A 57671-nucleotide genomic window follows, 5' to 3' on the forward strand; every position below is an offset into this window, starting at 1 on the left:
GCCGGGTGTTGATCACCTGACGGCACGACCGTCACTGTCAGACCATCGAGAGCTGTGACGACGACATCATCGCCACGTCGAAGGGCCGTGTCGGCACGTGCGGTCCAGATCTCGCCATGCAACCGCACTTTGCCCTTGTTGTCATGAAAATCCTCGATCACCACCGCAGGAGAGCCGATCAACTCTTCCTGCCCGGTGCGGGGTCGCCGTTTTCGCAGCCCCATGAAACGGGTCAGCGTCCACAGCATGAGCCCTGCCGCCAACAAGGCTACGCCCGCGATCATGGGGAGCGAAATCGAGAGGTTGTCTGCATCCATGAGTATCACCGAACCGATTACGAAAGCGGCTATGCCCCCGATACCGAGAACCCCGAAGCTCGGCATCAGGGCCTCGCCGACGATCATCACCAGCCCCGCCAGGATCAACGCGAGGCCGGCATAATTGATAGGTAGCACCTGAAACGCGAATAGCGCCAGCAACAAGCAGATGATGCCAATGGTGCCGGGTACCAGAGCCCCCGGATTGGCCAGCTCGAAAATAATGCCGTAGAACCCGATGATCATCAGGAAGTACGCAACGTTGGGATTGGTGATCAGCGACAACAGCTCGGTTCGCCAGTCCGGATCGAATCGCACGATCGGCAGTTCACCAGTCTCCAACTCACGCTCGCCCTCATCCATGACCACAGTGCGGCCATCGATGTCAGACAGTAGTGTCTGAACATCGCCCGCCAATACATCGATCACGTCATATTCCAGCGCTTCATTCGCCGTGAGATTGACCGCCTCGCGCACTGCCTCTTCGGCCCAATCGGCATTGCGACCATGACGTTCGGCCAGACTACGAATATAGGAAACGGCATCTTCCAGCACCTTGCGTTCCATCGCACTGTCGCCACGCCGTGGTGCTTCCTGTGATTCGCCGTCTTCTGCGTCGGCGCCGTTTTCCTCCGCTGATTCACCATCGGAAGCCGATGAGGACTCCGTATTCTCGTCCTTTTCCTCACGGCTCTCCTCATTCTGGTCATCCATCCCCGGGAGTCCGCCCCCACCGATCTGGACGGGCGTCGCCGACCCCAGGTGGGTCGCTGGCGCCATGGCGGCCACATGACTTCCATACATGAGGTAAGTACCTGCACTCGCCGCTCGCGCTCCACTGGGCGAGACATACATGACGACCGGCACTGGCGAGGCCAGCATGTCGCCGATCATGGCCCGCATGGAGGCATCCAGTCCCCCGGGGGTGTCAAGCTGCACGATCACTACCTCGGCCTCGTTCTCCGTCGCCTTCTCCAGGCCACGCTGGAAATAATCGTAGGTTGCCGGCCCAATGGCACCATCGATGGTCATGAGCAACGCATGGCGTTGGTCGTCCTGGGCACTGGCATGCCAAAGAGACATCATGCCGAGCAACAGACACATCATGCTGAGCATGCCGATGACCCGGAAGCGCTTTACCCATGACATCGCCTTCATGACCTGTCCCCCGAGGATGGCGCTTGAACGTTAAGAGCGGGCGGTAGTGAAATCGTTCCCCGTTAATTGGCAAGTTAACAGCGTTATACCGAGATAGGAAATCGTGCGTTATGCTCCACGACATCAATAGTGGTCCACACCCCACAAGGCCATGACGGAAGGCAACGTAGACTATGACCGAATACGATGAACGTATGCGACGATTGGCGGCCGTTCGTCCACGTCTGGTGTCATTTGCTCGACTCCAACTGCGCGATGCCGCGATGGCCGAGGATGCCGTACAGGAAGCGATTGCCACCGCCATCGACAAGAATGACACCTTCTCCGCGCGATCGGGCTACGAAACCTGGGTCTTCGGGATCCTCAAGTACAAGATCCTGGATGCCTTGAAGACTCAAAAGCAATACGCGACGTGGCAACCATTCGATGAAGCGCTCGAGGAAGACAACGTAAGGTTTGCTGCACTGACTCGACCAACTCGATAGGTCCATTTCAAGGAGAAAACAGTGCTAGCCACGACAGTACGCCTCAGCACCATAGCCCCTGTTCTGCTCTGGAGCCTGATAACGCAAGCGGACTCCATTGCCTTTACCAATCAGGCCATTATCGACGACTGGTCGACAAAGTCGTTCGAGGGAGAAACCGAGTACGAACTGGTCGAATGGAACGGCGAACAAGTGGTGCGTGCGCGTTCTGAACAGCAAGCGTCGGCAAAATATCTGGAGCGTGGGATTGACCTTGAGGCAACGCCTTATCTTCACTGGTGTTGGCGTATCGACACGCAATACGAAGGGCTGGATGAAACGACGAAGCAAGGCGATGACTATCCGGCCAGGGTCTATGTCGCACGCAAGACAGGATTACTGCCCTGGCAGGTGGAATCCGTCAACTATGTCTGGTCTTCCAACCAGCCGCAAGGCACGCAATGGCCCAACGCCTTTACATCGCGTGCACAGCTGATTGCCGCCAGAGGCAAGGATGATCCCAGCGACCAGTGGATGGCCGAGGTCCGGGATGTGCGTGAAGACTATCAACGGCTTTTCGATTCACGTCCCGATCACGTCGACGGCGTTGCCTTGATGAGTGATGGTGACAACGCCCATGTCGACGGCACCGCCTGGTTCACGAATCTCGGTTTCTCCGACTCGCCGGAGCCACCGGATTGCCCGGCTTGACCCCTTTATAGGATCGAGAGGAACCAACTGGCTCACAAGGAGCGATAATACGATGCGAATCTCGGCATGGATTCTGCTTGCCTCGTCACTAATTACCACCCAGGCGATTGCCGCTCCCGATCCGGCCGACTGGCACGCCGTTGAAGAGCAGGCCGCGGGACAAACGGTTTACTGGCATGCCTGGGGAGGAGACGCGAACACCAATGCCTATATCGAATGGGTCGCGGATCGGCTGGCGAACCAACACGACATCGAGTTGGTGCATGTCAAGGTGGACGATGCCAGTAGCGTCGTCTCGCGCGTGCTGGCGGAGAAATCCGCGGGCAACGACGACGAGGGAGCCGTGGATCTCATCTGGATCAATGGCGAGAACTTCGCTTCCATGAAGGCCAGTGACTTGCTATTCGGCCCATTCGCCGAGCGGCTGCCTCATTTCCCGTTGACACGTCCCGACGAGCACCCGGAAATGCGCACCGATTTCACGGTTCCCACGGAAGGGCTCGAAGTCCCGTGGGGGCGTGCACAACTCACCTTCTATTACGATAGCGAGCGGGTCGAGACACCACCCCGAGATATTGATGAACTGCTGGAATGGGTCCAGGAGAATCCCGGACGGTTCAGTTATCCGCAAGTGCCCAATTTTCTGGGAACCACCTTCCTCAAACAGGCATTGATTTCTCTGGCAGAGGACAAGGAAGCGCTCTATGGGCCTGTCGAGGATGCCGACTTTGAAACCGTTACTGCCCCGCTGTGGAACTATCTCGATGCACTGCATCCTTACCTATGGCGCGAAGGGCGGCGGTTTCCCGAAAGCGGCAGTGCCATGCAGCGCTTGATGGGAGATGGCGAATTGACATTGACCTTTACTTTCAACCCCTCGTCACCCGCAGCTGCCGTGGCGGATAACCAGTTGCCTCCCAGCACGAGAAGCTATCAACTCGAGGGGGGAACGCTGGGCAATGTGCATTTCGTCGCCATTCCATTCAACGCCAGTCATAAGGCCGGCGCCATGGTGACAGCCAATTTCCTGCTGTCACCGGAGGCGCAGGCTCATAAGCAGGACATCGATGTATGGGGCGACCCCACCGTACTGGACGTATCCAAGCTGGACAGCGAGGCTCGCGAGGCATTTGCGGATAGCCAAGAGGTGCCGGCAGCGCTGTCTCCCGAAGACACTGCCGAGACGCTGGCCGAGCCTCATCCCAGCTGGACCGAACGCCTTGAAGAGGAATGGCTGACACGCTATGGCAATCGTTGATCCCCAAGACGCGATGTCATGACTCATTCTCTTCGCAACCGCCTATTCTTCCAGTCGGTTCGTATTGCCCCCTGGCTGGCCATGGCGCTGTTGATCGTTCCGGTGGCCGGTGGGCTCGCCGGTATCATCGGGCCTGCCTTTGGCTGGCTTCCGGCTCTCGACGGCCATGCCCTCGGCCTGGCGCCGTGGCGGACGCTATTTCGTCAACCAGGTCTACTCGACATGGTCGGGTTGAGTCTGTTCACGGCGCTGACAAGTTCGCTGGGAGCACTATTGCAGGTCGTTCTGTTGCTGGGTGCACTGCTGGAAAGCAGAATATTCCGGCTCATCCAGCGACTTCTCTCCCCTTTGCTGGCTGTCCCCCATGCTGCTGCCGCTATCGGTATCGGCTTCCTGTTGACTCCTTCCGGTCTGGCGAGTCGGCTTTTATCCCCCTGGTTGACGGGCTGGGATCATCCCCCCGACTATCTATTTCCCGGCGATCCTTATGGCGCCAGCCTGATTCTAGGACTCATGGCCAAGGAACTGCCGTTCCTGCTGCTGATGAGTCTCGCGGCGTTGCCTCAATGTCAGGCAAGAGAGCATCTACACGTTGCCCGAACTCTTGGTTACTCCTCCCTGACAGCTTTCCTCAAGGGGGTGCTTCCCAATCTGTACCCGTTGATTCGCCTGCCGGTTTATGCCGTGATCGTGTTTGCCAGTGCCACCGTCGATGTCGCCATGATCCTGGGTCCGTCCAATCCGACGACATTGGCGGTAAGCGTCGTGCGATGGCTCAACGACCCGGACCTGTCACGCCGCTTCATGGCATCGGCAGCAGCACTGACGCAACTGGGCGTTACGCTAACGGCATTGCTGATCTGGTGGTTGGGGGAGCGCTTGGTCATCAAACTGTCATCTGGCTGGCTGACCAATGGACAGCGCCGGCACGCCGATACCTGCCTCGCCTGCCTCGCCAGCGGACTTATCTGGTTCATGCTCACCTTACTGGGCGCCAGCCTTCTGGGGCTCATCCTGTGGTCGCTGGCAGGTTACTGGCCATTCCCCCAGGCCTGGCCATGGCCCTTGACAGCCGACAACTGGCGCTCGGCAACCGACAACGCCTTGAGCCTTCTGGGCCAAACCAGTCTGATCGCCGTCACGGCCACGCTCTTATCCTTGACTGTCGTGGTGGGGTGCCTGGAATCTGAAATCCAGTATCGACGTCGCATGCGCCCGCGCTCACAACTGATACTTTACCTCCCACTGCTGGTACCACCTGTCGCCTTTCTCTTCGGACTGGTACAGCTACAGGCCCAGTGGCGACTCGCGCCCGGTTGGTTCGCGGTGACCCTGGGCCACATGTTGTTCGTGTTGCCGTATGTCTTTCTCTCGTTATCGGAGAGCTACCGTCATCTGGATCCGCGCTGGGCTCAAGTCGCCGTCAGCTTGCAAGCATCGCCACTCGAGGTCTTCTGGCGGATTCGACTGCCGCTATTGACCGTTCCGCTGCTGGTGGCGACCGCCGTGGGGTTTGCAGTCAGTGTCGGCCAATTCCTGCCTACCCTGTTGCTGGGTGCCGGTCGTGTCACCACCCTGACGACCGAAGCTGTCAGTCTAGCCGGTGGTGGAGACCGTCGATTGACCGCCGTATATGCGTTATTGCAATTGACATTACCGGCAATCGGGTTCGGCCTGGCAATCGGATTACCGAGACTCTTGCTGCGCAATCGTCGCGATCTTCAGCCCTCATGAGGTATTCGATGTCCAATAACGATGCCGACAACGCCCTTCACCTGGAGGCCATCGATATTCGCCTTCAGGGAACCCCTCTTGTAGCCATCGATACCCGCATCGAGCCAGGTGAAGTCTTGACCGTCATGGGCCCCTCAGGGGTCGGCAAGTCGACGCTGCTTGCCTTTATTGCCGGCTTCCTCGATCCCGCCTTCTCGGCCAGAGGGAACGTATGGCTGCGGGGCCGAAATCTGGCTCGATTACCTGCCGAGCAACGGCGACTGGGGCTCCTCTTCCAGGACCCGTTACTGTTTCCCCACCTGAGCGTCGGCGGCAATCTGGGCTTCGGCCTTCGTCGCGACCATTCACGACGAGACCGTTATCACGCTATCGAAACGGCACTAGCGGAAATCGGCCTGTCCGGTTACGCCGACCGAGACCCCGCCACTCTCTCCGGCGGTCAACGCTCCCGGGTCGCTTTGATGCGTGTACTCCTCTCACGACCAAACGCCATGCTGCTTGACGAACCTTTTTCCAAACTGGATACGGCACTGCGTGAAGACATGCGCAGTCTGGTCTTTTCACGCATTCATCAGGAGAACCTGCCGACATTGATGGTCACTCACGACGAGGCGGATGCCGAGGCGGCAGGGGGACGAGTCCTGCGATTGATGCCACCTTACTGAATCCCCGACATCACCGGAACATGCTTCAGTCGTTCGCCTCTGTCACGTCAGCGGCAATGGCCTGCAACGCTTCATCGAGATTTTCCAGAGGCAAACCATCGCACTCTGCCAACCCATGACGATCGGCGAGGTAATCCATGGAATTCCATTCCAGCATGACGCCTTCATCCGTTTCGCGGATCACCATTTTCATGGGCAGATCCAACGCGGTACGCCCCTGGCACTGCATCAAGGGCGTTCCGGCCTTCGGATTGCCGAAGATGGCAGTCCGGGTTTCCGGCAATGACAGATCGGCGTCAGCCGCTGCCGACGCATGGTCCACCAACGCCACCAGGTTAATGTCACGCGCATCGAGCGCGTCACGCAGCCGATCTTCAGCAACATCGACCGAGACGTCGACATGTCGATGCTCGATACCATTGCCGGCTTCATGTGCCGATACGGTCAGGGAGCAAGACATCATGATGGCTACTGTCAGAGGTGCCCATCCGAGTGTTCGCATTCCGGATCTCCTATACCCGAAGTCAATGACGCCATTCGACCTACAGTCTGGCCGAATCGCCTCCACAGCATAATACGATGAAACGGTGAACGCCTTGCCCATTTCATGACTGATACCAGATAACACCCCATCGCCTGCAATAACCGCGCTTGATTACTGGAACGATCAGTACTAAATTAAAACCATGACACGCGGACGCCCCATGAATTTCAATCCGGAGCAGGCACTCAGTGCTGCCATGCATGCTTTTTGGGCACAAGGCTATCAGAGCGCCTCGACCCAGGCGCTTCTCACGGCTATGCAGCTCTCGCGCAGCAGCCTTTACCAAACGTTTGGCAGCAAGGAAGCTCTGTTCATCGAAGCGCTGAGTCGTTATCGCACGACATTGCTTCGAAACCTGGAAAAGCGGTTGGACGATGCGATGTCGGCACGCCGATTCCTGGAGACCCTGTTCCACGATACTGCCGCCGATGCCGGCAGTGAACGAGCGGCCTGGGGATGTCTGATCTTCAATTCCGCGAATGAACTGGGTCACCAGAATAATTTGCCATCACGCCATGCCCGTCAAAGCGTTACGGCCATTACTGACCTGTTCCAGCACGCCGTGGAGCAAGCACAGCAGGAAGGGGATATCGACCCAGAGCATAATGCCAGATCGCTGGCGCTGTATTTGACCATGGGAATGGCAGGACTCAGAACCTTGTTGAAAAACGGCGCAACCGCTGAAGAAGCGCATGCCAGCGTTACTCTACTTTTCACTAGTGTCTTTCGATAAGCTTTTTTTATCAATTCTGGAACGAAGTATCCAAAAATCACCGCCCATACAAAAGGAGACACACCATGTCAGCCGACTATCGTATGCAAATGGCACCACAAACGCTCGACAATGCCGATGACAAGGCTAAACCGCTTCTGGAAGCTGCCAAGGGCAACCTTGGTTTCGTTCCGAACATGTATGAAGGGATGGCCAAAGCCCCAGGTGTCCTGAGTACTTACATGCATGGTTACGAATGGTTCCGAGAAAATTCAGGTTTTACTCCAGCGGAACAGGAAGTCGTGTTTCTGACTCTCAGTCGCCTGAACGGTTGCCGCTACTGCATGTCCGCTCATAGCATGCTGGCCGAAAAGGTATCGCAGGTACCGGAGGACGTACTGGACGCGCTGCGCAATGATCGATCGATTCCCGATGAAAAGCTGGCGGCACTGAGCCACTTCACGCGCGTCATGTTCGATACTCGTGGCATACCTGGCCAGACGGATGTCGCTACGTTTCTCAAGGCCGGCTATGAAGAGCAGCACATCCTGCAACTCATATTGGCCCTTGCCGTCAAGACACTCTCCAACTATTCCAACCACGTCAATCATCCGGAAGTGGATGACGCTTTCTCGGGTCATGCCTGGTAAAGTGATATCGATTCAGCCATGCGTCATGATGAGGCATGGCTGACTTCCTCCGCCCGCGCCTGACGTTGCCAATGACGCAACGTCGAAGGATGCACACCGAAGTTATTCGGAATGGATAGCTCCAGCGTCTTGGCAGTTTGGCGAACCCTTGTCGATAGAGATAGACACGCAGAGGGTCGATGGAGGCGATCAATACATAGAGTCTCAGCACGTACTTGTGCCCACGGATGGTATGAGGCGTCGAAAGATATTCCTGCACCATCCAGTTCTGCTGCATCGGGACGGCAGAGACATCTTGCAGGACACGGACGCCCTTGCCTTTGGACGCATTGGTGGGCTTGAGAATCCATCGTGCCTCGGGATACCGTCGCGCCCGTTCCTGGAGCGCGTGGTAGTCTTCCGGCATTACGTAGGCAGACGGAAAGAAAGCAGTCCTCGCTACGTGTTCATGGGACGCACCGTACGCCTGAATCATCCGGTCTCTCATTGCCACGAGCGTCTCGTGCAGACGACTCTTGACCGTCAGGGCGTTGTTTCCCGGGATATGGTTGAGCTTACGGTGGGGGGACACCTTGCGAAACTGTGCCGGATCAGGCATGCCGGTATACCACCCCGCCTCCCATTGCTCGGGGCTACCCGGAACCCAACCCTTCGCAGCCAACGCTTCACGAAAGAAAAGATCCTGCTCATCGCTACGCTTACCCCTCAGCCAATAGCGACGTGGGCACTCCGAATGTTCCGTCATCAGTGGCATCTCCCATCGGTTCGGCATTGTTGTCGTTATCTTTTTGTCGCGCCTGAACCGTGAACCTTACACGCGAGAGATAAAAAGCATTTCGTGATATACAAGTGCAAACTTGAGAGGAAAAAGAGATGTTTGTAAGACGCTGAACAAAAGGATACGTCATGGTATTTCGAGAGATCCCACACCAGCCCCTGCAATAGCATTGCTCCAAGCCCTGGCCTCTAGGGATTGCTCCCAATGGCTGGCCAGGGAATGCAGGTCAGAGCCCTGGCAGTCACTGATAGTTGAGTTTATAGTGCCTTTCCACAACACTCACGATTGAAGCGAGTCACGGTGTTCTCCCTCTCTTCTCATCTTCAACGACGAACCCTGGCCTGGGCACCAGTCTTCAAAGTATTGGCCGTATTATGGCTCGTCCTGGCCTGTTTCATGCTCGCTCCCTGGTTGGTGTTATTTATTGAGAGTGACTCCGATTCCCGGGCCTTCGCGATGTCTATTGCAGTAGTGTTGACTGCCGTTGCGCTGGTCTGGTCCATGACATGGCGCATTCCCATCGAGTTGAAGCCGCGTCAGATGTTCGTGCTGACGACCGCCAGTTGGGTTTCTATCAGCGGGTTTGCAAGTCTGCCACTGGTCCTGGGAGCGCCACAGCTCTCCTTCACGAATGCCGTTTTCGAATCGGTCTCGGCGATCACTACCACGGGCTCAACGATTCTAGTCGGTATCGAGGATCTATCGGATGGACTAAAGCTATGGCGCGGGATCATGCAGTGGCTCGGTGGTATCGGCATTATCGTGATGGCAATCGCTATACTGCCGTTTCTCAAAGTCGGCGGCATGCGCTTGTTCCATACCGAATCCTCAGACTGGTCGGATAAGGTTATGCCCCGCACCGGCGGCATTGCCAAAGCAACCTTATCTATCTATGTCGCTTTCACATTTGCTGCGGCCCTGTCGTACTGGTTGGGAGGCATGTCAATCCTCGACGCCACTGTCCATGCCATGACCTCAATGGCAACTGGCGGGTTCGCCAATTCCGATGCCTCTTTCAGTGCCTATGCAAATCAGCCACACATCTTTTGGATAGCCTCTTTCTTCATGTTATGTGGTGCACTGCCTTTCGTGCTGTATATACGCACCTTGAGGGGCTCCCGGTCATCATTGTGGCGTGACCAGCAGGTTCAGGGGTTGCTCGCATTACTGGCGATCGTGATTCTGTTGTTGACGCTCTATCGCATCATTCAGGGAACACCATCATTCGAGGCACTGACCCACACGACCTTCAATGTCATATCAATCGTCACAACGACAGGCTACGCCTCGGACGATTATAGCCAGTGGGGTGCCCTGGCGGTCGTGGCCTTTTTCTATCTCACCTTCGTTGGCGGGTGCAGCGGCTCAACCAGTGGCGGCATGAAGATATTTCGCTTCCAGATCGCTGCTCTCATGCTATGGAATCAACTACGCTTTCTAGTACATTCCAACGGCGTGTTTTCGACTAACTATAATGGAGTTCATCTCACCGACGATATCTCGCGTGGTGTCGTCGCTTTCTCGTTCTTCTTCTTTCTCACGATTGCCGGCTTGGCCTTGAGCCTTTCCGCCTTAGGGCTTGAGTTCACCACTGCATTGACCGGTGCAGCCACAGCCGTTGCCAATGTCGGTCCTGGTTTAGGGGATACCATCGGCCCCTCGGGTAATTTCGAACCGCTCCCGGCTACCGCTAAATGGCTGTTATGTATAGGCATGCTCATGGGCCGACTGGAAATACTGACAGTGCTAGTCTTGCTGACACCGATGTTCTGGCGGAAATGAGGCGCACTCATCCACTGCTGAAATATCAGGCACTCTCACTCAAACAAACAGCAAATCGCCATAGCTCCAGATGAGTGTTCCGATCACGACAGCGAGATAACAGACGAAAGGAATGGCTCGCCAACACCGCTGTACCGTCCCAGCCAAACGACTCGATGCTACTGTCAAAGCGCCATCACGTCTCTTCGCGGGGTGGAGTTCCTGCTTGCGATGATATTCGACACCGATGGAAAACAGCACCATCAGGGCACCCGAGCGCTGAAACCACTGGCCATCATTGGTAATGAAGCTCAAGTAAAGTGAAATCATCACCGGAACAATGGCCATGAGCATCATCACCGCTTCGATGATCATGGCGCCTCGAGTGGGTAATCTCGCGTCATGTCTGATGACATCTGTCATCTCGGCTTCCTCGCTCACGAATGACGTTCGTCGTTCTGTCGCTCACGGTCACCGCCCCTTACAAGGAACGTGTCAGCGCAGCCACGCTATATACAGACTTGGCCCTTGGCACGCGTTGTAAGGAATGACACAGCAATACCACTAATAACCATGACAAGGTAAAAATTCATTCCGACACGCCATCACCCGGCTGCCGGTTTCCTTTCCTGATAGGAGAGAACGCCCATGACATATCGTCTGATTCTCGTTGCAGTCTCTCTATGCATTTCATCCCAGGCCATCGCTGGTCATGTGCCGCCATTGGTCGATGCCGAGTGGCTAGACGAGCGACTCCATGATGATGACCTGGCAGTACTCGACGTGCGCTCCAGCATCGACGAGGGAGGCGATCGTGAGAGTTTCATCGCCGCCCGTATCCCCGGCAGCCGCTACAGCAATTATACGGATGATGGCTGGCGTGAAAGCCGCAACGATGTGGCAGGATTGATGCCCGATGTCGACCAACTGGAACAATTGATCGGTGGGTTGGGCATCAGTAATGACAGTACGGTGGTGATTGTGCCAGCCGGTACCGGTCCCACGGATTTCAGTTGGCTCGACAGGGCATCCGAACCGTAGGTGAGCTTCTCGAGTAACTTGGCTTTCGATACCGATAGGGGCTCGTCTCGCAGAGGTCTTCCCGCCGCGAGCCTCCCCTTATAGTGCTATCACGCTAACGCGGCATATCTACCGTAAGCGTTCAGCCAGTTCGACCAGGTCGGAGACGGTCAGGTCCGGTTCGCCTCCCCAGGTATCGAACGGCGCTTCCGCGCTACGACGAACCCAGGCCGCTCGCAGCCCGGCGTGCTTGGCGCCAATGACGTCGAAAGGATTGCTGGAAATCAGCCAGGTATCGTGAGCGGCTGACTCCAGCCGGGTCCTGAGATAGGCATAGACGGCAGGGTCCGGCTTGAATCGCTTGATTTCGTCAACGCTGACGATCTCATCGACATAGGAGAGAATACCGGCCTGCTCCAGGAGGCTGTTGACTGCCTGACGAGTCCCGTTGGAAAACGCCACACAGGTCGTCTTGCCACGATGCAACTGGTCGAATGCATCGGCCACATCGGCAAAGGCCGGCAATCTGCCATATGCCGACATCAAGTGTTCCTTGTGAACCTCACTGAGGTCGGCACCCAGGGCACGGTCGGTGAACTCGAGGGCCTCCCGCGTGCACTGGGCGAAATCGACGTAGTCCCCCATCAGCCCACGCCGGAAGGCATACTCCAATTGCTTGTCGCGCCAGTGTTGCGAGAATGCCATCGCCTTGTCGTGCAGAACCGACTCCAGTTCCGTCACCACGCCATGCGTATCGATCAGGGTGCCGTAGACATCGAAGGCCAGTACCTTTGCCATTGCTGCCTCCATCCTTCCATTGACGCTTCAAGGATAGCTTGGTTCAGGCAGTGTCGCGTCTCAAATCGTCAGAGGCACCGGACTCTCACTCTGTGACCAGGAGTGACAGGGCATAATTCGCAATAGCGGTATCCTGCACACCGGTACCTGTCAGATCACAGACCGTAATGGTCGACGGCGACAGTCGAAGGTTCAAGCCCGCATCGATGACCTGCCCCAACTCGAACACCTTGAAAGGCGGTTGCCGTTCGGCAAATGCCTTGAGTTCGCCATTATTTTCGCTCTGAGCACGGGTATCACAAACGAAGGCATCGGCACGAATCATGACTTCTTCATCGAGTTCCCGCTTGTCGGGGCTGTCGGATCCCATGGCGGTAACGTGCACGCCTTCAGGCAGATCCGTCGCCTTCAGGAGCGGCTCCCGTGAGGGTGTCGTGGTCACGATGATGTCCGCCCGGGCGCACGCATTCCGGATGGAGTCATGGACCTGGACTTCCAGCCCTTGACGGCGCATTGCCTCTGCGTAGGCTTCAGCGGCCTCGGTACGTCGTGCCCAGACATCCACATGCTCGATATCGCGCACCAGCCGCAAGGCGCGCACTTGCCAGTCCGCCTGCTCGCCGGCTCCCAATACAGTCACTCGCTTGCTATCCACACGAGCCAGATATTTCGAGGCGATGGCTCCCGCTAGCGCGGTACGAACCGTGGTCAGATACCCCTTATCGAAGAGGACGGCATCGACCAGTCCGGTTTCGGCCGAAAACGCCATCATCAACCCATTGAGACTCGGCAGACCACGCTGGGGATTGTCGAATGCACCGGTACTGACCTTGATGGCGAAGCGCTTCCAACCACGAATATGGGCGGTCTTGACATCGACTTCACTGTTGAACTCGTCCATGGCCATGGACAGTATCGGCGGTTGTACCGCCTCGCCACGGCCCAGAGAAGCGAATGCCTGCTCCACGGTAGTCAGTGCTGACTCGTCCAATGTCACGACGAACTCGATCGCATCGCGTTGATAGAGTTGCATGACAACCTCCAGAGGGATCACGGAAAAGCAAAGAAGGATAAACGTTCAGCGTCCCGCTAACCGGCGCGCCCGGTCGAATGTCTCCAATCCGATGCCATTGCCCGAGAGAACCAATGCTATTTTACGACCCTGAATCGCCAAGTCATGTTCCTCGATAGCCGCCAACCCGACGGCAGCAGCACCCTCGACAAGCATCTTTTCGGTCTCGAGGATATCCACCATGGCATTGGCAATGGCCACTTCCGAGACCTGATAATGTGTGTCCATCACCTCACGAACCAGGGCAAACGTACAACGGTTGTCGAGTCCGATACCGCCTCCCAACGAATCGCCCAGGCTCTCGACCTCCGCGACCTCGACAGGGCACCCGGCACACAAACTCTCCCACATCGCCGCCCCTTGCGACAAACTCACACCAACGAGGTTGATCTCGGGACGCACCGACTTGACTGCCGCACCGATACCGCCAAGCAGACCACCACCGGACAGCCCGACGATGACGTGATCAAGATCGGGCTGGTCTTCCAGGAGTTCGAGCCCGATGGTGCCCTGGCCTGCCGCTATCCAGGGATCGTCGAAGGGCGGGATGAGCGTCATGCCCTCCTCGGTCACCAAACGGTCGACTTCCTTGAACGCATCGTCCTGACTATAGCCGACACGACGTACCGTGGCTCCCAGCGCCTCGATCGCAGCCACCTTGTTGGCGGGAACCAAGGAGGACAGACAGATAGTGGCCGGCACGCCAAGGCGCGACGCCGCGTAGGCCACGGCCCGACCATGATTCCCGGTCGATGCTGTCGTTACCCCCCTGGCCAGGGTATCGCGACCATCTCGCTCGATCAGGGCAGCAATCATGTTGGTCGCCCCACGCAATTTGAAAGCGCCGGTGGGCTGGCAGGTTTCCAGCTTGAGGAAAATGTCGGCAGCGAAGCGGTCGGACAATATCTGCGACCGGATCAGCGGCGAGCGCACTATCTGCCCGGCGATCCGTCTGCGGGCCTCGTAAATCGAGGCCAGGGAAACACCATGCACCGGTTGAGACATTGCGGGACATGTCCTCCTTCCACGATGTGCCAACTCGATTGGGCGGCCCCCGTCCTAGTGACAGTTGCCGCCCGGTTCGGCATCACGCCGTCAGGGTACCCGCCCGGGTCAGCTCATTGGTGACTCGATCCACGGCCCGGCATGTGCGTGCCACGATGTCATCGACCTCATCACGAGTGGCGATCAGAGGCGGTGCAAAACCGAGGATATCACCCTGAGGCATGGCGCGGGCAATCAGGTTTTCGTCGAGTGCTGCAGCAGCGATCCTCGGCCCCACCTTGATCTTGGGATCGAAGGGCTCGCGCCGGGCTGGATCGGGCACGAACTCGAGCGCCGCCAGCATCCCCACACCGCGTACTTCGCCCACGATGGGATGGTCGGCAAAAGCGGTGCGCAGTTGCTGTTGCAGGTACGCCCCCGTTTCCGCCGCGTTGCGGGTCAGTCCTTCCTGCTCGATGATCGCCAGATTGGCCAGGCCGGCGGCACAGCCCAACGCATGCCCGGAATAGGTCCAGCCGTGACCGATGGGTCCATGCTCACAGGTTCCCTTTTCCAGCACGTCCCAGACACGCTCGCCGACAATCACGGCGGACAGCGGTTGATAGGCGCTGGTCAAGCCTTTGGCGACGGTGATCAAATCCGGTTTGATACCATAATGGTGGCTACCGAAATCGGCCCCGATCCGCCCGAACCCACAGACGACTTCGTCGGCGATCAACAGCACGTCGTATTTGGCCAGCACCTCTTGAATCGCTGCCCAATAGCCTTCAGGCGGTGGCACGATACCCCCGGTGCCCAAGACCGGCTCGCCGATAAATGCGGCCACCGTTTCCGGTCCCTCGGCCAGGATCATCGCTTCGAGCTGCTCGGCACAATACCGGGAAAATTCACGCTCACTCATGCCTTCCTGTTCAGGGCCGCGGTGATAGTAATAGGGTGCCTCGGTGTGACGGATGGTCTCGATCGGCAGATCGAACTGGTCATGGAACGCTCGCAGCCCTGTCAGGGACCCCGAAGCGATACCGGATCCGTGATATCCCCGCATCCGCGAAATGACCTTCTTCTTCTGCGGACGACCCAGGACGTTGTTGTAATAGCGCACGAGCTTGAGTTGCGTCTCGTTGGCATCGCTGCCGGACATCCCGTAGTAGACCTTGGACATGCCTGGCCCGGCGAGCTCGAGAATTTTCTCTGACAACGCGATCTGTGGCTCGTTGGCGTGACCGACATAAGTATGATAGTAGGAAAGCTCCAGGGCCTGCTGATAGATCGCTTCTGCCACCTCGGTACGACCATAACCGATGTTGACGCAATACAGCCCGGCGAAGGCGTCGATGAATTCGCGCCCGTCCTTGTCGACGATATTGATCCCCTTGCCGCCGGTAATCACACGCCCCGCCGCCTCGCCGTGGGCATAGTCCTTGAGATGGGTGGACGCATGAAAAGTGACCTTACGGTCGCGATCGATCAAGTCCTTGTGCAAACTCATGTCGTTCTCCTGAATGCCCCCGACTCTCGTGCCGGGGTGGTTTTCCTGAATGCTGTACGCCCGTTGTATTTCGGCGGTAGCCCCTTCTTCGGCAAGCAAGCGAGCTCTGACCAGACACGGCGGACCTTGATAAGCAAAGCAGAGTTTACGCGTTGCAAATGCGCATTTTCGCATCAAGGTCCAACGCCGTATGGCCGCAACGCAGCTAGCTCCCGGATACAGAGCCCAGGCCGCCCAAGCAGTAATACTTCGTCTCCAGATACTCCTCGATGCCGGTCACGCCCCCTTCACGTCCCAGGCCGGACTGCTTGACGCCACCGAACGGCACGGGTGGACCGGTCATCTTGACGGAGTTGATCGAGACCATGCCGTACTCCAACGCACGCAGCATCTTCCAGATGCGGCGGATATCATGGGTGTAGACGTAAGCTGCCAGGCCGTACTCGGTATCGTTGGCCATGGCAATGACCTGGTCGTCATCCGAGTAGGCCGTCACCCCCGCCACCGGCGCGAAATTCTCTTCGTTCCACACCTTCATGTTGCGAGTCACCCCGGTCAGTAGTACCGGCATGAAGTAGTTGGGGCCCGGCGCCTGCGTCTGATCACCAGCCACCAGGGTCGCCCCCCGGGAAATGGCGTCGTCGACGATCGACGCCGCTTTTTCCACGGCCTGACCATGAATGAGCGGCCCCAGATCCACTTCGCTATCCATGCCGTTGCCCACGGTCAGTGCCGACATGCGCTCGACGAAGTGCTCGACGAAATCGTCATGAATCGACTCATGAACCAGAATGCGATTGGCTGCCAGGCAATCCTGTCCTGCCGTCTGGAACTTGGCCGCCACGGCGGCATAGGCCGCTTCCTTGGGGTCCATATCGGGCCCGACGATGAAAGGCGCATTGCCGCCCAGTTCCAGCGACACACGCTTGACCGTATGGGCGCTCTGTTCCAATAGCAGGCGACCCACCCGGGTGGAACCGGTAAAGGATAGCGCCTTGACTCGCTCTTCATCACATAGCAACCGGGACACTTCCGCCGGCTCGCCCAACACGACATTGAAGACACCGGCGGGAATTCCGGCACGCTCGGCCAGTTCGGCTAGCGCCAGTGCCGAAAATGGCGTTTCCCCGGCAGGCTTGACGATGACCGGACAGCCGGCCGCCATGGCGGCGGCAGCCTTGCGGGTAATCATCGCCAGGGGGAAGTTCCATGGTGTGATCAGAGCGGCGATACCCACGGGCTCTTTCAAGGTACCCAATGCGGCATTGGGAATATGACTGGGAATGGTATCGCCATAAGTGCGCTTGCCTTCTTCAGCGAACCAGCGCACGAAACTGGCGCCGTACTCCACTTCACCGCGCGAATCGGGCAGCGGTTTGCCTTGTTCCAAGGTCATGATCGTGGCCAGATCCTCGCGATTGGCCTGCAACAAATCGTACCAGGCCAGCAGACGTTCGCAGCGCTCATCGGCACGCAACGCACGCCACTGCACGAATGCCTCATCAGCGGCATCGACGGCGCCATGCAATTGCTCGGCTTCCAGCCAAGGGATGTGGCCCAATGCCTCGCCGGTGGCGGGATTGATCACGGCTTCCTCGCGGCCGCCATTGCCATGAGTCCACTTACCGTCGACGTAGGCATGCTGCCGGAATAGACGCGGATCGCTGAGTTTCATAAGTCACCTCCCCTGAGCCGTCCGCTCGACGATCGCGAGGGACGAAAAAACGGTCCGAGCGGTATCGCACCGCTGGATAGACACAGGATAACGGGGAAGTGAACGCAAGTGTTTTTGTTAGCCAGCGGGTGACGTTACGGTTTTTTTTGTCTTACCCGCGGGGAAGGCAAAAGTTTCTGCATTGGCGAGCCGTGAATTTCCTGGACGTAGAGAGCTGGCAGGAAATACAGGATTTCCCCTCCAGCTTATGCCAATCTTCTGGGTGGGGGTATCAACGGTGGAGACTTGACGAACGTGAAGGGCTACCAACCTTACCGTCGGTAATGCTATCAAGTATCTAGTTGAATTGGCGGGCTTTCGTGTTTGACCGTCTTGGTCACGATATAGGTGAAATAGCGTTCAATGCCGATATCGGATACCAGCCAGGCGTCAATCAAACGTTGATAGGCATCGATCGAGTCGGCTTCGACCTTGATCAGATAATCGACACCGCCTCCCACAGCCACGCATTCCGTCACTTCAGGCGTTTCGTTGACCACGCCTTCAAATCGCCGAAAACTGTCGGCGTTGTGTTGCTTCAATTCGATCTGCACCCAGACCGGTGTCCGCTTGACCACCATGGCCGGGTTGATTCTGGCACTGTATCCTTCGATGATACCGGCTTTTTCGAGACGCCTGACACGCTCCCAACACGGGCTGACCGAAAGATTGATGGCTTCGGCGAGCTTCGATTTGGTGATCCGGCCATCCTTGGCCAGAATGTCGAGAATCTTGATGTCATAACGATCGAGCTTCATTGATCTCCATCCAGCGACTCCACCACTTCGGCGATCACGGCAATAGTATCTCCCATATTGACCAGTGATGGGAAACGCCGGGCAACCAGCAAGCCATCCCGTTCGGCACGATAGATGACAGGGGAAGCCCCGGTACGGGTCATGTCATAGACCCGAGCGATCGTATCGCCTTGCCGCACCCTGTCACCCAAGCCCAGCGTCAGTTCCAACAAACCGGTGTGCTCACTCTGCACGTAGCAACTGGCATCCGGCATATCGACATAGACCTGCGACTCATCGGGCAATTCGATCTCGCCGTCAAGCAGACCATAGTGAATCAAGCAGTTGCTGATACCACGCTCGGTTATGGCCATGCGTTCCGGCGTCGTGGATCCACCACCGCCGAGTTCGGTGGCGATGAAAATCTTGCCTTGCGACTCGACCGCCGTATCGAATAACCGCGCCGCATCGAGTTCGAACATTTTCATGGCATAAGGCGCACCGAACGCCTTGGCCCCCTCAAGCGCCTGACGTTGCTGATCCTTGTCGGGTAACACGTGCGCAGCACCAAAGGGTAGGATATCCAGCGTGCGGCCGCCGGAATGAAGATCCACGACGATATCGCTCATCGGCACCATGACGCGCGTGAAGTAATCGGCGATCTGCTCGGTCACACCACCGTCGGGGTCGCCGGGAAAGCTGCGGTTGAGGTTACCGTCATCCATTGGCGACGTCCGCGTTCCCGCCATCGCGGCAGGGGTATTCATCATCGGCACGATGATGACCCGCCCATGCACTCGCTCTGGCGTCAGGGTATTGGCAAGCTTCAATAGCGCCGTGATGCCTTCGTACTCATCGCCATGATTCCCGCCTGTCAACAGGGCAGTCGGCCCGCTCCCGTTTTTCACTACCGTCACGGGGATCATCACCGCTCCCCAGGCCGACTCATTGGTCGAGATAGGCAACTTGAGAAAGCCGTGCTGAATGCCCTCGGCATCGAAATCGACGGTCGCGGAGATCGGGCTGGGTCGCTTGCTCATACGAGAATTCCTTGTCTGGGTACGTGGCTCACTTCACGAACAACTGGCGCGGAAAATCGGCCAGCGTCTCGGCGCCGGTGTCAGTGATCAGAATGCTTTCGGTTATCTCCAGGCCCCAATCATCCATCCACATCCCCGGCATGAAATGAAAGGTCATGCCAGGCTCGAGAATGGTTTCATCCGAGGGGCGCAGGCTCATGGTCCTTTCGCCCCAATCCGGTGGATAGCTGATACCAATGGGATAACCGCAACGGGCACCGCCCCGGTCAAAGCCGTACTTGTCCATGGCGGACCCGAGTGCCATGGCGATATCGGCACAGCGGTTACCCGGCTTGGCTACGGCGAGCCCGTTGTCGATCCCTTCGAGCAATGCCGATTCCCCGCGCACGAAATCTCGCGGTGGCTTGCCCAGGAATACGGTCCGTGACAACGGCGCGTGGTATCGCTTGTAACAACCGGCAATCTCGAAGAAGGTGCCCTCGCCTTCACGAAAGGGGGTGTCGTCCCAGGTCAGATGGGGTGCCGCCGCGTCGCTGCCGGTCGGCAACAGGGGAACAATGGCCGGATAGTCGCCGCCATAAATGGTTCCGTCCGGCGCCGTCCACCCCTCGATCCCGACCCGATAGATCTCGGAAACCAGCTTGCTCTTGGCCAGCCCCGGCTCGACCATTTCGAGAATCCGCTCATGCATGCACTCGACGATACGAGCTGCAGTACGCATGTAGCTGATCTCTTGCGGTGATTTGATCGCCCGGCACCAGTTGACCAACGAGTTGGCATCCTGGAAACGGGCATGCGGCAGTTCTTTCAAAAGGCTCAGATATGCCTTGGCAGAGAAGTAGTAGTTATCCATCTCCATGCCCACGACTCCCAGGTGCCAGCCGCGGTCTGGCATGATGGTCTGGGCGAGGTATTCCATGGGATGCATATCCGGATTCTGTACGTAGTAATCCGGGTAATAGGTAATGTTGTCGGCATCCATCCAACAGGTGCGCAACGCGCCATTACTATCCTGGCGCCGACCATACCATACCGGTTCGCCTTCCAGGCCGAGCAGCACACACTGATGCACATAGAACGACCATCCATCATAACCGGTCAACCAAGCCATATTGGATGGATCGCTGATGATCAGCACATCAACGCCCTGATTGGCCATTTCCGCACGCACCTTCCAGAGGCGTTGTGCATACTCTTCACGAGTGAAAGGCAGAGTTACCTCGAACATGAGCCACTCGCTGTCACGATGATCATTCAAAACCGGCCCACACCGGTCAGGGAGTGAGCCGAGCCGACTTGCTGCGCACCCTGTCGGGTGAAGGTTTGAAAACGTGGCGTTATGAATGTCATGATTTACTATAAATGTAATCATGACAATTGCCAGTCAATGTCGTTACGCTGATACTAGCATTGACGCCAAGCCCGCCGTCAAAGGCTTTATTGAATCATGACAATTGATCTGACGCCCTATCTTTCCGATACCGGGCCGAAATACCTCGCAGTTGCCCGAGCGCTTTCCGAGGCGATACGGCAAGGCGATTTGTTGCCGGGTACGCGGCTTCCTACGCACCGGCAGCTTGCAGACAGCCTGGAAGTCAGTGTACAGACCATTTCACGGGCTTATGCGCAGGCCGAGAAAATGGGGTTGGTACAGGCACGCGTGGGCAGCGGCACCTGGATCAATACGCTCGATGACAGTCGTGAGTCGGAATACTTGCGTGGACAGGAACCTCGCTGGGAAAGCCCGACCATCGACATGTCGATTGCCCATCCAGTATGCCCGCCACTGCACCATATGCGATTCCGAGAAGCCCTGGCACAACTGGCCGAGCAGGCCAGCCCGGAAGTCATTGCCGCCTGTCGCCCCATTGCCGGGCTGCTACATCAGCGCGAACGCGCCAGCGAATGGCTCGAGACACGCCTCAAGGTGCCTGGCGATGCTGATGACCGGGTTCTCTGCAACGGCACTGCTCACGGTTTGATGCTGGCGATTGCCACCGTGGTTCAGCACGGAGATATCGTCCTGACCGAAGCGCTCACCGATCACGGTTTGATCGCATTGTCCCGTACCTTGGGCTTTCAGTTACGCGGCATCGCCATCGATGACGAGGGAATGCTTCCCGATGCACTGGACAGGGCCTGCCAACGTTTCCGGCCCCGTGCCGTGTGCCTCACCCCGACACAACTCAACCCGACGGGAGCAACGATGAGCGAGGAACGTCGGGACGCCATCGCCGAGGTGCTGGCCCGTCATGGCACCTGGCTGATCGAGGATGATGTTCATGCGTTGCTGGAACCGCCGGGACTGACGCCGTTGACGGCACGCATCCCGCGCCAGGGTTTCCATGTCACCAGCCTGACAAAATCGACCCTCCCGGGTCTGCGCGCCGGTTACCTGACCGTACCACGTGGACAATTGCATCATACGCTGCCACGGCTGCGTGCCACAGGCTGGATGGCGACCCCCTTGATGTTCGAATTGGCGCATCTCTGGCTGGCTGACGGGACGGTCGAGGAACTGGCTTCACAACAACGGGAACTGCTGGCAGAACGCCAATCGCTGGCAATCCGCATCCTCGGCCATCATCCCCTCGCTGCCCGCCCCAGCAGTCTGCATGTCTGGTTATCTCTACCGCCGGCCTGGCGGGCCGAGGAACTACAGCAACACGCCGAACAGGAAGGGCTGGCCATCACCACGGCGGTTCCCTTCATGGTCGAACAGTCCCCTGCCCCTCGCCGTATCCGACTGAGTCTCGGCGGCGAGCAGGACATTCACCGATTGGAAACCGGGCTCGAACGTTTGGCCAGCCTGCTTGACGAAGCCCCACCTCCAATGATGCAAATCGTTTACTGAGCGACGTACGTGCATCCCACGAGACGACGAGGAAATCAGCAACATGAAAATTCTGATACACATCGACGACATTGACCAATGGCGCGATGCGCTCGCCCGGCGACTGCCCGAAGCCGAGATCGTGACCAGCGAGTCGCAGGCTGCCGAGCGTCAGGGAGCCGACTACCTTGCCGTATGGAAGCCGAGCGCCGAATTGCTTCAGGAGCAGACATGCCTGAAGGGTATCGTCAACCTGGGCGCCGGTGTGGATGCCTTGCTGAACAACCCCGGATTGCCGCGGAACGTCCCGATCGTCAAATTGCGCGATGCCGGCATGGGAGAGCTGATCGCCGACTACACTCGCTATGGCGTCTTTCACTTTCAGCGCGACTTCGACCGGTATCTGCGTCAGGAAACCACATGTACCTGGCGTGAAGTCCCGGTAGTCGACAAGTCGGAATGGCCCATCGGCGTGCTGGGATTGGGAGCCATTGGACAGCACGTCGCCCTTTCGCTCGCCGCCGACGGCTTTCCCGTTCACGGTTGGAGCCGCTCCGCCAAGGACATCGACGGCCTGACCTGCCACCATGGCAGCGAGGGGCTCTGGGCACTCCTTCGTCAGGTGCGAACCCTGGTTCTGCTGCTGCCCGACACTCCATCGACTCGCGGTATCATCAATACCGAGACTCTGGCTGCACTCCCTGAAGGTGCCACATTGATCAATCCCGGTCGTGGTGCATTGATCGATGAATCCGCACTGCTGGAGGCACTGGGGCCGGAGGCTCAGGAAGGCCAACTGCGAGGCGCATTGCTCGATGCCTTCCCGGAAGAACCTTTGCCTGCCGAGAGTGAACTGTGGACGCACCCACGTATTCGGATCACCCCCCACATGGCCGGCCCGACGCCCATGGAGGCCGCACTTGACCAGGCCGTCGACGCCATTCGCGCCTGGGAAGCCGGTGAACCGGTCACTACCGTGGATCCCGAAGCAGGCTATTGACGGGTGAGCGTGTCGATAGTCATTCCCTCTACATATCGACATACCTCATGCCATACACTGGTAAGAGAGCACTTACGATAGCTCTACAGGAGGTGCGTCATGTCTCAGCCGATAGAAACCTATGGTACCGGCGACGTGCTGTTGGTCGTCGACATGCAGAACGACTTCTGTGAAGGTGGTGCCCTGGCCGTCGCCGGTGGGCATGCCCTGGTTCCCGGGATCAACGCGGAAATCGAGGCTGCCCGCCGGGCTGACGCGCTGATTGTGGCTTCCCGGGACTGGCACCCGATCGGCCATGTCAGTTTCAGTGACCAGGGCGGTCCCTGGCCGGTCCATTGTGTTCAGGATACGCATGGTGCGGCTTATCATCCCGACCTGGCGCTATCTCCCGACACGATCCGTGTCAGCAAGGGAACCGCCTTCGACCGGGATGCCTATTCGGCCTTCGATGATACGGGGCTTGCTACCTATCTCCACCAACGTGGAGCCAAACGTATCGTAGTCTGTGGTCTCGCCCTGGACGTCTGCGTCCGGGCGACCGCCAAGGACGCCGTCGCTGCGGGCTTCACCACCCGGCTATTGGCCCGTTTGAGCGAACCGGTCGACCCCGAACAACGCCGGCATTGCCATGCCGAACTCTCGTCCGCAGGCTGCGAGGTCGTGGAATGACGCCATTGACGCCTATCTCCGTCGCCGATGACGATCTGGCACTACTGACCGACCTCTACGAGCTCACGATGCTGCAGGCCTACTGGCACCAGGGCATGCGTGAGCGTTCGGTCTTCAGCTTATACTTCCGCCATCTGCCACCCAACCGGCGGTTCATGCTGGCCTGCGGTCAGCAGTATGCTGCCGAGCTGGCGACCCGTTTGCATTTCTCGGATTCAGCAATCGAGCGGCTGGCCGATACGGGGCTGTTCCGCGATGGCTTCCTGCAGTGGCTGTCGCATTATCGCTTCCGTGGCGATATCTGGACCCTACCGGAAGGCACACCGGTCTTTCCCAATGAGCCGTTGATGGAAGTCGAAGCCCCGGTCGCTGAAGCCCAGTTGCTGGAAAGCCTGATAATGAATCAAGTTCAACTCGAAACGGTGCTGGCGTCCAAGGCCGTTCGTCTGGTAATGGCAGCGGAAGGGCGGCCGGTCGTCGATTTCGGCATGCGTCGCATGCACGGCGTGGATGCTGCGGTACGTGGTGTCCGTGCCTATCGGACGGCGGGGATAGCCGGGACCAGTAATGTGCTGGGGGGCTTGCGCTACGACCTTCCATTGCGAGGGACAATGGCGCATAGCTATGTACTGGCCCATGATGATGAGCGGGAGGCCTTCCAGCGCTTCGCCGAACTCTATCCCGGCACGACGTTGCTGGTGGATACGCACGATACGCTCGATGGCGTGCGCAAGGTCATTGCGCTGAAAGATGCACATCCCGACCTTGAGATCGGCGCCATTCGACTCGACTCCGGCGACCTCGGCGATCTCGCTCGTCGGTCACGCCAATTGCTGGATGACGCCGGCTATCAGCAAATCCGAATCGTCGCCAGCAGTGGGTTGGATGAATACCAGATCCAAACACTCGTCCGGCAAGGAGCCCCCATCGATATCTTCGGTGTCGGAACCGAGATGGGAGCGTCAACCGATGCGCCGGTGCTGGATCTCTCCTATAAACTCGTCGAGTATGCCGGCAAGCCGCGCGTCAAACACTCACCGGGTAAAGTGAACCTGGCCGGACGCAAGCAGGTCTATCGACAGTGTGATGCCAACGGCGAATTCACCGGCGATGTCATCGCCCGGCGGGAAGAGTATATCAAGGAAGGCACACCGTTACTGGCTCACACGATCGTCAATGGCGAGGTGGATTCAGCCCATATCGCCACACTGGATCAGGCCCGCGATCAGGCCTGCCGATCGATCTCCTTGCTCCCCGCAACGATGCGGGAACTCACGTCAGAAGACGACGGTCGCAGTAGCGATGACTACCCGGTGACGCTCAGCCAGGCACTACAACAGTTGCAGCAGGACGAATGCGCATGAACGATGCCGAGACGATTTCTCTCCGCCAAGCCACGGCGCCCGATTGGCCGGCACTGTGGCAAATCATCGAACCGGTCTTTCGTGCCGGAGAGACTTACGCAATTTCTCCCGATATCCAGGAATCGTCGGCTCGACAGCTCTGGCTCGACGCGCCGACTGCCACGTTCATTGCGGAAAACGAGAATGGTGACGCCTTGGGCACCTACTACATCAAACCCAACCAGGCCGGTGGCGGTTCACATGTCTGTAATTGCGGCTACATCGTTGCACCGCAGGCACAAGGCATGGGTATCGCGACCCGCATGTGCCTGCACTCCCAGGATGAAGCCAGGCGACTCGGCTTCCATGCCATGCAGTACAACCTCGTCGTTGCCAGTAATGAAGGGGCCGTGCGGTTATGGCAGAAACTGGGCTTTTCCATCGTCGGCACCCTGCCCGATGCCTTTCATCATCCCGAACTCGGGCTCGTCGACGCACATGTCATGTACAAACGACTATGAACGTTGCGTCAGTCGAGCAAGGCGTTGAACTGCTTGATCCACTCGGGGTGCGCCGGCCATGCCGGGGCAGTCACCAACTTGCCGGAAGTGACGGCCTGATCGACGGCGATCTCGGCATAATCTCCCCCTGCCAACCGGACTTCCGGCGCGCAGGCAGGATACGCCGACACCCGATGACCTTCCAGCGACACTGCCGCTGCCAATAACTGAGCGGCATGACAGATGGCCGCCACAGGTTTGTCACTGTCAATGAAGTAGCGCACCATTTCCAGCACACGCTCATTGAGCCTGAGATACTCCGGCGCTCGACCGCCGGGAAGTACCAGTCCGTCGTAGTCGCCCGGCTCCACCTCGGTGAACGTGGCATTGAGGGTGAACCTGTGCCCCGGCTTCTCGGTATACGTCTGATCACCCTCAAAATCATGAATGGCAGTCTTGACGCTGTCGCCCTCGCGCTTCTCGGGGCAGATGGCATGCACATCATGCCCCATGGCCTGAAGTGCCTGGAAAGGCACCATGATTTCGTAATCCTCGACAAAGTCTCCAGCGATCAGTAGTAACTTGGCCATGATGCACTCCTTGTGTCTCCAATGCCGTTATACGGCGATGTTTAACCATAGCGTAGCCGAGCCAGGCAAACGCGCAATGGCACATCCAATCGGCCGAGGTGATATCCCATCAGCGAAATTCATTATGAGCCAAAAGATTTAGCCGCTACAGTGCAGGGCTCGCCTCATAGGCCGGAATCACCATCAATGCCACACGAAGGGAGTCGTCATGCTAGGTGGCCTGTTGCTCGTGCTATTGCCACTGATCCTAGGTTACATGGTGCCTATCCGTCATCACGGCGTCATGATGAGCATCAACCATTCCGTCAATGCTTCGATCTATTTGATCCTGATGCTGATGGGGATCAGTCTGGCAGGAATGGATGACCTCTTGCCCCAACTCTCGCGCATGGGCGGGAAGGCCCTGACTCTCTTTGTACTGACGACATGCAGCAACCTGTTAGCACTATGGTGGCTGTCTCGCCGGTTGGCATGGCGTGTCGAGGACTCGCCCATTGTCAAGGACGCACCAACCAGCAAGCTGACGGCCATGTGGGGGTCATTGAGCCTGGTTGGCGTCGTGATACTCGGGATCGGACTGGGGGTTCTGCTCACGACGTTCAAGATGCCTTTCGGTCCTGATATCGCCGAGATCATCGCGGAATGGGTACTCTACGTCCTGCTGGCCCTGATCGGTTGTCAGCTCAGGAATTCCGGCATGTCACTCAAGCAGATACTGCTCAACCGGTATGGATTGATGATTGCCGTCACGCTTGCCGCCAGTTCGCTGGTGGCAGGCCTGATCGCGGCACCGCTGCTTGCCCTGTCATGGAACGAGGGACTGGCCATGGCCGCCGGGTTCGGATGGTATTCGCTGTCAGGCATTCTGATCGGTGACCAACTCGGGGCATTGATGGGGGGCGTGGCCTTCTTCAATGACCTGGCAAGAGAGCTGCTCGCCTTTATTCTCATCCCATTGCTGATTCACCGCATGACCCCCTTGGCAATTGGCTACGGCGGGGCGACGTCCATGGATTTCACCTTACCGGTCATCCAGCAACATGGCGGCGTCGCCTGTGTTCCAGTAGCCGTCGTCAGCGGTTTTATTCTCTCGTTGCTCTCTCCACCGCTGATTCTGTTTCTGTTGGCGCTTTAACAGCACCTGGAGGCATGCATTTTCCTTGCACATTGAATGACCAATGGCTGCATATCGATCAGGTAGACTCGTATCTGCTTTGTTCTCCGGAGGTCTCAATGCCCCGCTCGCCACGTCTCGGACGACACCACGAACACACCCGGCTGAAAGTCTCCAGATTGGGGATCAAGCTGTTTGCAGTGATACTCATCGTTAACGTGGCGATCTCTGCACTGGTGTTCCTTGCCGTATCCCGCAGTCTTGACCAGGGCTTCATCGACTATCTCGAAACCACCCAATCCAATCGCGCCGAAACACTGGCCGAAGGGCTGGCCGAGGAGTGGGAACGTCGTGGTGACTGGCAATGGCTACGCGACAATCGCCGCGCCTGGTTCCGATTGGTACGACATCAACTCTGGCCCGGCGAAGGTCCTCCCCCTGAAGGCATTGAAAGGCAACTCGGCGATGCACGCGATTTCATGCTCCACGATGCCGAGGGGCGACCGGTGATCGGTCCACCGCCACGCAAGGAAGATGACGCTCCGTTGATACTCAACTGGTTACCGATCATCAGTAACGGCGAGCAGATCGGATCATTGGGCTATCGTCCGCCTCAGCAACTGATGGCACGGATGGATCGTATTTTTCTATCGCGCCAGCAGCGTAACCTGGGCATTATCATCGCCTCGTTGGCACTGGCATCGTTATTACTGGCTGGCGGCCTCTCCTGGTGGCTGGGGCGTCGTACCCGGGGCATGGCGATGGCGACGCAACGTCTCACGGATGGAGATTACAGCATCCGGCTACCGGAAAGAGGCCACGACGAACTATCGCGACTGTCCCGCGATTTCAATGTGCTGGCCGAGACCCTGGAAGCCACCCGTGAAGCTCGCCAACGCTGGGTATCCGATATTGCCCATGAACTGCGCACCCCTCTGGCGGTATTGCGAGGTGAAATCGAAAGCATGCAGGACGGCATCAGACCGCTGGACGAGAGCAACCTCCGCTCTCTGGCACAAGAGGTCGATCAACTCGAACGATTGGTCGGCGACTTGCGGCTTCTGTCTCAGAGTGATGCTGGCGCCCTGGAAGTCTCCCTGGCGCCCATCGACCTCGCCGAGGCGTTGAGCCTGCGACTCGACGAAGCTCATGGCTGGCTGGACGACCACGGCATCGCTCTTGAAACACGCATCGAGCCGTCGGTCATGATACGCGGAGACCAGCAACGTCTCCGCCAACTGTGGGATAACCTGATCGACAATACCTGCACCTATACACAGGCCCCAGGACACCTTTCCATCAGCCTGACGACGGAGGGGCAGCGGGCCAGACTCGCCTGGGAAGACAGTACACCCGGCGTGCCCGACGAGGCTCTTGTTCGTCTGACGGAACGTCTTTACCGGGTCGAAGGATCCCGTAGCCGTCAAAGCGGCGGTAGTGGCCTGGGACTCTCCATTGCCACAGCACTGGTCAAGTCCCACGGCGGTACGATGAGCGCCGCACACTCGTCACTGGGCGGGTTATGCTGGATACTTGAGTTTCCCTTGATCCAGGAGCCACAAGCATGAACGACCGCGACACCATCCTGATCGTCGAGGATGAGCCGAAGATCGCCAGCCTGGTTGCCGATTACCTGGACAACAGTGGCTTCCGATCACACCAGCTCGATCATGGCGATCGGGTCATGGAGTGGCTCCAGACCCATGAATGCGACCTGCTGCTGCTTGATTTGATGCTTCCCGGTACGGACGGCCTCACGTTATGCCGGATGATTCGCGAACATTGGCCACGCCTCCCCATCATCATGCTGACGGCCAAGGTCGAAGAGGTGGACCGCCTGCTGGGCCTGGAGCTGGGAGCCGATGATTACATCTGCAAGCCTTTCAGTCCGCGCGAAGTCGTGGCACGCATCAAGGCCGTTCTGCGGCGCAGCAGGGTTGCCCAGGCCCCCGAGACGGAGAGTTCAAAACCGCCACTGACACTTGATCATGAAGGATGGTGTGCCCTTGCCGATGGTCGCGATCTGGGCCTGACGGCAGTGGAATTCCAACTCCTCAAGGTACTGATGAACGCACCGGGCCGTATCTTTTCGCGCGACCAGTTAATGGATCATATGTACCGTGACCACCGCATCGTGTCGGAACGTACCGTCGACAGTCATATCAAGAAACTGCGTCGAAAGATTGCAGACATCTGGCCCGAGCGGGAAATCATTCGTTCAGTCTACGGCGTGGGTTACAAGTATCAGCCTGAGGAATGAGGCATCTGCATATCCTCGAAGCAATGTGCACGAGCATACTCGAATGTTGCACGCTTGCTGCATGGTCGTTGCACAACCGGGTTGGACACTGTTCATGAAGCGCATGAACGCGCTCATCAACCCATCAAGACAGGAGTCTCGACATGATTGCCACTCCATCCCGCAAGTTCTTGCTTTCCTCCCTCTTCGCGCTGGCCCTCTCGCCGCTATCATTCATGGCAATGGCCGCCCCGGGCGACGACCACTCCATGCCAGGCCACGGCAAACCTCCAATGCACCCCATGCATTTCGAAGCCATGGCCGAGAAGTGGGAGTTGAACGATGACGAGTTGGAAGCCCTGCGCGAGGTGCATGACGATTATCGTGAACAGCAAAAGGCACTACGTGAAGAGCACCATCAGGCGATGGCCGACATTCTCGGCGAAGAGCGCATCGAGGAGATGACAGCGCAGAAGCGGGATCGACGTCATGAGCGTTCCCAGGCTCGTCATGAAGCCATACAGGAGCGACTGGACACTCTCTATGCCAGTTGGAACCTTGACGACCAGGAGAAGCAAGCCCTGGCCGACGCCCACACCTACATGCGCGACCGGATCAGCGAACTCCGTGATCAGGAGTTCGACAGCCGCGAGGAGAAACGAGATGCCTGGTTGGAGATTCGCGATGAACACCGTGACGCACTGGCCGAAGTGCTCAATGAGGACCAGATCGATGTGCTGAAAATGGTAATGAAACCTGGACACCATGGCGGCAAGCCTCATGGCAAGCCGCACCATGGCGACCAGGCAACGGATGCCTGAACTCGCCCCGATGCCCGCCACCGGCGGGCATCCAGGACCTTTTTGCCACCTCATGCAGACACTGCTGGACTTTGATAGAGTACCCGACCTTTCATAGTAGCGATATCGATCCATGCCGTTTCTGCTCAAACTATTTCCTGAAATCACGATCAAGACGCGCCCGGTTCGTAAGGAGCTGGTCAGATGCTTGCGTGCCAACATCACTAACACGCTGCGTCAATTGGATGATGCCGTACGCGTCATCAATCACTGGGATGCATTGGAAGTCCGTCCGAGTGAAACGCTCTCACGGAAGGCACTCGACGAGCTAGAGACGGCGTTGACCCGCATTGCCGGTATTCAACAGATTCTGGTCGTGGAAAATGCAGTCTATCGTTCTTTCGAGGACACTGCCGAACGCCTGGTGCCCTTATGGCAGAATGAGATAGCCCACCGTCGTTTCAAGGTTCGCGTCAAACGCCGCGGCAACCATGACTTCCGTTCCGAGGCGCTGGAGCGCTATCTCGGCAGTGTGCTGCTACAGGCGGAACCGACGGCGAGTGTCGACCTTACCCATCCGGATGTCGAGGTGGCTCTCGAAATCAAGGGCGAGCGCATGAGCCTGGTGACCCGCCGGACCGTTGGTCTCGGCGGTTATCCGCTCGGCACCCAGGGTGCCGCGCTGGCCTTGGTCTCCGGTGGCTACGACTCTCCTGTGGCGGCCTACCGGATGATACGCCGCGGCCTCAAGACACATTTTCTGTTCTTCAACCTTGGCGGACCGGCCCATGAAGCCGGCGTCCGTGACCAGATACGGCATCTGTGGCAACGTTACAGTACGTCTCATCGCGTCAACTTCATCTCGGTCCCCTTCGAAAGTGTCGTCAACGAATTGATGGCTAAAATTCCCGATGGCCTGATGGGCGTAGTGCTGAAACGCATGATGCTGAGAGCAGCCAATCGGGTGGCGGCCAAGGGGCGGATTCCCGTGTTGGTCACGGGCGATGCCATTGCCCAGGTATCCAGTCAGAGCCTGACCAATCTGGGCTTGATCGATGCCGTCGCCGAACGCCCGGTACTACGCCCACTAGTGGTTTCCGACAAGCAGGACATCATCGACGAGGCCAGACGGATCGATACGGCCCGCTTTGCCGAAACCATGCCCGAATATTGTGGCGTGATCTCCAAACGCCCCAATACACGCGCCAAGCGTCAACAAATCGAGGATGCCGAGACGGCGTTTGATTTCTCGGTGCTCGAGCAGGCCGTGGAAAACACCCTTATCACAAGAGTCGACGAACTGCCCGTGCACTCATCCACCCAATTGAATGAGATCGAAGTGGTCGATACGCCGGAGGGCCTGGCAGGCAAGAGACAGTACTGCATCATCGATATACGACATCCCAGCGAGCGTGACGATGCCCCGCTCAACGTCTCCGATGTCGAACGACTCGATATCCCTTTCTATGAACTGCAAGACAAAGCCCGCGAACTCGCTTCCGATCGTTACTATCTACTCTATTGTGACCAAGGGGTCATGAGCCGTATGCAGGCCCTGCATCTGGCCGACCAGGGCCTGCATTATTTCGGCGTGTACCGACACATCACGACTCAATCGTAGAGCACCCCCGGTAACCAAAGGGCAATGCCGGGCACCAGGTAGAGTATGATCATGGCGACGAACACCATGAGCAGGAAGGGAGCGATGCCCAGGAAGATATCCCCCAACTGGATTCCTTTGGGAGCGATACCCTTGAGATAAAAGGCCGACATGGCCATCGGTGGCGTCAAGAACGATGTCTGAATGTTCAAGGCGACCAACACGCCGAAGAACAGCGGATCGATCCCGAAAAGCTGCAGCAGCGGCAGGAAGATCGGCACGAATATGATAATGATCTCGGTCCACTCCAGCGGCCATCCCAACAGGAATATCAATATCTGTGCCAGAATGAGGAATTGAAGCGGCGTCAGCGACATGCCATCGATCCAGTGTTCTATCAGCGAGTGACCGTCGAGCAGCGAGAATACCGAGGAAAATATCCACGATCCCACGAACAGCCAGCAGACCATGGCGCTGGTCCGTGCTGTCAGGAAAACCGCTTCCTTGAGACGCGGCCAATTCAACTGCCGATAGGCCGCCGCAAGAACAATAGCTCCCAACGCCCCGATACCGGCCGCTTCATGCGGTGTGGCCAGCCCGAACAGAATCGCTCCCAACACCGCCATGATCAACACGAACAGTGGCACGAAGGAAGTCAACAGTTGCCAGTACACCTGGCGCCACGGTACGTCGAGCTCTTCGGCCGACAGTTTGGGAGCCACTCGGGGATTGACCATGGCACGGCCCATGACATAGACGATATACAGACTGGCCAACAGCAATCCAGGTAGCAGTGCCGCTGCATAGAGCCGCACGACGGATACCCCGGCCATGGCCCCATATAGTATGAGCATGATGCTCGGTGGAATCAGAATACCTAGACAGCCCCCGGCGCAAATCACCCCACTGGACATACGCTTGTCATAGCCGGCCTTGAGCATTGCCGGCAATGCCAACAGCCCCATCAAGGTGACGACCGCCCCTACGATCCCGGTCGCTGTGGCGAACAGTGCACAGGTAATCAGACTGGCGACTGCCAACGAAGCCGGCATGCCGCGTGCGGCCAATTGCAGGCTGTAAAACAGACGGTCCAGGATATTGGCCCGCTCCACCAGATAGCCCATGAACAGGAACAACGGTACGGCGATCAGTACATCATTGGACATGACCCCATAGGTACGCTGTACCAATAGGGAGAAAATAATATCCCCGATGGCAAAGTAACCGAACCCTACGCCCATGGCGATCAAGGTAAAGGCGATGGGGAATCCCAGCATGATGAGAATAACGAGCATCCCCAGCATCAGGATGCCGATTTGCGGATCGCTCATGGCTGGATCTCCTCATCCTGAGAGGATTCCTTGAACTGGACGTCGGACAGCTCCTCGACATCACCGGGCCGCGCGGGCCAATTTCCCTCACGCAGACAGATGATACAGCGCCCGATCTCGGCGACTCCCTGCAGCATGAGCAGAACGGCCGCAAAAGGAATGACGAACTTGAAGGGATATAAGGGGGGACCGCCAGGCGTGAAGGAACTGTGTTCGTCCTGTCGAAACGAGGTCGCGAAATAGTCGAAGCCATTCCATACCAGGGCGATCACGCCTGGGTAGAAAAACAGCAAGAAGAGCACCAGATCCAGTCCCGCATGTAGCCGCGGAGGAAAGTAACGTGAAAGGACATCGGCACGGACATGCGCGTTGTTCGAGAGCGCATAAGCACCACACATCATGAATAACGTCCCATATAGCATATAGCTCGTGTCGTAGGCCCACGACGTCGGCGCCCTCATGACATAACGCATGAACACTTCCATACCGACGACAGCGGTCAGCAGCAGAATGCACCAGGCAAACGTCTTGCCAGACCAGTGGCTGATTCGGTCGATGACCTCGATACCCTTGTGCATGCAGGTCTCCGGCACCAGTGAATCTTCCCAGTACCAACGTCTCTATGGCACTGGCACTCGTTAACGTACCAGCCGCCATCCCTGGCTCTGGCAGGTGAGTGCGCGCACCGACCCCATCGGGCTCTCCTGCCCACGGTCATCAATACGCTGTATCGATGACCTCAGGGCATTTTCGAGGTATCGGTCGGCGCCTTGCCGAAGAAATGTTCATAGGCCGGATTCTTGGGCGCATTGCCTTCCAGATGCCATCCGACAACCCGCTCACAGTAAGCTCGCTGGCTGTCGATGACTTTCTTGAAGAAGGCGTCCTCGGACTGCTCCTCGATGACCTTGTCCCAAGCCTCGAGTTGCGCCTCGAGTACGGAATCGGGTGTGATGTAGGTTTCGACACCCTGTTCCTCACGCATAGCCTGGAGATCCTTGGGATAGCGATCCATGGCCTTCCAATACATCTCTGACGATGCTGCCTTGGCAGCATATTCCAGAATCGCCTGAAACTCCGGATCGAGACTATTGAATTTTTCCCGATTGAACATGACCTCAAAGGCTTCGCAGTCCTGATGATAACTGCGCAGCATCCAGGTCTTACTGACATCGGGGAATCCCAGCAGACGGTCGGAAGACGGATTATTGAACTCGGCACCGTCCAGCAAGCCACGATCCATGGCCGGTACGATATCACCGCCCCCCATGATCGTGACGGCCGCGCCGACTTCATCCATCAGGTCCGCCGCCAGTCCGACAGTCCGGTATTTCTGTCCTTCCAGATCATCGACACTACTGATGGGCTCCTTGAACCAACCGAGGGCCTGGGTCGGCATCGGGCCCGTCAGGTAGCCCACCAAAGGCAGTTCAAGCATTTCCAGCAGTTCGTTGTAGAGGTCGCGCCCTTCCCCACTCCAGAACCAGGCCAGGAATTGATGCGCGTCCCAACCGAAGGGGGGTGGTGTCCCGAACAGGGAGTAGGCCTTGTGCTTGCCATACCAGTATGCGCAAACGCCATGCCCCCCATCCAATGCCCCGGAAATCACGGCATCCTGCAATTCAAGGGCACCAACCACCGACCCTGCCGGCAAGAGGTTAAGCTCCAGACGTCCGCCGGACATCTCATTGACGATGCGCACATAATCAGCGGCGAACTCATGAAAGATATCTTGATCCGGCCAGGTGCTCTGAAACCGCAACGTCGTTGTCTGAGCCACCGAGATACTGGGGAATCCGATGGCAGCCGCACCCGCTGCTGCCGCCGAGCCCGTCAGGAAACGTCGACGCGATGTCTTTATTCCTGACCCGCGGGTTTCTGCCTCATTCGTACCCTCTGTGGTCAATGATCGATCGGTAGGGGTTGGAGCTGGCGTATTCTCGTTATTCATCTGACTCTCCCAGCGTGTTGTTGTCATTGAATGAGCGTCCCCGGCCTGGCTTTCAAGCCCATCGTCATGTGATCGGACACATCACGACACACTCTCTTAGCGGTCGGTTACATCAGGTATAGCTCCATCAAAGGGGAATGCAAGTAAGCCCTTAGACCAATAAACGGAAATTTAACTTTCAAAGCGCCGTCATACCGGCCTCACCGGCGAACGACACACCCGACACAAAGGCCTGTGGATACCGGAAGTTGAATTTCAGCAGCGATACACGTATTTTATTTGAACGATCAATCAAAAAAGAATTCACCAACACAATAGATACGGAGGGTGTCCTTCCCCATGTCCCATGACAATGCAGTCTCCGAGCGCCGGGACCGCCTGAATCCGGTGGTCTTTTATGGATCGGTGATCGGAATTCTCGTCTTTCTCGTTGTCACGATGAGTTTTACCGAACAAGCCGGTGCCTTCTTTGATACCGGCCTTGCTTGGGTCAACGAGACCTTCGGGTGGTACTACATGCTGGCGATCGTAGCGTATCTGGTCTTCGTGATCGGTATCGGCATGTCGCGTTTCGGCAATATCCGCCTGGGACCGGATCACTCCCGTCCCGAGTTTTCGCTACTATCCTGGTCGGCCATGCTTTTCGCGGCCGGGATCGGCATCGACCTGCTGTTTTTCAGTGTCGCCGAGCCGCTATCCCATTACCTGGCTCCCCCCGACATGGAGCCGGAAAGTCAGGCAGCGATGCGCAGTGCCGTCGTCCAAACCTATTTGCACTGGGGATTATCCGGTTGGGGACTTTATGTCCTGATGGGCATGGCACTGGCATATTTCAGCTACCGTCATCGGTTGCCCCTGGCTATCCGTAGCGCCTTGTACCCCCTGCTCGGCAAACGTATCAACGGACCGATCGGCAACACCGTCGATATCACGGCCGTCGTATCAACCGTCTTCGGTATCGCTACCAGCTTGGGTATCGGTGTCATTCAGCTCAATTACGGCTTGAACTATATGTTCGACGTGCCGGAAAACCTGTCCGTACAGGTCATCCTGATCGTCATGGTCGTGATTATCGCCACGATTTCCGTGGTCAGCGGCGTCGAAAAAGGCATTCGTCGATTGTCGGAGTTCAATATGCTGCTGGCATTGGCATTGCTGTTATTCATCCTGTTCCAGGGCCACACCCTGAAACTGCTCGATATGGTGGTCAACAATGCCGGTGATTACTTCTCGAGCTTCATCGCCAAGAGTTTCGATACCTACGCCTATGCCGATGAGGAGGCCCAACAATGGAAAGGCTGGTGGACGATCTTCTTCTGGGGATGGTGGATTGCCTGGACACCGTTCGTCGGTCTGTTCCTGGCACGCATTTCCCGCGGTCGAACCATCCGCGAGTTCGTCGCTGGCGCCTTGGGCATCCCCTTGGCATTCATGATGGTCTGGATGTCCGTGCTGGGTAACAGTGGTATCGAACTCGTGGCCAACCAAGGTATCGCTGAACTGGGAGAGCAGGCTCTTAACACGCCTCAAACGACGCTCTACACCCTTCTGGAATCCTATCCGTGGGTCGGTTTGACCGCCGGCATCGTTACCATACTCGGCATTGTGTTCTTCGTCACTTCGGCCGACTCCGGTGCGCTGGTGATGGCCAATTTCACGTCGATCCTCTCCGACGTCAACCATGATGCCCCCATCCGGCTGCGCATCTTCTGGGCCGTTATCATTGGCCTGGTGACCATCGCCCTGTTGATGGCCGGTGGTCTCAATGCCCTGCAAAGCGCCGTCGTGATAACTGCCTTGCCGTTTTCCGTCGTGATCTTTGCCATCATGGCAGGATTGTATCGTGCCTTGCGAACTGAAGGAGACAAAGCGGATGCCAGACGGCTGGTTGCCGGCGGGGAGACTAACGGCGACTGGCGTGAACGGCTCGACCGGGCATTGGATACCTCGACCCGGGCCGGTGCCTCCGCCAGCATCGAACATGCCATCCGCCCAGCGCTCGAACAGTTCGCCGCGGAACTCGAACAGCGAGGACAACAGGCCCATGTCAGTGAAGAGTTCATGGATGGCGAGATACTGCCGCGACTGACGCTGCAGGTCGACCTGGAAGATGCCCAGAGCTTCGTTTACCAGGTTCGCTCTCACCGTATGCGAACCCCGAGCTTCCTGCCGGTCGACGATGACTATTATCTGCGTCTGGATGTCTACCTCGCCGAAGGGGGCCTGGGTCAGGACCTTAACGGCTATACCCGCAGCCAGGTCATCAATGATGTCGTGTCGGAATACGCGCGCCACCTGCACTTCCTGGCCATGAACCCATCAGCCAATACCCCCGCCATGCCGGGTTCCATCGGCGAAACGGAAGCACTCGATACACCATCCTGATACTGTACCCGAGTGGATTCACCTGGCCCCATGGCGACCATGCCATGGGGCCGACATGCCTACCATTTCACTGACGTGGGTCGTCCTCGGCATTGATATAATCGATGCCCCAGGGGCCCTCGCCATGCAGTTGAATCACCGTCTCGCCTTCGGCATAACCGAACATCGGATCACCCGGCGACATGATCGCAAAGCCCCCTTCCGGCAGCGCCGCTGTAGCGTCCGGATCATACACTTCACCATGAGCGAAATGCAGTGTACCCGCCAGCACCGTCACCCGCTCATAGGCGGGATGCGTATGTGGCATGATTTCGTAGCCATCGTCGAGCCGCAAGCGAATGGTGAACGGCGCTTTCTCTGACATATCTCCCTCTATCACCGCAATTTCCGCCCCCTCGCCCATGGAACCTACCGGTCCCCATTCCAGTTGATCCGCGGTTCCCATGATATGGCCGTTACCGTGATAAGGCATGTCTGCCACACTCACAGCAGAGAACCCTCCCATACTCAATCCGATCATCAACAGCGTTAAGGTTTTCATGGCCTTGCCCCCTTGTCGTATTGGTTCCAAATGACACGACAAGATCTGTCGTGTGCTGCGAGGACGCAGATGCCTCTTGAAATGTTCCCGATGAAAATGCGGGAACCCTGTCCTGACTTATTGCGTCCTGGTGGTACGACGAGCCTTGCTTGCCTCGACGTGGGATAACCACATTGTGGGTCGGCATGAAGTGGCTCATGATCAGCACGAGAGATGGTCGAAACCGGGAGGCCACATGACCTCAGCCTCATCAGGCGGGTCTCGTCGCCAGCACCAGAAGCAGTGGTTCCAGCATCAAGTGGAGCCACTCATGGATCGGCTTTACGGCACGGCACTGCGCCTGGCCCGGGACCCTGATGATGCCGAAGATATCGTTGCCGAAGCGATCGAGAAGGCCTGGATCAAACTTGATGAACTCCGTGATCCCGAGTGTTTCACAGGCTGGCTATTCCATATCCTCAACAATACGTTCATCAGTGAATGGCGGCGCCGGCAGAGTCGTCCGCCATTCACGTCGGACGACGATGCTGCCACGCTGGAAGAACGGGATGCGGACGGGTTCTCCCTGTTCCGGCAACTGCACCAACCCTTCCTGCTATGGTGGGGCAATACGGAAGAACGTTTTTTGAACCACCTCCTGCAAGAGGAGTTGCAATGTGCGTTGGATGCACTACCTGATCGGTTCAGAGTCGTTCTGATCATGGTGGAAGTTCAAGGCTATTCCTACACGGAAACCGCTGAAATGCTCGGCATACCCGTGGGTACAGTGCGCTCGCGTTTGCATAGAGGACGGTCGCTGCTCCAGAAATCGCTCTGGCAGCAAGCCAGTGATGCCGGTATTGCAGTCAGTCGGCCGGGCAACGAGGGGGCTTCGCCATGACACGACGGACACTGACATGCGAGGAGGTCATCGAACAACTCTTCGACTATCTTGATCAAGAGTTGGACAGTCAACGACAGGTCGATATCGAATGGCATTTGGCCAAGTGTCGCGATTGCTTTTCCCGCGCGGAGTTCGAGCGGCGATTACGCGACAGAATGGAAGCATTGGCCAGCGTCCCGGCGCCTTCTCGCTTGCATCGGCGGATTCAATCCCTGCTCGACCAGTTCGATGATGAATCCCGGTCGTAGGCTTGAGCAACGCTCCGAGTGTCAACCAATCACGGGCAAGGTCATGGTGGCCATCCTCGGTTACTCCCGACAACAGATCATCTCAGCGGTACAAGGCATGTATACCGCCGTCGCCGATAACCCGGCATCGCCGTTCCACTTCCCCGTAGGCGGTTCCGCCTGTCATCGCCTAGGCTATTCTCCGGAGCATACCGCTCACATTCCGGCAGCTATCCTGGAAGCCTTTGCCGGCGTCGGCTGTCCCTTTCGTGCCAATATCATTCAACCGGCTGACCGCGTTCTCGATATCGGCGCCGGTGCCGGCGTGGACAGCCTGATCTCCCGTCAACTCGCGGGTCCGGCGGGACGCGTCATCGCACTGGATTTGACGTATGCCATGACCCATAAGCTCAAAACCGCAATCGATACCCATCATATTGATTCCGTCGATGTCGTTCAGGCATCTGCCGAACGGCTGCCTCTTGCCAACGACAGCATCGATAGCATTACCAGCAACGGCGCGCTCAACCTGGTGCCGAATAAACGTCTTGCCGTTGCCGAAATGTTTCGAGTTCTACGGCCGCAAGGCCGTCTACAGCTTGCCGATGTCGTGATCCAGCGCCCGGTCTCGGTGGATTGCCATGATGATCCGCGACTCTGGGTCGAATGCGTCGTGGGAGCCACCGTCAAGGAGGATCTGCTGGCGATGCTCCGTGATGCCGGCTTCGAGGACATACAAGAACTCAACACCATCGACTATTTTGCCCTCAGCCCCAGCGAACAGACCCGGGACATCGCATCCAGTTTCGGTGCCCACACCATCGAACTGAGCATGCGTCGTGGAGTGACAGCCCCATCGTCACTCCGGCAATGGATAAGGCGACTCGATCCGCGTCGCTGGTTCTTGTCGATATGGCGCAGAGGCTTACTGGGTGTCGCCAGTCTACTACTGGCACTGTTGAGTTGTTACGGGACGCTGACACTCGTCGCCCTGTTGCCTTTGCTAGGCCTTGGTGTGGTCATCGATCAGGATATCTGGGCGCTCTCCATCACGGTGTTTTCCCTTCTCACCTTAGCGGCGGTTGCGGCAGGAATGCGTCGCCATCATTCTGTGTGGCCGTTGCTAGTGGGTATCGCGGGCAATGCGACCCTGATGCATGCCCTTTACGTCGATTATCAGGCATTGACGGAACTCGGCGGTTTCATTCTATTGATCATTGCCACTGGGTGGGATCTATACCAGCGCCGCAAACGGGAGGTGGACATTCTGGGACTGTCGTCACCAAGAAGACCTGATCATGACTGACGAACAAACTGCGCCAGCTGGGTGGGGTGGCCGAGGTACGGATGTTCTTCACCGACACCACCAAAGGTCACGCGATATCCATGACGACGGGCGACGCCCTGTCCCCATTGCCGAAACTTGGCACGGTCCCACTCGAACCAATGATCTACATCTCGGAACTCACCGGGGGCAAGATCGAACAAGGGATTATACTCGCGATTCGGCGTGGTCATGACCAGTAGTCCGGGGCGATAGCAACCGAATACCGCCTGCTCGACTTCCGATAGACGTGTTGAAGGCACATGTTCGATGGTCTCGACCATGGCAGCCGCCTCGAAATCCTGGAAGCGTGACGAGCGCTCGGTATACGAGGCACATACCAGTTCCAACCGGCCCGGTTCGGCAGCCATAGGCTCCTCCAGCCGTTGTTTGGCCTGTACCAGCCCAATGCCCGATTGCTCCACCCCCATGAGCCGTACAAATTGCGGTTCTTCCATCAAGTACGCCAGCAACGCCCCCGACCCGCACCCCAGATCGATCACACTACGCGCGCCACTGGCCTTGAGCCGCTGTGTCACAGTCTCCAAGCGATCACTATGAAGCTCACTCATGGGTATCAACCACTCCATTCCAACAGCTAGGGCATTCTACGCCCAGCTGCATATCGGCAGAAGGGGAAGAATGAAAAAAGCGTTCTTCGCATTTCTGCGTGTAACAGGCAGGGCATTAGTCAGAGGCGGGATAGAGAAAGAGGATAAATCCAAGACTGACTTCATGATGAATTGTCGGTTATTTCCTATACAGGGTGATGGTAAAGCTTGGTAGGGTTCTTCTTTCACATGGATTCAGTGAAAGGAATGTTACATGGATGTCGGCAAGATCGGCGACAAGGTCGTCTGCAACTGCAAGGGTGGGCCTCATTCCATTGTCACGGGTGCCACGACGGTGTTCGTGGATAACGTGCCGATGGCACGTGTCGGCGACCGCACCTCGTGTGGCGCCACCATCACGACCGGGCTGGCTTGGTATCTGGTCGAAGACGCCCCGGTCGCCATCAACGGCAGCACCACGTCCTGTGGTGGCTATATCGTCACCGATTCAACAGCAGTGACCAGCGCACCTGCCACGATCTCGCTGGGAGATGGGATCAGGTTCCGCCAGGTGGATGATCCGCAAGCCGAGTTACAGGCCGAGATCGATCGGATCAACGAGGCAACGTTACGAGCTCGTGAGGGTGACGAGTCGAGTGCCAAGGCAAGTGGCATCGAACCGGGTTTTCACGTCGTTCGTTCGCCAGGTACCCGCGACGAGATCAAGCAGCGCCTGTTCGGTTCGCCTCGTCCGGACGTAGACGCCATGTTCGAGCGTCTCAACCGTCACCTTGGGGACTACTACGTGCTGCCAGGCTCGCTGGTCGTGCTCAGCGACCCCGACAATAAGCAGTGCACGGCGGAAGAGGAAGCCCTGCAGAGCCAGGCGTATCTGGCCAGGGCCGTCATCCAGACGCTCGAGCCTGACCAGGCCCAAGCGATAATCAACAGTTGGGGCGCGATTGCCGAGCTGGAGCAAGCCAGTCAAGTGACGGGTGATACCTCGACGTGGGGAGGCACCGCGGTATCGGGGCTTTCGAATCTCAAGCAGGCCAGCGCCGAAACGTTGAATGAATTAGCACAGATAGCCGATGAAAGTGCTGACTACGTCAAAACGCGGGGGCAAACCACCTTCCGTCGTCTTGGCGACATAGCGACGGCATGGATCAACCACCCCTTCGATCTTCCGGATACGGCTCAATCACTGAAACAAGCGATCGGCGTCCAAGTAGATCAGACCGTTCACACGATCCGCCAGGCCGCCGAAGGTTTTCCGGCCTTTCGCGTACCCACGGTATCGGATGCCATCCGCAGTGCCGGACGCATCGTCAAGTCGCTCAACTACACCAACTATCTGATGGTTGGCTTGGATTATACCGCGACACGGCTGGAGGTAGAGCGAGGGTGCTGTCTCGCGGCGGGTCCAGAAGAATGCCGCCGTGTGGCCTTACTGGAGTATGGCGGGTTAACTGGATGAACATTTGGAGCCGTAGGAGGAGGATTTGCCGGAAGTCAGGCTTGTCTGGCGTTTGGCATTACGCCCACCACCCTGGCTTGTTCCATCGTGGTGGGAGGCGCCGGTGCCTATGGAGGCACGAAAGGTGGCGATCCTTTGGGACGCAGGTTTGGAGAGGTGATTTATGACCTCACCATAGATGAGGGAGTACCCGACGCGCCATGAGCCTTGATCGACTGGATATCCTTGGGCCAATAGCCATCGTAGGTGGTCTGCTTCTCGTTTATGCGTTTCTCATGGTCCTTATGTTATTGGCTTAACAGGCCATATCGTAGAGAAGGCTGATAGATATCTTTCAGTGCTGACAACCGAAAAAGACCCACTTTTCAAGCTGGTCAACCTAAGCGGCGGGCGGCTGGGATGGTATGGCTGCCAGATTGTGCTGCGAAAAATGGGGCTGACAAATCGCTGGCCACTGACAGGAAGGCCAGGACGAGTAGAAGCCATCGATAAGGCCCCCAAATGGCTAAAGCATATCCTGGTGTGGATTTATTTTGGCCTTTTTGTGTCTGGGGGTAGTGCCTTTTTCTTGTCAGGGATGACGATGCTCATCGATAAATATTGGCTATGATTCGGCAATCGCTATCACTAGCGCCGATTGTTGTTTTTTCAGACATGGATTCATCGCAGTGCTGCGATGAAATCGAGTCGGAGGGGGAGTCGCCTCGCCCGTTTACCGTTGATTTCCAGGCACGGTTTTCCTCCAGCCCCAACGCCCGTAGTTTCCGGCGCCGAGTCCGCGGACGCTTCCACTGCCGCCAGACCACGCAGCGCAATCGGCGACGTATCCATTGATCCAGCGCTTCCAGGGAGCGCTTCACGTCGACGAGACCGAAATAGCTGGCCCAGCCCCGCATGACCGCGGTCAGCTCTTCGATGATCCGTCGGATACGACGCTCAAATTCGTTCCCGACGAATTTGTCCCGCTTATGCCTGTCGGATTTACGTCATGACGTTCCGTGCAAGTACCGGGCTTTGATGATTTGAGCCATCTCACCCCATCGTGACGCCTCGTATCCGCTTCCTGTTCCTCAGACCAGCGTTTTGCCTCGGACTTCCTCCAGATTCCCCTCGCGGGAGACACGCTTGCCGTCGGCCAGCACTTCCCCTTGCCGGGCGTGCAGGGGACTTTCACCCCCAAGTCATCCTGAGGCACCATCCTCGGGACCAGCGCCCGCCAGGCGCTGCGCGCCATGCCTGGCGCACGAAAAAAAGAGGCGTGCCTCGACACGCCCCAGGGAGAGACGGTATCTTGTGTTTTCTTGTTGAAGGGCGGCCCCGGCGGACGCCCGGGGCTGCGCAACGCCGCGGGCGCGAGGCCCGCGGCAGATGGCTCAGAAGAATCCCATCGGGTTGGTGTCATAGCTCACCAACAGATTCTTGGTCTGTTGATAGTGCTCCAAGGCCATCTTGTGCGTTTCACGGCCGATACCGGATTTCTTGTAGCCTCCGAAAGCGGCATGTGCCGGATACTGGTGATAGCAGTTGGTCCAGACACGCCCCGCTTGAATGCCTCGTCCCATGCGAAACGCAACGTTGATATCCCGACTCCAGACACCGGCTCCCAGACCGAACTGGGTGTCATTGGCTATCGCCAATGCCTCGGCCTCATCCTTGAACGTGGTCACGGCCACCACCGGTCCGAAGATCTCCTCCTGGAAGACACGCATGCTGTTATTGCCCTTGAGCAGCGTCGGTTCGATGTAGAAACCGCGATCATAAGCCGGATCGAAAGAGGCTCTGGAGCCACCGGTCAGGAATTCAGCACCTTCATCGCGAGCCACATCCATGTAGGACATGATCTTGTCGAACTGTTCCTGTGATGCCTGTGCCCCGACCTGAACCTCGGTGTCCAATGGATTCCCGCGCTTGATCGCCTTGGTGCGCTCCATCACCCGCGCCATGAAGGGCTCGTACATGCTTTCCTGAATCAATGCCCTCGATGGGCATGTGCAGACTTCCCCCTGGTTGAAGAATGCCAGCACCAGACCTTCCACCGCCTTGTCGACGAACGAGGACTCGGCATCCATGATGTCGCCGAAATAGATATTCGGCGATTTGCCACCCAGTTCCACCGTCGAGGGGATGATATTGTCGGCGGCACATTTGAGAATATGGGAACCGATCGGTGTCGAACCGGTAAAGGCGATCTTGGCGATACGCTGGCTGGTTGCCAGCGCCTGGCCGGCCTCGGCGCCGTAGCCATTGACGATGTTGACCACGCCTGGCGGCAACAGGTCACCGACCAGTTCCATGACCTTGAGAATCGAAGCCGGCGTCTGCTCGGCCGGTTTGAGCACGACACAGTTACCCGCCGCGAGCGCCGGCGCGAGCTTCCAGGTCGCCATCAGGATAGGGAAGTTCCAGGGGATGATCTGCCCCACTACGCCCAGTGGCTCGTGGAAGTGATACGACACGGTATTGCCGTCGATATCAGCCAACGACCCTTCCTGCGCACGGATGCATCCGGCAAAGTAGCGGAAATGGTCAACTGCCAGCGGAATATCGGCATTGAGCGTCTCCCGCACCGCTTTACCGTTATCCCAGCTTTCGGCAACGGCCAGCATTTCCAGATTCTGCTCGATACGATCGGCGACCTTGAGCAGCAGGTTGGACCTTTCGGCTGCCGAGGTCTTGCCCCAAGCGGGAGCCGCCTGATGTGCGGCATCCATTGCCTTGTCGATATCCTCTTCCGTCGAGCGGGGAATCTCGCAGAACACCTCGCCGTTGACCGGGCTGACATTATCGAAATATTGACCTCTGACGGGAGAAACGAACTCGCCGCCGATGTAGTTGCCATAGCGTGAATCGAACGATACCACCGCATCTGGCTGGCCGGGGTTGGTGTAGATCATGGCATACTCCTGTTGGATTGCGTCTATTATCGTTATGAGTGAAGCTCACCTCAGTGTTGGACAGCTGACTCGATCACGACATACTTCCCTGGCAGGAGAGAGACTCGTTCTTTGGTAGGAGTTCACCACGGGAGTCCGGATACATGTACACCCTGATGGTTGCCGACGACCACCCTCTATTCCGCGATGCCATCGTCGGCGTCCTGCGCGACGGCATGCCTGACAGCCGAGTCATGGAAGCCGACAGCCTGGTCAGTACGCTATCGCTCGCCGATGAACACGACGATCTCGACCTGATTCTGCTCGATCTCGGCCTCCCGGACGCAGAGGGGCTCGCGGGACTAAAACGACTCCGGGACTATGCGCCTCTCATTCCGGTGGCCATCGTCTCGGCAGATCAGGACCGTGCCACTGTCCTCGAGGCGATCAATCTCGGTGCAGTCGGCTATATTCCCAAGTCGACCCCACGCGGCAGACTGCTCGACGCATTGCATCAGGTGCTTGAAGGCAATGTTTATCTCCCGCCGGACATCATGCGGCGACCTACGTCCACGATGGCTTGCTCGACCGTCCCTGAACAGGAAACGGCCGGTGCCAATCTGGCACTACTCACCGGCAAACAGCGCGAAGTCCTGGCCCAAATGGCACTGGGCGACTCCAACAAGATGATTGCCTACCGGCTGGCGATTGCCGAAACGACCGTCAAGACACATGTTTCCGCCATCCTGCGCAAGCTCGGTGTGTCCAGCCGGGTACAGGCGATTCTGGTCGCCAACGAAGCGGGTATAGGGCATCAATCCGAACGCCCTTGAAGGTCATCGAGCATATTGACCAACAACATTTTCAGACGTAGCGGTTTGACCGGCTTGAGCAGGCAGGTAAATCCCAGATCCCGTGCCCGCCGTTTCAACTCGGCGTCATGATTGGCAGTAATTACCAGCACGGGCAAGTCCGGCCGCTGCTGGCGCATTGAGCGCGCTACAGCCAATCCATCCGGTTCGCCTTCTGCCAAGTGGTAATCGATGATCAGCATGTCCACGTCACGATCATTCACTACCTCCAGACGATCCAGAGAAGCCGCTCCGGACACATCGGCTCCCCAGCCACTCAACAATGCCGTCATTCCCTCACAGATCGCCGGATCGTCGTCGATGACCCAGATATGCATCCCGGTCAGCAAGGCGCCGGAAGCGATGGCATCCTGAGGAGGTAGCGCATGCGGTTGTTGCTTACCATAAGGGACCAGGATCGAAAACGCCGACCCCTGCTCCGGTCGGGATCGCAAGCGCAACGGGTGGTCCAGCATGGTCGCGATACGGTCGACGATTGCCAGTCCCAACCCCAGACCACGGTCTCGAGTATCGGTGTGCGAATTAGCGCGACGAAACTCAAGAAAAATAGCCTCACGCTGGTCGTCGGCGATCCCCGGCCCGGTATCGGCCACGACGATCTCCAGTCCCTGCTTCCGGCGTCGGCATCCAAGCGTCACCCGCCCCTGCCTGGTATACCGTAGGGCATTGGTCAGGAAATTACGCACGACTCTTGCCAATAGCTGCAGATCGGAATGCACTACCGCTGAACTCGGCACATAATGCAACGATAACCCCTGCGCGACGGCAACCTGACGGTACTCCTCGGCCAGCATATCCAGCAGTTCCGACACGGGGAAAGTCGCCACATCGGGTTTGAGGACCCCCGCATCCAGCCGTGAGATATCAACGAGGGTACCCAACAGCCCCTCGACATCCTTCAATGACCGACCGATGTGACCAACCAGGGCCTGTGAGGCAGCCGGCATGTCATGCTCGGCCAGGGCACTCGTAAACAGACGAGCGGCATTGAGAGGTTGAAGCAGGTCATGACTGACGGCTGCCAGGAACTTGGTCTTCGACAGGTTGGCGGCTTCTGCTTCCGCCTTGGCATCACGTAGTCCCTGCTCGGCAGCCAGCCGCTCATCGATTTCCTCGCGGAGCTTGGTATTGAGTTGCCCCAATTCTTCGTTGGCCTGACTCAATTCATCCAGCGTGCGATGCAGTGTTTCCGTTCGCTCGCGGACCTGCTCGGCCAGCAGTACGGCGTGTTCGAACGCCGCATAGGGAGCGCCTCCAGCAACACCGCTCGACTCTACACGCTCGATCAGTGCCTGGCACACTTTACGCAAGCGGGCATTCTCTTCCGCCAGGGCCAGCTCGCTCGGGGTCGATGCCTCACTCGAACGGTCGTCCGTGGGCGCGCCCAATGACAACCCCGGTGAACGTCTGGTTGATGTGCATGCCATGGTGCTGCTCCCCATAGGTGTTGAAGCCGACCACGCCGTAACGGGTCATCAACCGTGAAGCGGCGTCCACTTGTCCCAACGTCTCCAACTCCAGCCGGCGTAGAAAACAGTCACAACCGATGATCAATTCGGGACGACCCAGCCGAGCCTCGAGATCGACGAAGATGGTTTCCAGGTCGTCGAGAATCGACGCCGGCTCCATGGCGGTCAGTACGATGCCAGTCTCCACTGCACAGTAGAAACTCAAGCTGCCATCGGGGTTGGCACGCTGGATCGAGCGTACGTAGTGATGGTCACCAATTTTCACGGCCAGAGGAAAGCGGGCGAAGATGCTTTCATCGAGTTCCGTCACCGAACATCCCACCAGACGCGCATACTCTTCCGCCGCCGGTGCTGCATTGAGTTCATTGACTCGCCGTTGTGCTCGGTCAATGGCTGTCACGACCAGCTTTTCGCATCGCGAACGCAAGTGATGCGTCGTGAAGACCTCAAACGGCATATCGGTGTTGAACATTGCCACCACGGCCGCCTGGCTGTGAAACCGGCCGCCATGATAGACATGGGTATGTGCCAGCCGGTTATCGTCCCCGGCAGAACCACCAAAGCTGGGGATGCTTCCCAAGGCGGCATCCAGCGTGGCCAGCACCTGCTCCTCGCTGCTGGACAAGCCGTCGAGCAGCGTCAAGGCGAAGCTATGGCCGCTAATCGGTGCCAGGGCCTGACGCCGACAATCGCTCAGCAGGGAATCCGTCAGACGCTGCGCACGCTCCAGGTCGAAGCGCGCCAGATCCTCGACCAGAGCCAGCGACATGGCAAAGTGACGCCGATCAAACCCCATCGCCACGATACAACCCCGGCCATAGCCGGCCGGAGTGATTTCCCCCGCCGTCGTACAGCCGCTGACCGGCACGTCAGCGAATGCCTCGTCCAGCGCCAGTCCCAGCGCATCCAGAGGATATTCCGCGCTACAGAAAAACAGCACGAATCCCAGCTGATCGTGGGTCAATGCCAAGGCCAGTGCGTTGGCTGCCTGCCGGGGATCGTGACTGTCACTATAAGCCGTGCGCACGATGTCGGATGCGTCGAGTTCGCCCGTGCGGTTGAGCGCTTCGGCCATCGGCAAATCCAGCATGACGATATTCCCATGATCGGGCTTTACCGCAGTGTATGCCTGAGTCGTTCACTTTCACAATGGAACGCTGCAGTATCGACAGTGAGCGATCAAAGAGTGAACGGAGTATGGAGAAAGGCATGAAACAGCGTCGGCGCCTCATGGGGCGCCGACGCTGATCGAACGTTGCATTGACGAAAGCTCAGGCACTGGCCTCGACCGCCACTTCCTGGCCGCCTCGCTTGATGAACGCGTAACCCAATCCCGTGACGAGCGAACCGATGACGATCGCAGCAAGATACAACGCGACCGGCGTAATGGCATTGGGAATCAGTAGTACGAAGATACCACCGTGGGGCGCCATCAGTTTTGCGCCGACCAGCATCGATAGTGCTCCGGTGATCGCCCCACCGATCATGCTGAGAGGAATGACCCGTAACGGATCCTTGGCAGCGAAGGGGATGGCTCCTTCGGTAATGAAGCAGCATCCCAGTACCAACGATGCCTTACCCGCTTCACGCTCGGGATCGGAAAACTTCGCCTTGGCAACCAGGCTAGCGATGCCCATGCCGATAGCGGGGACCATGCCAGCCGCCATGATCGCCGCCATGGGGCCATAGGTTTCCGAGGACAGCAGCCCCACGCCGAAGGTATATGCCGCCTTGTTGACCGGCCCGCCGAGATCGAAACACATCATCGATCCCAACAGGATGCCCAACAATACCGCGTTCGCTGAGCTCATGTTTTCCAGGAACGTCGTCAGCGCCGAAAGGACCCCGGCAACTGGTTCGCCGATGACATAAATCATGATCAGCCCGGTCACCAAACTGGTAATCAGCGGGATGATAAGAATGGGCTTGAGAGATTCGATGCTTGACGGCAGCTTGACGTATTGTGCGACGGCTTTCGCCACATAACCGGCCAGAAAGCCGGCCAGTATCCCCCCGATGAAGCCTGCCCCGACTTCCGATGCCAGCATCCCGCCGATCATGCCCGGCGCGATCCCCGGTCGATCCGCGATCGAATAGGCAATATAGCCCGCCAGCACCGGAATCATCAGGGCGAATGCCGTTCCGCCGCCAATCTGCATCAGGGCAGCAGCCAGCGACCCTTCCTCTTCGGCGGCATTGATGCCGAACACGAAGGACAACGCGATCAGCAACCCGCCGGCCACCACCATCGGCAACATGAAGGACACACCGGTCAGCAGATGCTTGTAAACGCCCTTTTCCTTGATGCTCTGCTTGCGTTCGCCGCCGGACGGTGCCGAAGCCCCTGATTGAATCTCGGCGTTTTCCAGCGCTTCCTCGATCGTGGGGCGCGGCTTCTTCAAGGCATTCCCAGTGGAGGTATACCACACACGCTTACCGGCAAAGCGGGTCGGATCGACTTCGATATCGCAAGCCAGTATGACCAGGTCGGCATCGGCAATTTCTGCCTCGGTCAGTTGATCCTGGGCTCCGACCGACCCTTGGGTTTCGACGCGAATCTGGTGCCCCATGGCCTTGCCGGCCTCGGCGAGCGCCTCGGCCGCCATGAATGTATGCGCCACCCCGGTGGGGCAAGCCGTGACCGCCACGATCTTGCTGCCGTCCGGGGCTGCTGGCTCTGTTACCGCCTGAGGTACATCAGGCGCATGATAAGTGGTCGCGTCCCGATGGGCGCGGTCAAGAAACGCTGACGGATCCGGCAGGGCCTGATCGATCGGCGCCTGATACAGCGGCTTTCCCTCGAATCGTGCGGCAGCAGGCACATGATCCGCCGCGACGACCACGAGGTCCGCCGATGAGATGGCGGCATGGTCGACCGGCGTGACGGACTCCAGCTCACTGTGCATCTCCACCGTTACCTGCCAGCCACGCTGGTGTGCAGCCTGTTCGAGACGACGGGCGGCGAGGAAAGTCGTTGCCATCCCACTGGGGCAGGCAGTGATCAGAATAATATTCATGCGAGCGCTCCATCCGCGTCGACATCGTCGAAACGATGCACGCGGGTCTGTTGTTGGAGTTGATGGATATCATCGGCATGGGGGTTGCCGACCCCGACATGTCGAACGGACTCTGCCGCCAAGGCGGTGGCAAATGTCAGGATCTGCGCCGGCGGGTGACCCGCCAGCACACCATGCAGCATGGCTGCCACCAGCGTATCGCCGGCGCCGACGGTACTTTCGACGGACACTTTCGGTGGTGTCGCCAGGTAGCCACCGCGCTGACTCACCCAAAGCACGCCCTCATCACCGACGGAGATCAATGCCTCGTCGACACCGGACCGGTACAGACGATGAGCGGCCAATAACCGTTGATCGTGGGTCGATAGAGACTCTCCCACCCAGTCGGAGAGCTCATGCTCGTTGGGCTTGACCGCTGACGGTCCGGCCTCGATGGCGCGGGTCAACGCCTCACCACTGGTGTCCACCCAAACCGGCAATCCTTGCTGTCGCAGTCGCCCGATCAAGGCCGACTGGTCCTCGGGGGAGATACCTGGCGGCAGGCTACCGGCGATCACGACCGCATCAGGCTGTTGCTGCGGGTCGGCAGCCAAGGCATCGAGCCAGGCAACCCAGCGCTCCCAATCGGCACGCTGGATATTGACTCCAGGGCCATTGATGTCCGTAACACGGCCGCCCTCCTCGGCCACCTTGGCATTGATGCGGGTTTCGCCCGGAACGCGTTGGAAGGCATCTTCGACACCCAACGTCTGGAACAATCGAAGAAAGGGACCATCATTGGCGTTGCCCAGGAACCCCGATACAGTCACCTCATTGCCAAGTGCCACCAGGACACGAGCAACATTGACTCCTTTACCGGCGGCGTCCAGATGCGTTTCATCGGTGCGATTGACCTCACCGAGCATCATTCGGGGTAATCGGATGGCGAGATCCAGCGCCGGATTGAGACTGACGGTCAATATACGTGCCATTACAGTGCCTCCAGCGCTTCTCGCACGGCCTCGCTGGTCGCCTGCGACAATGCAAGTGCCGCCTGGCGCTGGGCCTCGCTCATGTCGAAATCGCGCAGTCGCGCCTTGACCAACGGCACCTGGCGCGACGCCACCGACAACTCATCGACACCCAGCCCTACCAGTACCGGCACGGCGGCGGCATCGCTCGCCAATTCGCCACAGACACCAACCCATTTGCCCTGAGCATGGGCGGCATCGACGGCCATCTGGATGAGACGAAGCACGGCGGGATGCAGGCCATCTGCCTGGGCGGAAAGCTCCGAATGGCCGCGGTCGATAGCCAGCGTATACTGGGTCAGATCGTTGGTGCCGATAGAGAAAAAGTCGACCTCCGCTGCCAGACTCGGCGCCAGTAGCGCACACGACGGCACCTCGATCATCACACCGAGTTGCACATCGGTGGCACGCTCTGCCTCGGGGAGCTGCTCCAGAAGTCGATCGAAGATTGCCCGGGCCTGACGGAACTCGGCAACATCCTTGACCATTGGCAGCATGATCCGCAGCGGGCAGCCACGCCCCGCTATCAACAATGCACGTAATTGCGTCTCGAGGATGTCCGGCTTCGTCAATGCCAGACGAATGCCACGTAACCCCAGAAAGGGATTGTCTTCCTGCGGCACCGGCCAATACGGCAGGGGCTTGTCACCCCCGACATCCAGCGTTCGGGCCACCAACGGGCGGCCGTCGAGATTCTCTGCGGCTGTACGGTATTCAGCAATTTGGGTATCGAGATCCGGGGCCTGAGCATGCGCCATGAAAATGAATTCGGTCCGCAACAAACCGACGCCCTCGGCGCCCCTTTCCACGGCATCCTGGGTGTGGGCGGTATTCCCCAGATTGGCGGCCACCTCCACCCGATGGCCGTCGCTGGTGCGCCCCTCTTCGAACCGTGCCTCCCAAGCGTCGCGCTCGCGTCGTTCGCGCTCCTTGAGACGCAATTCGGCACGCTGCCGCCGTGCCGTTGACGGCGCCGGAATCACGCGTCCACGTTCACCGTCGAGTATCAATTCCGTCCCATTGTCGAGCGCCATGGTTCTCGCCCCGGCACCGACCACGGCGGGAATACCCAAAGCACGGGCCAGAATGGCACTGTGTGCCGTAGCACCGCCTCGGGCCGTGAGCAGACCTTGTACCCGACGAGTATCCAGACGCGCCACATCCGATGGGCCGATATCGTCCATCACCAGTATGTAGGGGCGCTCCGGTGGTGTCGGTAATTCGACATGACAGAGCACACCGAGTACGCGCCGTCCGACGTCGCGCAGATCCGCAGCACGCTCGGCGAGTAACCGATCAGCCAGCATTTCCTGGGCGTGGGCAGCCGTATCGATCGCTCGCCACCAACCCGCTTCGGCGGAGAATCCTTCACGGATACCCTCGCGTGCGGCTTCATGCAGCTCCGGATCATCAAGCATTTCCTCATGCATCGACAGGATCTCGGACACCTCACCACCAGGCGCCTGACGAATCAAGGACGCCAGCTGTCGTCCCGCCTCCTCGATGGCGGAATCGAGCCGACGCAACTCTTCCGCCGGCTGCTCAGCCCGCTCGGGATAGTCAAAACGTGGCGGTCGCATCACGAACGCTTCGGCAATCGCCAACCCCGGCGACGCCGCCACGGCCAGGTGAGGCACATCGGCCTCCAGTGGCTCGACGGAAGGCTCGGTTATCGGAGCCACATGCTCCCGGCCTTCCTCGAAAGGTGCGACCTTTTCCCCCAGTCCCTCATTGACGACACGACAGACCGCACTCAGCGCGCTATCGGCCCCCTCGCCTTCGGCCGAGAACAATAACTGCTGCCCGCGACGTGCGCCCAGTCCGATCACCTTCGTCAGGCTGGCAGCAGAGACCGCTGCACCGCCACCTTCCGCCAGCCTGACCTTGACGGGAACGGACTGTTCGCGGGCCACTTGCACCAGCTGCTTGGCCGGCCGTGCATGCAACCCATGCGCGTTGAGCACCCTCGCCGTCGCCGTCCTGGCACTCGCTGATTCACCGGCGAGTCGTGACAATACCGTTGCCGAATCGGCGCCGACGAGCGTTTCGCCGGCCCGGCTGTCCAGCAACGTCATGATACGCTCGAGCAGATCACGGTGCGCACTTCCCTGAGCCGCAAGACAGAACACGCCATTGACCGTACCCAGAGGGCCCTGAAAGCTCGCTTCCGGCGTCGCCAGAGCCAGAGCCGGCGTCTGCACACCGACCGGACTCGATGTCAGCCAAAGGCCCTGTCCCAGAGGATGGGCCTGTTGATCTGCAATGGCGGCAACGAAAGCGTTGTCGACACAACCGGACTGGCGCAGCCGGGCTGCCCCGGCCAGCGCCAGTTCCAGAGAATCCGAAGCGGGAAAATTGAGGCACAGGGTATCGGCGTCAAGACGTGCTTCAAGGGGAGCCTTCGACAGCAGTGCAGCAATTTCCCGGGCCGAGTCGGCAGCTGCCAAGCGCTCAGCGACTCCCTCTCGATCCAGAACGTGTGTCAGCTGTCGCAGGATATCCAGATGTTCATCGCTCTGGGCCGCTATCGTCACCAATACATGCACGCGATTGCCATCATGCCACTCGACACCACGGGGAAACTGAATGACGCGGACACCGGTCCGATTGACATGATCTCGGCTATCCGGCGTGCCATGGGGGATGGCAATGGCGTTACCGAGGAAAGTCGACGATTGGGCCTCGCGATCATACAAGCCTTGTCGGTAGCCCTCAGTCACCAGACCGGCTTCGCTCAACTGTTGCGCGGCCAGATCGAGTGCCGATTGCCAATCTTCGGCATGTCGGTCGAGGATGATGTCATCCTGGTCGAGTGTCAGCATGGTGCTCTCCCGTATGAGGTTCGGTGTGTGTCCTGCATCACGACCTGACCCCTGACTACGAAGTCCCTTCTTTAATGATGAACGTTCATCCATCCAGAACGTCGAGGCAATGATTGAACAGCTAAGCTGAATCGTGTCACCTTTAATGTAAAGGCAATGCTGAATCGTGTTCAGCCATTTATCAAGCGTTGAGGGATTCGACCTTAGCAGGGGGTGGGTGGCGTGCTGTTTCACGTAGAATGGGACGATGGCTGCCCGTGACAGGTACAGATGAGGACAATCAATGACACTCGCTGAAATCGCGCGACTGGCTGGCGTCTCGCGCACGACCGCCAGCTACGTCATCAACGGCAAGGCGCAGGAGCGCCGTATCAGTCAGGATACGGTCGACCGTGTCATGGCAGTCGTCGAACGACACCACTACCGTGTCGACGCCCAGGCAGCGGCGTTACGTCGAGGATCGAGCCACACGCTGGGACTGATCATTCCCGATCTGGAGAACGCCAGTTATGCTCGACTGGCGAAGCGACTCGAACGTGGTGCACGTGAGCGGGGTTATCAGCTCTTGATCACCGGCTCCGACGATAATCCGGACAGCGAAAGGGAGTTGGCGCGCGCGCTACGTGCGCAGCGTTGCGAAGTCCTCATCGTGGCGAGTTGTCTCTCGATGGACGACCCCTTCTATATCGACGTCATGGCGTCTGGGTTGCCGGTCGTAGCCGTTGACAGGGCTCTCGATCCACGCCACTTCGTAAGTATCGTCAGCAACAATCAGCCCGCCGCCATGACACTGACTCAGTCCGTATTGGCCCCGGACGTCGAGCATATTGCCTGGCTGGATGCCGTCCCGGCGTTGTCGATCAGTATTGAACGGCGTGCCGGTTTCAACAAGGCTCTGGCCGATCGCGATCTGGAAATCACCATGCTGAGCGGCAACAGCTACGACCGTAGCGAGGGCGCGCGCTTGATGCGTGAACTCCTGGCCCAGGGACCGCTGCCCAATGCCTTGGTAACAGCGTCCTACACGCTGCTCGATGGCGTGTTCGATGTCCTGCTGGAAAACGGTGGCCTACCCGACGACCTGCATCTAGCCACCTTCGGTGACGATCGGTTGCTGGACTTTCTACCGCTGTCCATCAACTCACTCCCCCAGGACCATGACCGCATTGCCGATTTGACCCTGGATCGCGCCTTGAGCGCGGCGATAGGAAACTATCGCCCTGGGCAGGACATCGTGGAACGCACCCTGAAACATCGCACGACAACCGCAGCGACCCGGTCATCACAGAAATCGCGATTCGGTTGATCATGTTGTTGCAGCGAATCACCGTCACGCCCTGGCCTGCCGAACGCATAGCCAGTGTTCCAGGGCTTCCTGCGCTTCGGGACAATGCGTTTCGAACGCCTCCCAGGCCTGCCGAATACTCTCAGGGTCGTCAGTCCTCGCTGCCGATTCGAGCGCATGGGCATATTCGGCCAGAGTCATGAGTCCCAGGCTGGCCGACTCCCCTTTCAGCAGATGGGCCAGACGAGAAGCGGACGTATAACGCCCCGCCTCGACATCCGCCTGCAATTCCTGTCGTCGACGCGAAAGTTGATCCGCAAACAACGTCGTCAATGAGGCGATCCCCTCGATCCCCATCGAGGCACGCAACTCCCCGAGGATCTCTTCATCGGGTTCCGCCGATTCCGTCTTTCGTTCAGCGTATGTCTCACTGTCATCCACTGCCGGTGAATCGGCATTATTGAGATGACGGGCCAGAATCGTGGCAAGCGCATCATTGAACAGAGGCTTGGTGAGATAATCGTCCATTCCCGCCGCCAGGCAGCGGGCCCGCTCGCCTACCGTCGCGCCAGCCGTCATCGCGACAATCGGCAGTTGAGCAAACCTCCCCCCTCTGGATCTAAGGCGACGCGTCACTTCCAGGCCATCCATCCCCGGCATCTGGATATCCATGAACACTAACGCATAACGAGTCGTCTCGATCATATCGAGTGCTTCCCGTCCATCGGCCGCCACCGCGACATGACAGCCCAAGCGTTCCAGCATCGCTACCGCAACCTGCTGATTGACTTCGTTATCCTCGACCAGCAATAGCGTCGTATCTTCCTGCGATACCGGGGAGGGGGGAGCCGGTGTCGGCAGACTCGTTTCGGTATCCGCCGGCGACAGGGGCAGGACGAGCCAGAAGCGACTTCCCCGCTCCGGGCGATTGTTAACGCCGATTTCCCCGCCCATGGCCTCGACCAGGCGCTTGCAGATCGCCAGTCCCAATCCGGAACCGCCGAATCGGCGGGCGGTCGAGGCATCGCCCTGGCGAAACGGTTCGAACAAGGCGTCATGCATGTCATCGGGGATACCGCAACCGGTATCGAGTATTTCGATGCATAAACGCTCCTGGGTGTGTCGATAAGCGTTCACGACGACCTCGCCCTGATCCGTGAACTTGATGGCATTGGACAGCAAGTTCAACAACACCTGACGCAGCCGCCCCGGATCGCCCATCACCCGTTCCGGTATATCATCGGCAATGCGAGTGTTCATATCCAACTGCTTGCTGGAAGCTCGAGGGCCAAACAGACCGACAACACCTTCCAGCACCTGCGGTAGAGAAAAGGGCAC

The 57671-nt window shown here is 58.2% G+C and carries 53 protein-coding genes (2 of these 53 cut by a window edge); 27 read left to right on the forward strand and 26 right to left on the reverse strand.

Translation table 11 applies throughout. The annotated features are described in order from the left end of the window. Positions 1–1475 carry the 5' portion of an NfeD family protein gene (locus BLW01_RS02495; RefSeq protein ID WP_092567904.1) on the reverse strand. It extends 16 nt beyond the left edge of the window, so the window shows 1475 of its 1491 coding nt (coding positions 1–1475); the start codon lies at positions 1473–1475; its stop codon lies beyond the left edge, outside the window. A gap of 173 nt (positions 1476–1648) precedes the next feature. Between BLW01_RS02495 and BLW01_RS02500 the strand changes: the two genes are divergently transcribed. The 5 genes from BLW01_RS02500 to BLW01_RS02520 are packed head-to-tail and all read left to right on the forward strand — an operon-like array spanning position 1649 to position 6307. Further along, positions 1649–1960, forward strand: a complete 312-nt coding sequence (locus tag BLW01_RS02500) for a sigma factor (RefSeq protein ID WP_092567905.1) — start codon at positions 1649–1651, stop codon at positions 1958–1960. A 21-nt stretch (positions 1961–1981) separates the two neighbouring features. After that, a complete protein-coding gene (locus BLW01_RS02505; protein ID WP_092567906.1) occupies positions 1982–2650 on the forward strand; it encodes a DUF3047 domain-containing protein in 669 nt (222 codons plus the stop codon). Positions 2651–2702: 52 nt separating this feature from the next. Continuing rightward, the gene (locus tag BLW01_RS02510; protein ID WP_092567907.1) at positions 2703–3908 is read left to right on the forward strand and encodes an ABC transporter substrate-binding protein; all 1206 of its coding nucleotides are present in this window, start codon (positions 2703–2705) and stop codon (positions 3906–3908) included. Between the two features lie 18 nt (positions 3909–3926). Further along, complete coding sequence (locus BLW01_RS02515; protein ID WP_092567908.1) at positions 3927–5642, forward strand: ABC transporter permease; 1716 nt, start codon at positions 3927–3929, stop codon at positions 5640–5642. A gap of 8 nt (positions 5643–5650) precedes the next feature. Further along, positions 5651–6307: an ATP-binding cassette domain-containing protein gene (locus BLW01_RS02520; RefSeq protein ID WP_092567909.1), complete on the forward strand. Its 657-nt coding sequence runs from the start codon at positions 5651–5653 to the stop codon at positions 6305–6307. Between the two features lie 25 nt (positions 6308–6332). Here BLW01_RS02520 and BLW01_RS02525 read toward each other — a convergent pair whose 3' ends face one another. Further along, positions 6333–6809 carry a DUF302 domain-containing protein gene (locus tag BLW01_RS02525; protein WP_229806330.1) on the reverse strand — a complete coding sequence of 159 codons (477 nt, stop codon included), beginning with the start codon at positions 6807–6809 and terminating at the stop codon, positions 6333–6335. Positions 6810–7011: 202 nt separating this feature from the next. Between BLW01_RS02525 and BLW01_RS02530 the strand changes: the two genes are divergently transcribed. Together BLW01_RS02530 and BLW01_RS02535 are read left to right on the forward strand one after the other, a co-directional pair. After that, positions 7012–7584 carry a TetR/AcrR family transcriptional regulator gene (locus BLW01_RS02530; protein ID WP_175529743.1) on the forward strand — a complete coding sequence of 191 codons (573 nt, stop codon included), beginning with the start codon at positions 7012–7014 and terminating at the stop codon, positions 7582–7584. 65 nt (positions 7585–7649) lie between these two features. Next, on the forward strand, positions 7650–8213 hold the full coding sequence (locus BLW01_RS02535) for a carboxymuconolactone decarboxylase family protein (RefSeq protein WP_092567911.1): 564 nt from the start codon (positions 7650–7652) through the stop codon (positions 8211–8213). Here the strand turns inward: BLW01_RS02535 and BLW01_RS02540 are convergent. Then, positions 8167–8958, reverse strand: a complete 792-nt coding sequence (locus BLW01_RS02540; protein WP_175529744.1) for an ATP-grasp domain-containing protein — start codon at positions 8956–8958, stop codon at positions 8167–8169. The genes BLW01_RS02535 and BLW01_RS02540 overlap by 47 nt on opposite strands. 369 nt (positions 8959–9327) lie before the next feature. On the opposite strand from BLW01_RS02540, the gene BLW01_RS02545 reads away from it, so the two are divergent. Then, entirely contained in the window at positions 9328–10773 is a 1446-nt protein-coding gene (locus tag BLW01_RS02545) for a TrkH family potassium uptake protein (protein ID WP_229806362.1), read from the forward strand. 39 nt (positions 10774–10812) lie between these two features. Here BLW01_RS02545 and BLW01_RS02550 read toward each other — a convergent pair whose 3' ends face one another. Then, a complete protein-coding gene (locus BLW01_RS02550) occupies positions 10813–11127 on the reverse strand; it encodes a hypothetical protein (protein ID WP_092567913.1) in 315 nt (104 codons plus the stop codon). Between the two features lie 273 nt (positions 11128–11400). On the opposite strand from BLW01_RS02550, the gene BLW01_RS02555 reads away from it, so the two are divergent. After that, positions 11401–11793 carry a rhodanese-like domain-containing protein gene (locus tag BLW01_RS02555; RefSeq protein WP_092567914.1) on the forward strand — a complete coding sequence of 131 codons (393 nt, stop codon included), beginning with the start codon at positions 11401–11403 and terminating at the stop codon, positions 11791–11793. A gap of 108 nt (positions 11794–11901) precedes the next feature. On the opposite strand, the gene BLW01_RS02560 is transcribed toward BLW01_RS02555, so the two are convergent. The 8 genes from BLW01_RS02560 to doeA all read right to left on the reverse strand — a co-directional run bounded on the left by BLW01_RS02560 (position 11902) and on the right by doeA (position 20855). After that, positions 11902–12570, reverse strand: a complete 669-nt coding sequence (locus tag BLW01_RS02560; RefSeq protein WP_092567915.1) for a haloacid dehalogenase type II — start codon at positions 12568–12570, stop codon at positions 11902–11904. An 85-nt stretch (positions 12571–12655) separates the two neighbouring features. Next, entirely contained in the window at positions 12656–13603 is a 948-nt protein-coding gene (locus tag BLW01_RS02565; RefSeq protein ID WP_092567916.1) for a cyclodeaminase, read from the reverse strand. A gap of 45 nt (positions 13604–13648) precedes the next feature. Next, a complete protein-coding gene (gene eutB / locus BLW01_RS02570; RefSeq protein WP_092567917.1) occupies positions 13649–14647 on the reverse strand; it encodes a hydroxyectoine utilization dehydratase EutB in 999 nt (332 codons plus the stop codon). Positions 14648–14729: 82 nt separating this feature from the next. Next, a complete protein-coding gene (locus tag BLW01_RS02575; RefSeq protein WP_092567918.1) occupies positions 14730–16136 on the reverse strand; it encodes an aminotransferase in 1407 nt (468 codons plus the stop codon). A gap of 205 nt (positions 16137–16341) precedes the next feature. Next, on the reverse strand, positions 16342–17811 hold the full coding sequence (locus BLW01_RS02580; RefSeq protein WP_092567919.1) for an NAD-dependent succinate-semialdehyde dehydrogenase: 1470 nt from the start codon (positions 17809–17811) through the stop codon (positions 16342–16344). A gap of 329 nt (positions 17812–18140) precedes the next feature. Beyond that, positions 18141–18608 (reverse strand): Lrp/AsnC family transcriptional regulator, encoded by a 468-nt coding sequence (locus BLW01_RS02585; RefSeq protein WP_092567920.1) that lies wholly within the window; start codon positions 18606–18608, stop codon positions 18141–18143. Further along, positions 18605–19627, reverse strand: a complete 1023-nt coding sequence (gene doeB / locus BLW01_RS02590) for a N(2)-acetyl-L-2,4-diaminobutanoate deacetylase DoeB (protein ID WP_092567921.1) — start codon at positions 19625–19627, stop codon at positions 18605–18607. The genes BLW01_RS02585 and doeB overlap by 4 nt, the downstream gene beginning before the upstream one ends. A 28-nt stretch (positions 19628–19655) precedes the next feature. Continuing rightward, the gene (gene doeA, locus BLW01_RS02595; protein ID WP_092567922.1) at positions 19656–20855 is read right to left on the reverse strand and encodes an ectoine hydrolase DoeA; all 1200 of its coding nucleotides are present in this window, start codon (positions 20853–20855) and stop codon (positions 19656–19658) included. Positions 20856–21074: 219 nt separating this feature from the next. On the opposite strand from doeA, the gene ehuR reads away from it, so the two are divergent. The 5 genes from ehuR to BLW01_RS02620 all read left to right on the forward strand — a co-directional run bounded on the left by ehuR (position 21075) and on the right by BLW01_RS02620 (position 25993). After that, entirely contained in the window at positions 21075–22481 is a 1407-nt protein-coding gene (gene ehuR / locus BLW01_RS02600) for a MocR-like ectoine utilization transcription factor EhuR (protein WP_092567923.1), read from the forward strand. A 43-nt stretch (positions 22482–22524) separates the two neighbouring features. Next, a complete protein-coding gene (locus BLW01_RS02605) occupies positions 22525–23460 on the forward strand; it encodes a 2-hydroxyacid dehydrogenase (RefSeq protein WP_092567924.1) in 936 nt (311 codons plus the stop codon). A gap of 99 nt (positions 23461–23559) precedes the next feature. Next, positions 23560–24129 carry a nicotinamidase gene (locus BLW01_RS02610; protein WP_092567925.1) on the forward strand — a complete coding sequence of 190 codons (570 nt, stop codon included), beginning with the start codon at positions 23560–23562 and terminating at the stop codon, positions 24127–24129. Then, entirely contained in the window at positions 24126–25493 is a 1368-nt protein-coding gene (locus BLW01_RS02615) for a nicotinate phosphoribosyltransferase (protein ID WP_092567926.1), read from the forward strand. Before BLW01_RS02610 ends, BLW01_RS02615 begins: the two co-directional genes overlap by 4 nt. Next, positions 25490–25993, forward strand: coding sequence for a GNAT family N-acetyltransferase (locus tag BLW01_RS02620; RefSeq protein WP_092567927.1), 504 nt, complete (start codon positions 25490–25492; stop codon positions 25991–25993). Before BLW01_RS02615 ends, BLW01_RS02620 begins: the two co-directional genes overlap by 4 nt. 8 nt (positions 25994–26001) lie before the next feature. Here the strand turns inward: BLW01_RS02620 and BLW01_RS02625 are convergent, their stop codons facing one another. Continuing rightward, positions 26002–26562 (reverse strand): DJ-1/PfpI family protein, encoded by a 561-nt coding sequence (locus tag BLW01_RS02625; RefSeq protein ID WP_092567928.1) that lies wholly within the window; start codon positions 26560–26562, stop codon positions 26002–26004. A 208-nt stretch (positions 26563–26770) separates the two neighbouring features. Here BLW01_RS02625 and BLW01_RS02630 point away from each other — a divergent pair, with 208 nt between their 5' ends. The 5 genes from BLW01_RS02630 to thiI all read left to right on the forward strand — a co-directional run bounded on the left by BLW01_RS02630 (position 26771) and on the right by thiI (position 32336). Further along, positions 26771–27697, forward strand: a complete 927-nt coding sequence (locus BLW01_RS02630; protein ID WP_092567929.1) for a LysO family transporter — start codon at positions 26771–26773, stop codon at positions 27695–27697. Between the two features lie 98 nt (positions 27698–27795). Then, the gene (locus BLW01_RS02635; RefSeq protein ID WP_092567930.1) at positions 27796–29244 is read left to right on the forward strand and encodes an ATP-binding protein; all 1449 of its coding nucleotides are present in this window, start codon (positions 27796–27798) and stop codon (positions 29242–29244) included. Next, complete coding sequence (locus BLW01_RS02640; RefSeq protein WP_092567931.1) at positions 29241–29936, forward strand: response regulator; 696 nt, start codon at positions 29241–29243, stop codon at positions 29934–29936. The genes BLW01_RS02635 and BLW01_RS02640 overlap by 4 nt, the downstream gene beginning before the upstream one ends. Positions 29937–30079: 143 nt before the next feature. Further along, entirely contained in the window at positions 30080–30736 is a 657-nt protein-coding gene (locus tag BLW01_RS02645; RefSeq protein ID WP_092567932.1) for a hypothetical protein, read from the forward strand. Between the two features lie 112 nt (positions 30737–30848). Continuing rightward, complete coding sequence (gene thiI, locus BLW01_RS02650; RefSeq protein ID WP_092567933.1) at positions 30849–32336, forward strand: tRNA uracil 4-sulfurtransferase ThiI; 1488 nt, start codon at positions 30849–30851, stop codon at positions 32334–32336. Here thiI and BLW01_RS02655 read toward each other — a convergent pair. The 3 genes from BLW01_RS02655 to BLW01_RS02665 all read right to left on the reverse strand — a co-directional run bounded on the left by BLW01_RS02655 (position 32327) and on the right by BLW01_RS02665 (position 35597). Beyond that, positions 32327–33646 (reverse strand): TRAP transporter large permease, encoded by a 1320-nt coding sequence (locus BLW01_RS02655; RefSeq protein WP_092567934.1) that lies wholly within the window; start codon positions 33644–33646, stop codon positions 32327–32329. The genes thiI and BLW01_RS02655 overlap by 10 nt on opposite strands. After that, complete coding sequence (locus BLW01_RS02660) at positions 33643–34224, reverse strand: TRAP transporter small permease subunit (protein ID WP_092567935.1); 582 nt, start codon at positions 34222–34224, stop codon at positions 33643–33645. Before BLW01_RS02660 ends, BLW01_RS02655 begins: the two co-directional genes overlap by 4 nt. 161 nt (positions 34225–34385) lie before the next feature. Further along, a complete protein-coding gene (locus tag BLW01_RS02665) occupies positions 34386–35597 on the reverse strand; it encodes a TRAP transporter substrate-binding protein (RefSeq protein ID WP_092567936.1) in 1212 nt (403 codons plus the stop codon). Between the two features lie 339 nt (positions 35598–35936). On the opposite strand from BLW01_RS02665, the gene betT reads away from it, so the two are divergent. After that, positions 35937–37982 carry a choline BCCT transporter BetT gene (betT, locus tag BLW01_RS02670; RefSeq protein WP_092567937.1) on the forward strand — a complete coding sequence of 682 codons (2046 nt, stop codon included), beginning with the start codon at positions 35937–35939 and terminating at the stop codon, positions 37980–37982. A 67-nt stretch (positions 37983–38049) separates the two neighbouring features. On the opposite strand, the gene BLW01_RS02675 is transcribed toward betT, so the two are convergent. Next, positions 38050–38523, reverse strand: coding sequence for a cupin domain-containing protein (locus tag BLW01_RS02675; protein ID WP_092567938.1), 474 nt, complete (start codon positions 38521–38523; stop codon positions 38050–38052). A 235-nt stretch (positions 38524–38758) separates the two neighbouring features. Between BLW01_RS02675 and BLW01_RS02680 the strand changes: the two genes are divergently transcribed. Genes BLW01_RS02680 through BLW01_RS02690 form a run of 3 tightly spaced genes read left to right on the forward strand, consistent with a single transcriptional unit; the run spans position 38759 to position 40939 of the window. After that, a complete protein-coding gene (locus tag BLW01_RS02680) occupies positions 38759–39403 on the forward strand; it encodes a sigma-70 family RNA polymerase sigma factor (protein WP_217635475.1) in 645 nt (214 codons plus the stop codon). Continuing rightward, positions 39400–39654, forward strand: a complete 255-nt coding sequence (locus BLW01_RS02685; RefSeq protein ID WP_092567939.1) for an anti-sigma factor family protein — start codon at positions 39400–39402, stop codon at positions 39652–39654. The genes BLW01_RS02680 and BLW01_RS02685 overlap by 4 nt, the downstream gene beginning before the upstream one ends. A 43-nt stretch (positions 39655–39697) precedes the next feature. Then, positions 39698–40939 (forward strand): MerC family mercury resistance protein, encoded by a 1242-nt coding sequence (locus BLW01_RS02690; RefSeq protein ID WP_092567940.1) that lies wholly within the window; start codon positions 39698–39700, stop codon positions 40937–40939. Here BLW01_RS02690 and BLW01_RS02695 read toward each other — a convergent pair. Continuing rightward, on the reverse strand, positions 40930–41529 hold the full coding sequence (locus BLW01_RS02695; protein WP_092567941.1) for a methyltransferase domain-containing protein: 600 nt from the start codon (positions 41527–41529) through the stop codon (positions 40930–40932). The two genes, BLW01_RS02690 and BLW01_RS02695, sit on opposite strands and share 10 nt — an antisense overlap. A gap of 253 nt (positions 41530–41782) precedes the next feature. On the opposite strand from BLW01_RS02695, the gene BLW01_RS02705 reads away from it, so the two are divergent. Next, a complete protein-coding gene (locus BLW01_RS02705; protein ID WP_092567943.1) occupies positions 41783–42985 on the forward strand; it encodes a PAAR domain-containing protein in 1203 nt (400 codons plus the stop codon). 337 nt (positions 42986–43322) lie between these two features. Next, on the forward strand, positions 43323–43595 hold the full coding sequence (locus BLW01_RS18300) for a hypothetical protein (RefSeq protein ID WP_139243903.1): 273 nt from the start codon (positions 43323–43325) through the stop codon (positions 43593–43595). On the opposite strand, the gene BLW01_RS02710 is transcribed toward BLW01_RS18300, so the two are convergent. Both BLW01_RS02710 and exaC read right to left on the reverse strand, forming a co-directional pair. Then, positions 43573–43914, reverse strand: a complete 342-nt coding sequence (locus tag BLW01_RS02710; protein ID WP_342341867.1) for a group II intron maturase-specific domain-containing protein — start codon at positions 43912–43914, stop codon at positions 43573–43575. The genes BLW01_RS18300 and BLW01_RS02710 overlap by 23 nt on opposite strands. Positions 43915–44358: 444 nt before the next feature. Beyond that, positions 44359–45879: an acetaldehyde dehydrogenase ExaC gene (gene exaC / locus BLW01_RS02715; protein WP_092567945.1), complete on the reverse strand. Its 1521-nt coding sequence runs from the start codon at positions 45877–45879 to the stop codon at positions 44359–44361. Positions 45880–46022: 143 nt separating this feature from the next. Here exaC and BLW01_RS02720 point away from each other — a divergent pair, with 143 nt between their 5' ends. Continuing rightward, the gene (locus BLW01_RS02720) at positions 46023–46691 is read left to right on the forward strand and encodes a response regulator (RefSeq protein ID WP_092567946.1); all 669 of its coding nucleotides are present in this window, start codon (positions 46023–46025) and stop codon (positions 46689–46691) included. On the opposite strand, the gene BLW01_RS02725 is transcribed toward BLW01_RS02720, so the two are convergent. The 5 genes from BLW01_RS02725 to ptsP form a co-directional block, all read right to left on the reverse strand. Beyond that, positions 46673–48157, reverse strand: a complete 1485-nt coding sequence (locus tag BLW01_RS02725; protein ID WP_092567947.1) for an ATP-binding response regulator — start codon at positions 48155–48157, stop codon at positions 46673–46675. The genes BLW01_RS02720 and BLW01_RS02725 overlap by 19 nt on opposite strands. Then, positions 48087–49274, reverse strand: a complete 1188-nt coding sequence (nosP, locus tag BLW01_RS02730; RefSeq protein ID WP_092568092.1) for a nitric oxide-sensing protein NosP — start codon at positions 49272–49274, stop codon at positions 48087–48089. Before nosP ends, BLW01_RS02725 begins: the two co-directional genes overlap by 71 nt. Positions 49275–49470: 196 nt before the next feature. Further along, complete coding sequence (locus BLW01_RS02735) at positions 49471–51216, reverse strand: PTS fructose-like transporter subunit IIB (protein ID WP_092567948.1); 1746 nt, start codon at positions 51214–51216, stop codon at positions 49471–49473. Continuing rightward, on the reverse strand, positions 51213–52187 hold the full coding sequence (gene pfkB / locus BLW01_RS02740; RefSeq protein WP_092567949.1) for a 1-phosphofructokinase: 975 nt from the start codon (positions 52185–52187) through the stop codon (positions 51213–51215). Before pfkB ends, BLW01_RS02735 begins: the two co-directional genes overlap by 4 nt. Continuing rightward, positions 52187–55048: a phosphoenolpyruvate--protein phosphotransferase gene (gene ptsP, locus BLW01_RS02745; RefSeq protein ID WP_092567950.1), complete on the reverse strand. Its 2862-nt coding sequence runs from the start codon at positions 55046–55048 to the stop codon at positions 52187–52189. Before ptsP ends, pfkB begins: the two co-directional genes overlap by 1 nt. A 283-nt stretch (positions 55049–55331) precedes the next feature. Between ptsP and cra the strand changes: the two genes are divergently transcribed. Further along, a complete protein-coding gene (cra, locus tag BLW01_RS02750; protein WP_092567951.1) occupies positions 55332–56354 on the forward strand; it encodes a catabolite repressor/activator in 1023 nt (340 codons plus the stop codon). Positions 56355–56378: 24 nt separating this feature from the next. On the opposite strand, the gene BLW01_RS02755 is transcribed toward cra, so the two are convergent. Next, positions 56379–57671, reverse strand: the 3' portion of a protein-coding gene (locus tag BLW01_RS02755; RefSeq protein WP_092567952.1) for an ATP-binding protein. 894 nt of this gene lie beyond the right edge of the window; the window shows 1293 of its 2187 coding nt (coding positions 895–2187); its start codon lies off the right edge, out of view; the stop codon is at positions 56379–56381.

Source organism: Aidingimonas halophila (genome assembly GCF_900106955.1).
Taxonomy (GTDB): Bacteria; Pseudomonadota; Gammaproteobacteria; order Pseudomonadales; family Halomonadaceae; genus Aidingimonas; species Aidingimonas halophila.

What these genes read in the sequence shown, in the direction of transcription:
- BLW01_RS02500 (WP_092567905.1), top strand. Translation starts at nt 1,649, where the DNA reads ATGACCGAATACGATGAACGTATGCGACGATTGGCGGCCGTTCGTCCA.
- BLW01_RS02510 (WP_092567907.1), top strand. Translation starts at nt 2,703, where the DNA reads ATGCGAATCTCGGCATGGATTCTGCTTGCCTCGTCACTAATTACCACC.
- BLW01_RS02515 (WP_092567908.1), top strand. Translation starts at nt 3,927, where the DNA reads ATGACTCATTCTCTTCGCAACCGCCTATTCTTCCAGTCGGTTCGTATT.
- BLW01_RS02520 (WP_092567909.1), top strand. Translation starts at nt 5,651, where the DNA reads ATGTCCAATAACGATGCCGACAACGCCCTTCACCTGGAGGCCATCGAT.
- BLW01_RS02525 (WP_229806330.1), bottom strand. Translation starts at nt 6,809, where the DNA reads ATGCGAACACTCGGATGGGCACCTCTGACAGTAGCCATCATGATGTCT.
- BLW01_RS02530 (WP_175529743.1), top strand. Translation starts at nt 7,012, where the DNA reads ATGAATTTCAATCCGGAGCAGGCACTCAGTGCTGCCATGCATGCTTTT.
- BLW01_RS02535 (WP_092567911.1), top strand. Translation starts at nt 7,650, where the DNA reads ATGTCAGCCGACTATCGTATGCAAATGGCACCACAAACGCTCGACAAT.
- BLW01_RS02540 (WP_175529744.1), bottom strand. Translation starts at nt 8,958, where the DNA reads ATGACGGAACATTCGGAGTGCCCACGTCGCTATTGGCTGAGGGGTAAG.
- BLW01_RS02550 (WP_092567913.1), bottom strand. Translation starts at nt 11,127, where the DNA reads ATGATCATCGAAGCGGTGATGATGCTCATGGCCATTGTTCCGGTGATG.
- BLW01_RS02555 (WP_092567914.1), top strand. Translation starts at nt 11,401, where the DNA reads ATGACATATCGTCTGATTCTCGTTGCAGTCTCTCTATGCATTTCATCC.
- BLW01_RS02560 (WP_092567915.1), bottom strand. Translation starts at nt 12,570, where the DNA reads ATGGCAAAGGTACTGGCCTTCGATGTCTACGGCACCCTGATCGATACG.
- BLW01_RS02565 (WP_092567916.1), bottom strand. Translation starts at nt 13,603, where the DNA reads ATGCAACTCTATCAACGCGATGCGATCGAGTTCGTCGTGACATTGGAC.
- eutB (WP_092567917.1), bottom strand. Translation starts at nt 14,647, where the DNA reads ATGTCTCAACCGGTGCATGGTGTTTCCCTGGCCTCGATTTACGAGGCC.
- BLW01_RS02575 (WP_092567918.1), bottom strand. Translation starts at nt 16,136, where the DNA reads ATGAGTTTGCACAAGGACTTGATCGATCGCGACCGTAAGGTCACTTTT.
- BLW01_RS02580 (WP_092567919.1), bottom strand. Translation starts at nt 17,811, where the DNA reads ATGAAACTCAGCGATCCGCGTCTATTCCGGCAGCATGCCTACGTCGAC.
- BLW01_RS02585 (WP_092567920.1), bottom strand. Translation starts at nt 18,608, where the DNA reads ATGAAGCTCGATCGTTATGACATCAAGATTCTCGACATTCTGGCCAAG.
- doeB (WP_092567921.1), bottom strand. Translation starts at nt 19,627, where the DNA reads ATGAGCAAGCGACCCAGCCCGATCTCCGCGACCGTCGATTTCGATGCC.
- doeA (WP_092567922.1), bottom strand. Translation starts at nt 20,855, where the DNA reads ATGTTCGAGGTAACTCTGCCTTTCACTCGTGAAGAGTATGCACAACGC.
- ehuR (WP_092567923.1), top strand. Translation starts at nt 21,075, where the DNA reads ATGACAATTGATCTGACGCCCTATCTTTCCGATACCGGGCCGAAATAC.
- BLW01_RS02605 (WP_092567924.1), top strand. Translation starts at nt 22,525, where the DNA reads ATGAAAATTCTGATACACATCGACGACATTGACCAATGGCGCGATGCG.
- BLW01_RS02610 (WP_092567925.1), top strand. Translation starts at nt 23,560, where the DNA reads ATGTCTCAGCCGATAGAAACCTATGGTACCGGCGACGTGCTGTTGGTC.
- BLW01_RS02615 (WP_092567926.1), top strand. Translation starts at nt 24,126, where the DNA reads ATGACGCCATTGACGCCTATCTCCGTCGCCGATGACGATCTGGCACTA.
- BLW01_RS02620 (WP_092567927.1), top strand. Translation starts at nt 25,490, where the DNA reads ATGAACGATGCCGAGACGATTTCTCTCCGCCAAGCCACGGCGCCCGAT.
- BLW01_RS02625 (WP_092567928.1), bottom strand. Translation starts at nt 26,562, where the DNA reads ATGGCCAAGTTACTACTGATCGCTGGAGACTTTGTCGAGGATTACGAA.
- BLW01_RS02630 (WP_092567929.1), top strand. Translation starts at nt 26,771, where the DNA reads ATGCTAGGTGGCCTGTTGCTCGTGCTATTGCCACTGATCCTAGGTTAC.
- BLW01_RS02635 (WP_092567930.1), top strand. Translation starts at nt 27,796, where the DNA reads ATGCCCCGCTCGCCACGTCTCGGACGACACCACGAACACACCCGGCTG.
- BLW01_RS02640 (WP_092567931.1), top strand. Translation starts at nt 29,241, where the DNA reads ATGAACGACCGCGACACCATCCTGATCGTCGAGGATGAGCCGAAGATC.
- BLW01_RS02645 (WP_092567932.1), top strand. Translation starts at nt 30,080, where the DNA reads ATGATTGCCACTCCATCCCGCAAGTTCTTGCTTTCCTCCCTCTTCGCG.
- thiI (WP_092567933.1), top strand. Translation starts at nt 30,849, where the DNA reads ATGCCGTTTCTGCTCAAACTATTTCCTGAAATCACGATCAAGACGCGC.
- BLW01_RS02655 (WP_092567934.1), bottom strand. Translation starts at nt 33,646, where the DNA reads ATGAGCGATCCGCAAATCGGCATCCTGATGCTGGGGATGCTCGTTATT.
- BLW01_RS02660 (WP_092567935.1), bottom strand. Translation starts at nt 34,224, where the DNA reads ATGCACAAGGGTATCGAGGTCATCGACCGAATCAGCCACTGGTCTGGC.
- BLW01_RS02665 (WP_092567936.1), bottom strand. Translation starts at nt 35,597, where the DNA reads ATGAATAACGAGAATACGCCAGCTCCAACCCCTACCGATCGATCATTG.
- betT (WP_092567937.1), top strand. Translation starts at nt 35,937, where the DNA reads ATGTCCCATGACAATGCAGTCTCCGAGCGCCGGGACCGCCTGAATCCG.
- BLW01_RS02675 (WP_092567938.1), bottom strand. Translation starts at nt 38,523, where the DNA reads ATGAAAACCTTAACGCTGTTGATGATCGGATTGAGTATGGGAGGGTTC.
- BLW01_RS02680 (WP_217635475.1), top strand. Translation starts at nt 38,759, where the DNA reads ATGACCTCAGCCTCATCAGGCGGGTCTCGTCGCCAGCACCAGAAGCAG.
- BLW01_RS02685 (WP_092567939.1), top strand. Translation starts at nt 39,400, where the DNA reads ATGACACGACGGACACTGACATGCGAGGAGGTCATCGAACAACTCTTC.
- BLW01_RS02690 (WP_092567940.1), top strand. Translation starts at nt 39,698, where the DNA reads ATGGTGGCCATCCTCGGTTACTCCCGACAACAGATCATCTCAGCGGTA.
- BLW01_RS02695 (WP_092567941.1), bottom strand. Translation starts at nt 41,529, where the DNA reads ATGAGTGAGCTTCATAGTGATCGCTTGGAGACTGTGACACAGCGGCTC.
- BLW01_RS02705 (WP_092567943.1), top strand. Translation starts at nt 41,783, where the DNA reads ATGGATGTCGGCAAGATCGGCGACAAGGTCGTCTGCAACTGCAAGGGT.
- exaC (WP_092567945.1), bottom strand. Translation starts at nt 45,879, where the DNA reads ATGATCTACACCAACCCCGGCCAGCCAGATGCGGTGGTATCGTTCGAT.
- BLW01_RS02720 (WP_092567946.1), top strand. Translation starts at nt 46,023, where the DNA reads ATGTACACCCTGATGGTTGCCGACGACCACCCTCTATTCCGCGATGCC.
- BLW01_RS02725 (WP_092567947.1), bottom strand. Translation starts at nt 48,157, where the DNA reads ATGGCATGCACATCAACCAGACGTTCACCGGGGTTGTCATTGGGCGCG.
- nosP (WP_092568092.1), bottom strand. Translation starts at nt 49,274, where the DNA reads ATGGCCGAAGCGCTCAACCGCACGGGCGAACTCGACGCATCCGACATC.
- BLW01_RS02735 (WP_092567948.1), bottom strand. Translation starts at nt 51,216, where the DNA reads ATGAATATTATTCTGATCACTGCCTGCCCCAGTGGGATGGCAACGACT.
- pfkB (WP_092567949.1), bottom strand. Translation starts at nt 52,187, where the DNA reads ATGGCACGTATATTGACCGTCAGTCTCAATCCGGCGCTGGATCTCGCC.
- ptsP (WP_092567950.1), bottom strand. Translation starts at nt 55,048, where the DNA reads ATGCTGACACTCGACCAGGATGACATCATCCTCGACCGACATGCCGAA.
- cra (WP_092567951.1), top strand. Translation starts at nt 55,332, where the DNA reads ATGACACTCGCTGAAATCGCGCGACTGGCTGGCGTCTCGCGCACGACC.